55 protein-coding genes (2 of these 55 only partly in view) are annotated in these 55,253 nt (G+C 67.7%); 33 read left to right on the plus strand and 22 right to left on the minus strand.

Annotated elements, in window-relative coordinates:
- From ACFTSF_RS30695 to ACFTSF_RS30735, 9 genes are all read right to left on the minus strand, one after another.
- On the minus strand, nt 1-321 hold the start of the coding sequence (locus ACFTSF_RS30695; protein ID WP_380157753.1) for a Dyp-type peroxidase. 837 nt of this gene lie to the left of the window's left edge; 321 of the gene's 1,158 nt are visible here — the first part of the coding sequence; it begins with the start codon at nt 319-321; its stop codon lies beyond the left edge, outside the window.
- The gene (locus ACFTSF_RS30700; protein ID WP_380157845.1) at nt 318-824 is read right to left on the minus strand and encodes a copper chaperone PCu(A)C; all 507 of its coding nucleotides are present in this window, start codon (nt 822-824) and stop codon (nt 318-320) included. Before ACFTSF_RS30700 ends, ACFTSF_RS30695 begins: the two co-directional genes overlap by 4 nt.
- A 42-nt stretch (nt 825-866) precedes the next feature.
- Nucleotides 867-3,671 (minus strand): cyanophycin synthetase, encoded by a 2,805-nt coding sequence (cphA, locus tag ACFTSF_RS30705; RefSeq protein ID WP_344158368.1) that lies wholly within the window; start codon nt 3,669-3,671, stop codon nt 867-869.
- Complete coding sequence (locus ACFTSF_RS30710) at nt 3,668-4,744, minus strand: cyanophycinase (protein ID WP_344158366.1); 1,077 nt, start codon at nt 4,742-4,744, stop codon at nt 3,668-3,670. Before ACFTSF_RS30710 ends, cphA begins: the two co-directional genes overlap by 4 nt.
- A 45-nt stretch (nt 4,745-4,789) precedes the next feature.
- Complete coding sequence (locus ACFTSF_RS30715) at nt 4,790-5,740, minus strand: DUF1996 domain-containing protein (RefSeq protein WP_380157755.1); 951 nt, start codon at nt 5,738-5,740, stop codon at nt 4,790-4,792.
- Between the two features lies 1 nt (nt 5,741).
- On the minus strand, nt 5,742-7,130 hold the full coding sequence (locus ACFTSF_RS30720) for a glycoside hydrolase family 16 protein (RefSeq protein ID WP_380157757.1): 1,389 nt from the start codon (nt 7,128-7,130) through the stop codon (nt 5,742-5,744).
- A 72-nt stretch (nt 7,131-7,202) separates the two neighbouring features.
- On the minus strand, nt 7,203-8,075 hold the full coding sequence (locus tag ACFTSF_RS30725; protein WP_380157759.1) for a GNAT family N-acetyltransferase: 873 nt from the start codon (nt 8,073-8,075) through the stop codon (nt 7,203-7,205).
- A 22-nt stretch (nt 8,076-8,097) separates the two neighbouring features.
- The gene (serB, locus tag ACFTSF_RS30730) at nt 8,098-9,315 is read right to left on the minus strand and encodes a phosphoserine phosphatase SerB (protein ID WP_380157761.1); all 1,218 of its coding nucleotides are present in this window, start codon (nt 9,313-9,315) and stop codon (nt 8,098-8,100) included.
- A 69-nt stretch (nt 9,316-9,384) separates the two neighbouring features.
- Nucleotides 9,385-10,119, minus strand: coding sequence for a hypothetical protein (locus ACFTSF_RS30735; RefSeq protein WP_380157763.1), 735 nt, complete (start codon nt 10,117-10,119; stop codon nt 9,385-9,387).
- A 67-nt stretch (nt 10,120-10,186) separates the two neighbouring features.
- Here ACFTSF_RS30735 and ACFTSF_RS30740 point away from each other — a divergent pair, with 67 nt between their 5' ends.
- From ACFTSF_RS30740 to ACFTSF_RS30755, 4 genes are all read left to right on the plus strand, one after another.
- Entirely contained in the window at nt 10,187-10,969 is a 783-nt protein-coding gene (locus tag ACFTSF_RS30740; RefSeq protein ID WP_380157765.1) for an ABC transporter ATP-binding protein, read from the plus strand.
- An 81-nt stretch (nt 10,970-11,050) separates the two neighbouring features.
- Nucleotides 11,051-11,587: an NfeD family protein gene (locus ACFTSF_RS30745; RefSeq protein WP_344158352.1), complete on the plus strand. Its 537-nt coding sequence runs from the start codon at nt 11,051-11,053 to the stop codon at nt 11,585-11,587.
- A gap of 132 nt (nt 11,588-11,719) precedes the next feature.
- Nucleotides 11,720-12,859, plus strand: coding sequence for an SPFH domain-containing protein (locus tag ACFTSF_RS30750; RefSeq protein ID WP_380157847.1), 1,140 nt, complete (start codon nt 11,720-11,722; stop codon nt 12,857-12,859).
- Nucleotides 12,860-12,966: 107 nt separating this feature from the next.
- Entirely contained in the window at nt 12,967-13,713 is a 747-nt protein-coding gene (locus tag ACFTSF_RS30755) for a sulfite exporter TauE/SafE family protein (RefSeq protein WP_380157767.1), read from the plus strand.
- On the opposite strand, the gene ACFTSF_RS30760 is transcribed toward ACFTSF_RS30755, so the two are convergent.
- Nucleotides 13,697-14,347: a TetR/AcrR family transcriptional regulator gene (locus ACFTSF_RS30760; protein ID WP_380157769.1), complete on the minus strand. Its 651-nt coding sequence runs from the start codon at nt 14,345-14,347 to the stop codon at nt 13,697-13,699. The genes ACFTSF_RS30755 and ACFTSF_RS30760 overlap by 17 nt on opposite strands.
- 63 nt (nt 14,348-14,410) lie before the next feature.
- On the opposite strand from ACFTSF_RS30760, the gene ACFTSF_RS30765 reads away from it, so the two are divergent.
- Nucleotides 14,411-15,364 (plus strand): NADPH:quinone oxidoreductase family protein, encoded by a 954-nt coding sequence (locus ACFTSF_RS30765; RefSeq protein ID WP_344158346.1) that lies wholly within the window; start codon nt 14,411-14,413, stop codon nt 15,362-15,364.
- Between the two features lie 11 nt (nt 15,365-15,375).
- Nucleotides 15,376-15,804 (plus strand): organic hydroperoxide resistance protein, encoded by a 429-nt coding sequence (locus tag ACFTSF_RS30770; protein WP_380157771.1) that lies wholly within the window; start codon nt 15,376-15,378, stop codon nt 15,802-15,804.
- A 24-nt stretch (nt 15,805-15,828) separates the two neighbouring features.
- Here the strand turns inward: ACFTSF_RS30770 and ACFTSF_RS30775 are convergent, their stop codons facing one another.
- The 3 genes from ACFTSF_RS30775 to ACFTSF_RS30785 form a co-directional block, all read right to left on the minus strand.
- Nucleotides 15,829-16,653, minus strand: a complete 825-nt coding sequence (locus tag ACFTSF_RS30775; protein ID WP_344158774.1) for a helix-turn-helix transcriptional regulator — start codon at nt 16,651-16,653, stop codon at nt 15,829-15,831.
- Between the two features lie 150 nt (nt 16,654-16,803).
- A complete protein-coding gene (locus tag ACFTSF_RS30780; protein ID WP_380157773.1) occupies nt 16,804-17,334 on the minus strand; it encodes a YbaK/EbsC family protein in 531 nt (176 codons plus the stop codon).
- Nucleotides 17,331-17,624: a GNAT family N-acetyltransferase gene (locus ACFTSF_RS30785; RefSeq protein WP_344158340.1), complete on the minus strand. Its 294-nt coding sequence runs from the start codon at nt 17,622-17,624 to the stop codon at nt 17,331-17,333. The genes ACFTSF_RS30780 and ACFTSF_RS30785 overlap by 4 nt, the downstream gene beginning before the upstream one ends.
- Before the next feature lie 100 nt (nt 17,625-17,724).
- Here ACFTSF_RS30785 and ACFTSF_RS30790 point away from each other — a divergent pair, with 100 nt between their 5' ends.
- Nucleotides 17,725-19,305 carry an MFS transporter gene (locus tag ACFTSF_RS30790; protein ID WP_380157775.1) on the plus strand — a complete coding sequence of 527 codons (1,581 nt, stop codon included), beginning with the start codon at nt 17,725-17,727 and terminating at the stop codon, nt 19,303-19,305.
- On the opposite strand, the gene ACFTSF_RS30795 is transcribed toward ACFTSF_RS30790, so the two are convergent.
- Nucleotides 19,298-20,233: an alpha/beta hydrolase gene (locus ACFTSF_RS30795; RefSeq protein ID WP_380157777.1), complete on the minus strand. Its 936-nt coding sequence runs from the start codon at nt 20,231-20,233 to the stop codon at nt 19,298-19,300. The genes ACFTSF_RS30790 and ACFTSF_RS30795 overlap by 8 nt on opposite strands.
- Nucleotides 20,234-20,350: 117 nt before the next feature.
- Here ACFTSF_RS30795 and ACFTSF_RS30800 point away from each other — a divergent pair, with 117 nt between their 5' ends.
- From ACFTSF_RS30800 to ACFTSF_RS30810, 3 genes are all read left to right on the plus strand, one after another.
- Nucleotides 20,351-21,616, plus strand: coding sequence for a helix-turn-helix domain-containing protein (locus tag ACFTSF_RS30800; protein WP_380157779.1), 1,266 nt, complete (start codon nt 20,351-20,353; stop codon nt 21,614-21,616).
- On the plus strand, nt 21,601-23,064 hold the full coding sequence (locus ACFTSF_RS30805) for a cobyric acid synthase (protein ID WP_380157781.1): 1,464 nt from the start codon (nt 21,601-21,603) through the stop codon (nt 23,062-23,064). Before ACFTSF_RS30800 ends, ACFTSF_RS30805 begins: the two co-directional genes overlap by 16 nt.
- Before the next feature lie 384 nt (nt 23,065-23,448).
- Nucleotides 23,449-24,006: a DinB family protein gene (locus ACFTSF_RS30810; RefSeq protein ID WP_380157782.1), complete on the plus strand. Its 558-nt coding sequence runs from the start codon at nt 23,449-23,451 to the stop codon at nt 24,004-24,006.
- Between the two features lies 1 nt (nt 24,007).
- On the opposite strand, the gene ACFTSF_RS30815 is transcribed toward ACFTSF_RS30810, so the two are convergent.
- Nucleotides 24,008-26,545, minus strand: coding sequence for a phosphocholine-specific phospholipase C (locus ACFTSF_RS30815; RefSeq protein ID WP_380157784.1), 2,538 nt, complete (start codon nt 26,543-26,545; stop codon nt 24,008-24,010).
- Nucleotides 26,546-27,030: 485 nt separating this feature from the next.
- On the opposite strand from ACFTSF_RS30815, the gene ACFTSF_RS30820 reads away from it, so the two are divergent.
- The 7 genes from ACFTSF_RS30820 (at nt 27,031) to ACFTSF_RS30850 (ending at nt 32,001) form a co-directional block, all read left to right on the plus strand.
- Nucleotides 27,031-28,152, plus strand: a complete 1,122-nt coding sequence (locus ACFTSF_RS30820; protein WP_380157786.1) for a CaiB/BaiF CoA transferase family protein — start codon at nt 27,031-27,033, stop codon at nt 28,150-28,152.
- 13 nt (nt 28,153-28,165) lie between these two features.
- Entirely contained in the window at nt 28,166-29,308 is a 1,143-nt protein-coding gene (locus ACFTSF_RS30825; protein ID WP_380157788.1) for an acyl-CoA dehydrogenase family protein, read from the plus strand.
- A gap of 48 nt (nt 29,309-29,356) precedes the next feature.
- Nucleotides 29,357-29,953, plus strand: a complete 597-nt coding sequence (locus tag ACFTSF_RS30830) for a sulfite oxidase-like oxidoreductase (RefSeq protein ID WP_380157790.1) — start codon at nt 29,357-29,359, stop codon at nt 29,951-29,953.
- Nucleotides 29,923-30,663 (plus strand): ferredoxin reductase, encoded by a 741-nt coding sequence (locus ACFTSF_RS30835; RefSeq protein ID WP_380157791.1) that lies wholly within the window; start codon nt 29,923-29,925, stop codon nt 30,661-30,663. Before ACFTSF_RS30830 ends, ACFTSF_RS30835 begins: the two co-directional genes overlap by 31 nt.
- 3 nt (nt 30,664-30,666) lie before the next feature.
- Nucleotides 30,667-30,927: a DUF6510 family protein gene (locus ACFTSF_RS30840; protein WP_380157793.1), complete on the plus strand. Its 261-nt coding sequence runs from the start codon at nt 30,667-30,669 to the stop codon at nt 30,925-30,927.
- 102 nt (nt 30,928-31,029) lie between these two features.
- Nucleotides 31,030-31,248 (plus strand): hypothetical protein, encoded by a 219-nt coding sequence (locus ACFTSF_RS30845; protein WP_380157795.1) that lies wholly within the window; start codon nt 31,030-31,032, stop codon nt 31,246-31,248.
- 33 nt (nt 31,249-31,281) lie between these two features.
- Complete coding sequence (locus ACFTSF_RS30850; RefSeq protein ID WP_380157797.1) at nt 31,282-32,001, plus strand: ANTAR domain-containing protein; 720 nt, start codon at nt 31,282-31,284, stop codon at nt 31,999-32,001.
- Here ACFTSF_RS30850 and ACFTSF_RS30855 read toward each other — a convergent pair.
- Nucleotides 31,998-32,744 carry a MerR family transcriptional regulator gene (locus tag ACFTSF_RS30855; protein WP_380157799.1) on the minus strand — a complete coding sequence of 249 codons (747 nt, stop codon included), beginning with the start codon at nt 32,742-32,744 and terminating at the stop codon, nt 31,998-32,000. The two genes, ACFTSF_RS30850 and ACFTSF_RS30855, sit on opposite strands and share 4 nt — an antisense overlap.
- Before the next feature lie 85 nt (nt 32,745-32,829).
- Between ACFTSF_RS30855 and ACFTSF_RS30860 the strand changes: the two genes are divergently transcribed.
- From ACFTSF_RS30860 to ACFTSF_RS30885, 6 genes are all read left to right on the plus strand, one after another.
- Entirely contained in the window at nt 32,830-34,047 is a 1,218-nt protein-coding gene (locus ACFTSF_RS30860) for an acetyl-CoA C-acetyltransferase (protein WP_380157801.1), read from the plus strand.
- A complete protein-coding gene (locus tag ACFTSF_RS30865) occupies nt 34,044-36,179 on the plus strand; it encodes a 3-hydroxyacyl-CoA dehydrogenase NAD-binding domain-containing protein (RefSeq protein ID WP_380157803.1) in 2,136 nt (711 codons plus the stop codon). Before ACFTSF_RS30860 ends, ACFTSF_RS30865 begins: the two co-directional genes overlap by 4 nt.
- Nucleotides 36,180-36,442: 263 nt before the next feature.
- On the plus strand, nt 36,443-37,726 hold the full coding sequence (locus ACFTSF_RS30870) for a sugar ABC transporter substrate-binding protein (protein ID WP_344158306.1): 1,284 nt from the start codon (nt 36,443-36,445) through the stop codon (nt 37,724-37,726).
- Entirely contained in the window at nt 37,723-38,685 is a 963-nt protein-coding gene (locus tag ACFTSF_RS30875; RefSeq protein ID WP_344158304.1) for a sugar ABC transporter permease, read from the plus strand. The genes ACFTSF_RS30870 and ACFTSF_RS30875 overlap by 4 nt, the downstream gene beginning before the upstream one ends.
- Complete coding sequence (locus ACFTSF_RS30880) at nt 38,685-39,569, plus strand: carbohydrate ABC transporter permease (protein ID WP_380157805.1); 885 nt, start codon at nt 38,685-38,687, stop codon at nt 39,567-39,569. Before ACFTSF_RS30875 ends, ACFTSF_RS30880 begins: the two co-directional genes overlap by 1 nt.
- 355 nt (nt 39,570-39,924) lie before the next feature.
- Complete coding sequence (locus ACFTSF_RS30885) at nt 39,925-40,725, plus strand: aminoglycoside N(3)-acetyltransferase (RefSeq protein ID WP_380157849.1); 801 nt, start codon at nt 39,925-39,927, stop codon at nt 40,723-40,725.
- A gap of 349 nt (nt 40,726-41,074) precedes the next feature.
- Here ACFTSF_RS30885 and ACFTSF_RS30890 read toward each other — a convergent pair whose 3' ends face one another.
- Nucleotides 41,075-41,605: a YbhB/YbcL family Raf kinase inhibitor-like protein gene (locus ACFTSF_RS30890; protein WP_344158298.1), complete on the minus strand. Its 531-nt coding sequence runs from the start codon at nt 41,603-41,605 to the stop codon at nt 41,075-41,077.
- A 135-nt stretch (nt 41,606-41,740) separates the two neighbouring features.
- Here ACFTSF_RS30890 and cobT point away from each other — a divergent pair, with 135 nt between their 5' ends.
- From cobT to ACFTSF_RS30905, 3 genes are all read left to right on the plus strand, one after another.
- A complete protein-coding gene (gene cobT, locus ACFTSF_RS30895; RefSeq protein ID WP_380157807.1) occupies nt 41,741-42,781 on the plus strand; it encodes a nicotinate-nucleotide--dimethylbenzimidazole phosphoribosyltransferase in 1,041 nt (346 codons plus the stop codon).
- Nucleotides 42,778-44,007, plus strand: coding sequence for a uroporphyrinogen-III C-methyltransferase (cobA, locus tag ACFTSF_RS30900; RefSeq protein WP_380157809.1), 1,230 nt, complete (start codon nt 42,778-42,780; stop codon nt 44,005-44,007). Before cobT ends, cobA begins: the two co-directional genes overlap by 4 nt.
- A gap of 322 nt (nt 44,008-44,329) precedes the next feature.
- The gene (locus ACFTSF_RS30905) at nt 44,330-45,154 is read left to right on the plus strand and encodes a TrmH family RNA methyltransferase (protein ID WP_380157810.1); all 825 of its coding nucleotides are present in this window, start codon (nt 44,330-44,332) and stop codon (nt 45,152-45,154) included.
- Here the strand turns inward: ACFTSF_RS30905 and ACFTSF_RS30910 are convergent.
- On the minus strand, nt 45,148-45,993 hold the full coding sequence (locus tag ACFTSF_RS30910; RefSeq protein WP_380157812.1) for a MarR family transcriptional regulator: 846 nt from the start codon (nt 45,991-45,993) through the stop codon (nt 45,148-45,150). The genes ACFTSF_RS30905 and ACFTSF_RS30910 overlap by 7 nt on opposite strands.
- A 193-nt stretch (nt 45,994-46,186) precedes the next feature.
- On the opposite strand from ACFTSF_RS30910, the gene ACFTSF_RS30915 reads away from it, so the two are divergent.
- From ACFTSF_RS30915 to ACFTSF_RS30930, 4 genes are read left to right on the plus strand one after another with little or no spacing between them, the layout of a single operon-like run.
- Nucleotides 46,187-47,593: an aldehyde dehydrogenase family protein gene (locus tag ACFTSF_RS30915; RefSeq protein WP_380157814.1), complete on the plus strand. Its 1,407-nt coding sequence runs from the start codon at nt 46,187-46,189 to the stop codon at nt 47,591-47,593.
- Nucleotides 47,594-47,616: 23 nt separating this feature from the next.
- A complete protein-coding gene (locus tag ACFTSF_RS30920; RefSeq protein ID WP_380157816.1) occupies nt 47,617-48,921 on the plus strand; it encodes an extracellular solute-binding protein in 1,305 nt (434 codons plus the stop codon).
- 1 nt (nt 48,922) lies between these two features.
- Nucleotides 48,923-49,810 (plus strand): carbohydrate ABC transporter permease, encoded by an 888-nt coding sequence (locus tag ACFTSF_RS30925; protein ID WP_380157818.1) that lies wholly within the window; start codon nt 48,923-48,925, stop codon nt 49,808-49,810.
- On the plus strand, nt 49,807-50,646 hold the full coding sequence (locus tag ACFTSF_RS30930; RefSeq protein ID WP_380157820.1) for a carbohydrate ABC transporter permease: 840 nt from the start codon (nt 49,807-49,809) through the stop codon (nt 50,644-50,646). Before ACFTSF_RS30925 ends, ACFTSF_RS30930 begins: the two co-directional genes overlap by 4 nt.
- Here ACFTSF_RS30930 and ACFTSF_RS30935 read toward each other — a convergent pair.
- Nucleotides 50,643-51,392: a helix-turn-helix domain-containing protein gene (locus tag ACFTSF_RS30935; protein WP_380157822.1), complete on the minus strand. Its 750-nt coding sequence runs from the start codon at nt 51,390-51,392 to the stop codon at nt 50,643-50,645. The two genes, ACFTSF_RS30930 and ACFTSF_RS30935, sit on opposite strands and share 4 nt — an antisense overlap.
- An 87-nt stretch (nt 51,393-51,479) precedes the next feature.
- Here ACFTSF_RS30935 and ACFTSF_RS30940 point away from each other — a divergent pair, with 87 nt between their 5' ends.
- A complete protein-coding gene (locus ACFTSF_RS30940) occupies nt 51,480-51,860 on the plus strand; it encodes a nuclear transport factor 2 family protein (protein WP_380157824.1) in 381 nt (126 codons plus the stop codon).
- Here ACFTSF_RS30940 and ACFTSF_RS30945 read toward each other — a convergent pair.
- A complete protein-coding gene (locus tag ACFTSF_RS30945; RefSeq protein WP_380157826.1) occupies nt 51,855-52,910 on the minus strand; it encodes a LacI family DNA-binding transcriptional regulator in 1,056 nt (351 codons plus the stop codon). The two genes, ACFTSF_RS30940 and ACFTSF_RS30945, sit on opposite strands and share 6 nt — an antisense overlap.
- Before the next feature lie 28 nt (nt 52,911-52,938).
- Here ACFTSF_RS30945 and ACFTSF_RS30950 point away from each other — a divergent pair, with 28 nt between their 5' ends.
- Nucleotides 52,939-53,460: a GNAT family N-acetyltransferase gene (locus ACFTSF_RS30950; RefSeq protein ID WP_380157828.1), complete on the plus strand. Its 522-nt coding sequence runs from the start codon at nt 52,939-52,941 to the stop codon at nt 53,458-53,460.
- A 7-nt stretch (nt 53,461-53,467) separates the two neighbouring features.
- Nucleotides 53,468-54,022: an AAA family ATPase gene (locus ACFTSF_RS30955; protein WP_380157830.1), complete on the plus strand. Its 555-nt coding sequence runs from the start codon at nt 53,468-53,470 to the stop codon at nt 54,020-54,022.
- A 4-nt stretch (nt 54,023-54,026) separates the two neighbouring features.
- Here the strand turns inward: ACFTSF_RS30955 and def are convergent, their stop codons facing one another.
- Nucleotides 54,027-54,626, minus strand: coding sequence for a peptide deformylase (def, locus tag ACFTSF_RS30960; protein ID WP_380157831.1), 600 nt, complete (start codon nt 54,624-54,626; stop codon nt 54,027-54,029).
- A gap of 42 nt (nt 54,627-54,668) precedes the next feature.
- On the minus strand, nt 54,669-55,253 hold the 3' portion of the coding sequence (locus ACFTSF_RS30965) for an LLM class F420-dependent oxidoreductase (RefSeq protein ID WP_380157833.1). It continues 231 nt past the right edge of the window; 585 of the gene's 816 nt are visible here — the last part of the coding sequence; its start codon lies beyond the right edge, outside the window; it ends in the stop codon at nt 54,669-54,671.

Genomic DNA, 55,253 nt, shown 5'->3' on the forward strand with positions numbered 1-55,253 from the left:
GTTCGCCAGCTCCGGAGCCGGGTCGCCGGGCGCCGGCCGCCCGTTGCCCAACGCAACCACATCCGCCGACCACAGCCGCAGCAACCGCCCGAGAGCGGCCTTGTCGGTGCCGGGCTTGAGGTTGAACGCCACCAGCTCCCCGTGTCGAGGGGACGTCGCCGCGATGCCGGGCTGATGGTCGCCGTACGGCGAGATGAGTCTGCCGGCCGGTGTGGGTGCGGGCTGTTCCTTGTCGAGGGCAACGACGGCGGCACCGGTGACGGCAGCACCTGCGGCGGCTGCTCCGGCGTACCCGAACAGCTGCCGCCGCGACGGCTTCACTTGGGGGTTGGGGTGGGGTGGTAGTGCTCTTCTTCCTCGGTGAAGGCTTTCACGGGGACTTTGAGGTCGTGCGTGGTGTTGTCGGAGAACTTGAGGGTCAGGGGGACCTCGTCGCCGGGTTTGAGGGGGCTCTTGAGGTTCATCAGCATGATGTGGTCGCCGCCCGGGGCGAGGTGGGCGTGGGAGGTGGCGGGGACGGTGACGCCGCCGGCCTTCTCCTGCATCACCATCTTGCCGTCCTTCTTCGTCATCTCGTGCAGTTGGACCAGGCCGGCGACCGGAGAGGTTGCCGAGATCAACTTCACGTCGGCACCCCCGGGGTTGGTCAGGGACATGAAGGCTGCGGTCATCGACTTGTCCTTGGTACCGACCGTCGCGCGCACCCAGGCATCCTCGACCAGCACGCCAGGCGCTGCGGCGGCCGGTTGCGGGGTCGCCGCGGTTCCGCAGGAGGACAGCAGGACCGGGAGAGCGACAGCGATGGTGGCCGCGAGCAACTTCATCTTCACGCACGGCCAACGCCCCCGCCCTCCGCGGAGTTCCCGCTAGGCGTCGGAGGGATCCTCGGTTTCGTCGGAGGGCTTCACGAAGTCCGGGTCGCCGCCCTCGTCACCCGAGCGGGCACCCGCCTGGGCCAGGTGCGACACCGACTCCAGCTCGGCCAGCACAGTCTGGTGCTGATCGACACACAAGACGACCAGATCACCACGGTTCGACCGGGCCAGTGCGTGCCGGATCGCGGTCAGTTCGTCGATGACGATCTCGACCTGACGGCACCGAGCACCGGCGTCCATCGCGCTCCGCACGCCGGCCTCGATCAACGCCGCCAACTCACCGCGCTTCCGACCCCGCAGCCGTGCGTCCTCACGGACAATCACGACATCGAAGTGCTGAGCAGCGATCTCGCCCAGCTCGTGGATGTCCTCGTCGCGCCGGTCGCCCGCGGTGGCGATCACGCCGATCCGCGACGGCCGCCCAAGCTCGGACGACGCGATCAGGCTCTCGCCCAACCGGTCCACGAAGTCACCCAGCATCCGCATCGCAGGCGCGTTGTGGCAGTAGTCGACGATCACCGTGCGACCATCGACATCGATCTCGTTCAGCCGCCCAGGCGACAGATAGTACGACGTGTTGAACGTCCGCAGGCCTTGCCGGATGTCGTGCAGCGGCGCACCGGCGGCGAACGCGGCTGCAGCAGCGGCCATCGCGTTCTGCACGTTCATCATCGCCCGCCCACCGAACGTTGCCGGAAGCAAGTGTGTCCACGCGAGCTGCATCGAACGGCGGCCGTGCTTGACCACGATCATGTCGCCCAGGTCGGAGCGCTCAAGAACGACAGCACGTCCACCGCGCCGGCAGTGACCCTCGATGTAGTCGCGGACCTCGCTGCCTGGTTCGGCCATGCTGAACCACACGACCTGTCCGGAACACTTCCGCCGCATCTTGCGAACCAGCGGGTCGTCGGCGTTCAGTACGGCGTACCCGGTCCGCGGCACCGCCTCGACCAGCACGCCCTTCACGTCGGCCAACTGCTCCAGCGTGTCGATCCCACGCAGTCCAAGGTGATCCGGCTGCACATTCAGTACGACGGCAATGTCGTTGCGCTCGTAGCCGAGCCCCTCCCGCAGGATCCCGCCGCGGGCAACCTCGAAGACCGCAAAGTCGACGCGCGGATTCTGCAACACCATCCGGGCGGACTTCGGCCCGGACGCGTCCGACCGGATCACCAGCCGCTCGTCGATCACGATGCCGTCGGTCGACGTCATACCGACCTTGCGGCCCATGCCCTTGAAGACGTGGCTGATCATCCGTGAGGTGGTGGTCTTACCGTTCGTCCCGGTGACGGCGACGATCGGGATCCGGCTGGTCGCGCCCGGCGGGAACAGCATGTCGACGACCGGCTTGGCGATGTACTGCGGTTCGCCGATCGTCGGGTTGGTGTGCATCCGGAAGCCCGGAGCGGCGTTGACCTCGCAGATCGCGCCGCCGGTCTCGCGCACCGGCTGGGTGATGTCGGGGCAGATGAAGTCGATACCGGCGATGTCGAGCCCGATCATCCGGGCCGCTTCCTCGGCGATCTCGACGTTCTCCGGGTGCGCTTCCCAGGTCCGGTCGATGGAGATGCCACCGGTGGACATGTTGCCGGTGAGCGTCAGCTTCACCATCACGTCCTCGGGCGGTACGTCGTCCAGTTCGAAACCCTGGCTGCGGACGAGCTCCCGGGCGGCCGCGTTCACCGTGATCCGGGTCAGGATCTTCTCGTGCCCGACACCGCGGCGCGGGTCGGCGTTGGTGATGTCGACCAGCTCGGCCACCGTGTGCACGCCGTCGCCGACCACGTGCGCGGGGACGCGCTCGGCAATCGCTTCCATCCGGCCGTTGATGATCAGACAGCGGTAGTCCTTGCCGACGACCATGTTCTCGACGATCACCCAGCCGCGGCGGGACTGCTCGGCGGCGATCGGGAAGGCCTCCCGAACGTCGTCGGCGTTCAGCAGGTTCAGGCAGACGCCGCGGCCGTGGTTGCCGTCGAGCGGCTTGCACACGACCGGGTAGCCGATCTTGTTCGCGATCGAGACCGCCTCGTCGACTGTCCGGATCGACTCCGACCGCGGCACCGGCAGACCGGCCGACGCGAGCAGCCGGGTGGTCAGGTCCTTGTCACTAGCCACGTCGACCGCGATCGATCCGGTCTCCGACGTCATCGTGGCCCGGATCCGCTTCGCGTGCACACCCTGACCGAGCTGAACCAGGCTGGCCTTGTTGAGCCGGATCCACGGGATGTCCCGGGAGACCGCCTCGTCGACGATCGCCTGCGTGGACGGACCGAACGCCGTACGCTCGGCCTGCTTGATGAACTTCTCCAGCTCGACAGTGAAGTCGAAGTCCGGATCCGGCTGGACGAGGTTGTTCACGAACCGGACGGACAGCTCACCGGCCGCGAGCCCGACCGCCTCATCGGCGTACGCGTAGACGATGTTGTAGGTGCCGGGACGGCCCTTGACCTGGCGGGTCTTGCCGCGCCGCATGTCGTGGCCGGCCTCCTGCTGCAGCTGCAGCGCCACGTGCTCGGCGATGTGGCCGAGCCAGGTGCCCTCGTTGAGCCGCTCGATGAAACCGCCGCGGCGGCCGCGCGAGCAGTGGTGCTGGTCGAGCCGGGGCAGGTGCTCGAGGAGCTTCTCGGTGAACCCGGGGATCGTGTTCGACGGGAAGTTCTCCAGCGAGCCCAGGTCGACGACCAGGTGAATGGCCGGGTCGTAGCTCCACACGTTCGGCCCGCGGTAGACGCGGGTCTCGATGATCTTGAGGTCCGGACTCGGCGTCCCGTGGGTGTCGGTTGAATCGGTCATGCGGTCCCACTGTCTGGTTGCAGGCGGTCGGGGGTGTCGAGGTCGGCGCCGGCCGGGATCGGCTCGGTCGCCTCCGGTCTGGACTCCCCGGCGGCCGAGGACCGCGCGGTCTTGGCCGTCCGCCGCCCGGCCCGCTTCTTACGATCCGCGTAGTACTTGGGTGAGACGCCCTCGGCCGCGATCTCCTTCGCCAGCTTGCGCAGATCCGCCTCGGCGGCCTCCAGCCCGGCGATCTCCTCGGCCGGCGGCTGCGGCCCGTAGGAAAGCAGCACCCGCGCCTCGAGGTCGAACGTCGCCGTCGCCGGCAACACATGCAGTACGACGCCCGACGCGAGCAGCGGTTCGGACCGGCTCGCGTTGTGGGCGTTCGAGGTGATCCGGCTCCCGTCGAAGATCGTCACCGCGCCGCGGCCGACCACCTCGAGGTGAGTCCCTCGTACGACGGCCGCCGTGTCCTCGTCGACCCCGATCCCGAGCAGCCCGGGGGACTGGGCGACCAGCGACAGCAGCCGCCCGTACCGGTTCCGCTGGGCGAAGTGCTGGTCGACGATCGCGCCCTGGACCAGACCGAGCCCGTTGGACAGCTGGCTCATGCGCTGCCGCGGAGTCGCGCCCGACCGGCCGAAGGCGATCATGTGCTCGGCCAGGATGCTCGCACCGGCCGACGTACCGCCGACCGCCGCCCCGCGCGCGTGAGCCGCGGTCACGGCCCGACCGAACGCCGTACCGGTGACAACCCCGGACAGCTTCAGCTGGTTGCCACCGGTCATGAAGATGCCGGTGGCGTCGTGCAGCGGTGCGATGAACGCCGGGTCGTCGGCGTCCTCCCGGTTCTCCGGGCGGACCCCGACGACGCTCTGCGCACCGAGAGCCGCGAACAGCGCGTGGTAGACGTCGACCACATCCGGCCCGAGCGCGGACGCGGTGGGTACCACCACGATCCGCGCCTTCGAGCCACCGGCGGCCTCGACGAACTCCTGCAGCACCGTGCGCTTCTTCAGCTTGTCCTCGGCACCACCGATGGCGAACAGGGCCCCCGGCCCGCTGTTCACCCCACCCAGCTGTTCTGACATAGCCGAAGGATAAGTGCTCGGCCCCCAGGAGGCCGCAATCCGGCCTTACTGCTGGATGGGATTGCCGTCGGTACCGCACACGTAGCCGGCCCGGATGCAGTTGTCGACGCGCCGCTGGAGCTCGGCCGGGTCCCAGACGTTCAGGAAGTCGCCATGGAACGTGTAGCCGGGTGCGGTCGTGACATTGCTCCCGTTCCGGGTGCCGGCCAGGGTGAGTCCGCCACCGTTGACCGGATAGGTGATCAGGAACTCCAGCCGCGGTACGACGACCGGATGCGTGGACGGACACGTCGTACCGACCGGGAACGCCATGTGGTCCTTGTGGTTCGGTGAGTCGAGCCGGGTGCCGTCCCAACACGTCGGGAAGTCCAGGTAGTTCTCCAGCTTGGTACCGGCCGGACAGACCAGGAAGTCCCGGCTGGACTGGCTCTGGCCGACACAGGACCACCGGGCGGCCGGGTTCTGGTCCGGACTGGTCGCGAGCGCATTGCCGATCACATAGCGCAGGCCCTGTGGATAGGCCCGAGCGTTGGTGCGGTCGGTGATGCCCTGGTAGTAGATGGTCACTCGCTCAGGCGCGACCGGTACGCCGTTCTTGTACAGCGTCGGAGTCCAGTACGCCGATTTGTCCGACACCGGATCGCAGTTCGTGCCACCGAGCCGCAGCGACTGCAGAGTCGAGTTGGCGTTGGTCGTGGTGTTGCCGAAGAACTCGTGGATGTGTGAGCCGCCGGACTGGCCGGGGAACACGATCGGATCGTCACCGGCCCGGTGACTGCTGCGGCACTCGGCCCGGAACTCCGAGCCGCGAACCGGTGCGGCCTGAGCGGCCATCATGGCCGCCTCCTCCGCCTTACTCGGTACCTGACCGTGTTGCGAGTGGTCCATGGTCGAGTGGTCGACGCCCGCCTGGCTGGTGGGCTGGTCGTGGATCACCAACGCGGTGACCACACCGACCAGCACCACACCGGCGGCGAGAAGCTTCGCCGTACCCATGTCAGTGTCCGAAGGTGAACCAGTTGACGTTCACGAAGTCCGCCGGCTGACCACTCGTGAAGGTCAGGTAGACGTCATGGACTCCAGTGACCGCGCTGATGTTGGCCGGTACGCTCCGCCAGCTCTGCCAGCCGCCTGTGTTGGCGACGGCGAAGCTGCCGATCGGAGCGTTGCTGCGGCTGTCCAGGCGTACCTCGACCAGCCCACTGACCCCACCGGAGGCGCCGGAGGCGACGCGGCCGACGAACTGGCGTGCTGCGGAACTGCCGAAGTCGATGGCTCGGTAGCGGGCCCAGTCACCATTGCCGATCGCCATCAGGTTCTGACCGCCGCCGGAGTCGCTGGTTGCCTCGACTCCCGTACCGCCCTGCTCCTGGTAGGACTCGGCCTGCAGGGTGCTGTAGGCGTTGCCACCGCCACCCGGCGGGGGAGAGGACGGTGGCGGAGAGGTCGGCGGAGGTGTGGTGCCGCCGCCCCGCTGCGTCACCGCGACGTAGTCGACGATCATCGGGCGGTCAGGCACGGTCTCGGCGCGCGGGGTCGGGCCGTTGAGCGCGTCCGGGAACGCACCGCCGATCGCGACGTTCAGCAGGATGAAGTACCCCGCATGCGAGGTCATGTTGGCCCAGGTGTCGGCCGGGAGCTGATTCTGACTGATCGTGTGGAACTGCTGACCGTCGACGTACCAACGGAACTGGTTCGGCGAGATGCTCGTGTCCCACTCGAACCGGTACGTGTGGAAGGCGGACTGACAGCTGGAGCCCGGGCAGGCGCGGTTGCTGGCGATACCGGAGGTCTCGTTGCACGGGCCGCCGGGGTTCACGCCGCAATGCAGCACAGCCCAGACCGAGTTGATCCCGTTGACGTTCTCCATGATGTCGAACTCGCCGATCCCCGGCCAGTTCCAGTAGTTGCCGCGGTACGGCGACCCCAGCGCCCAGAAGGCCGGCCAGTAGCCGAGAGCCGCGTTGCCGGTGACGTTCGGCATCTGGATCCGGCTCTCGATCGCCAGTACGCCGTTCGACGGGGGCTTGAAGTTGCTGCGCTGAGTCTCGATCCGGGCCGACGTCCAGTTGCCGGCGCCGTCGCGGCGCGGCGTGATCCGCAGGTTGCCGGCGCCGTCGAGGCCGAGGTTGTTCGTACTGCTCGTGTAGTTCTGGATCTCACTAGTACCCCAGTTCCCGGGACCGCCGGGATAGGCGTGACCGGTGTCGATGATCCAGTTGGCGCCGGACGGCAGCGTGTTCGCCGGTCCGTTGAAGTCGTCGACCCAGACTGTGGACCAGCCGGCCGGTGGGGTTGGGGCGCTCGCCTGCGCGACGACGGTCAGCGAAGCGGCGATGAGGATGGGGGCGGCGAGTGATGCGATGAAGAGTGGGCGGGAACGCATGGCGACCTCCGAGGCGGGTCGAGGCCAACAGTTGTCGCCAATGTGAGCGCTCTCACGCTCGCTGTCAACAGTTCACAACCACAGCCGATGAACCGTCGTACTGCGCCGGACCCGCAGCCCGAGGTGCTCGTACATCGCCAGCGCACCGGTTCCCGAATGCGTCCACAGGATCAGGTTGTCGCGCCCGAGCCGGTGGAATTCGGCGGCCGTCCGGTCGAGCATCGCCCGCGCGATTCCCCGGTTCCGGTGGTCGGTGGCGACCGCGAGCTGTTCGACGTACCCCTCGTCACCGTCGAGCGCGATCACCACCCCGACCAGTACGTCGCCGTCGTACGCGAGCGTCGACGCGTCCGGCCGGAGGCTGTCCCGCGCGACCGTCAGCTCGGCCCACTCCTCAAACGACTTCCGCCGGGACCCGAACTCGGCGAACGCGTCCTCAACCACGTCATGCGCCTCCTCGGCACGAGCCGAGTCATAGGCCTCCAACCGAATCCCAGCCGGGGCCTCACACGGTTGGCTCCTGAGCGGACGCTCCAACAACCAGTTGATGGCAAGAACGTCGTACCCCCGCGCCTGCAGCAGCTCGGTCCCAGCCTTGTCCGCGTCATCGACCGTCTGCGCGATCCAGTCGCTCCCGACCTCCCGCGACCGCCCCTCGGCCCAGTCGAGCAACCGGCTCCCGAGCCCCAGTCCCCGGTACGACGGATGCACGTCCACCTGAGCCCGTTTCCCGCCGTGGTTCCACGCCCACCCGGCGAGCTCGCCACCCGGCGCCTCGAGCACAAGCGTGTCGACCTCCAAGTCGATCAACGGCCGCCGCAAATCCGCCGCCACCCGATCCACAACCACCTCGGCCCGCCCATGCCACCCCACCTCAGCCGCCGCGATCACCCCGCAGATCGCCCCCGCATCCCCAACCTCCGCAGCCCGCCCACTGAACTCCACAACCCCAGAGCGTAAGCCCCCGTTAGGCGGGTTGGTCGGCGTCGGCGGTTTCGACTTCCTCGCGGCTGATGCCGAGGAGGTAGAGGATCGTGTCGAGGTAGGGGACGCTGACGTGGGTGTCGGCGGCGGCCTGTACGACGGGTTTGGCGTTGAAGGCGACACCGAGGCCGGCCGCGGCGAGCATGTCGAGGTCGTTGGCGCCGTCGCCGATCGCGACCGTCTGCGAGAGCGGGGTCTTCGAGCGCTCGGCGAACTGGCGCAGGGCCGTGGCTTTGCCGGCCCGGTCGACGATCTCGCCGATCACGCGGCCGGTGAGTTTGCCGTCGACGATCTCCAGCTCGTTCGCCTTGGCGTAGTCGATCCCGAGCTCGGCCGCGAGTTTGTCGGTGATCTGGCTGAAGCCACCACTGACGATCGCGAACTGGTACCCGAGCCGCTTCAGCGTTCGCACGAGCGTCCGCGCACCCGGTGCGAACTGGATCGCGTCGTACACGTCGTCGAGTGCGGACGCCGGCAGCCCGGCCAGCGCCTTGACCCGGTGCTCGAGGGACTCGGCGAAGTCGAGTTCGCCGCGCATCGCCTGATCGGTGACCCGGGCAACTTCGGCCTCGCGACCGGCGTGCCCGGCGAGCATCTCGATCACCTCGCCCTGGATCAGCGTGGAGTCGACATCCATCACGATCAGCCGCTTGGCGCGCCGGTACAACCCACCGTCCTGTACGGCGACATCGAGCCCCTGCCGCACCCCCTCCTGCGCGAGCACGGTTCGCAGCGTCTCCGGTTCCGCACCGGAGACCGCGATCTCCATCGCCGTCACCGGGTACCGCGCCATCCGGCTGATCCGGTCGATGTTCGCCCCGGTGTCCGCGATCCGCCCGGCGATCGCCGCGAGCCCGACCGCCGACAGCGGATGCCCGATCACGGTCACTTGGCTGCGGCCCTTGCGCCGGGGTTCGTTGTCGCCGACACCCTTCTTGACCGAGATGTCGATGTCGAGCGCGGCCGCGAGCTGCTTGAGCTCTTCCTTCAGGTTCTTGTGATCGCGCGGTGCCGACAGCAGCACACCGAGGATCAGCCGACCCCGGAGCACGACCTGCTCCGCGTCGATGACCTCCAGCCCGCGGGTGGCCAGCGTGGACAGCACGGCAGACGTCAGCCCCGGCCGGTCCGTACCGGTCAGCGTGACCAGCAGTGTCGGACGATCCGAAGAATGCATCTCAACCTCAGGCAGCAATGTCATCTCACCCTGAACGCTACCCACAACACCTGTCACCCAGTGGTCCGGTCCACATCCCAAACATGAACAGGGTCAGTCGGGGAGCGGGGGAGCGCAGGCGGCGACGAGGGCTCGGCGGGCGGCGGTGGCCAGGGCGAGGAGGGTACGGCGGCGTGCGTCGGCGTCGGTGGTGGTGATGGCGGCGCCGTCGTCTTCGAGGGCTGCGTCGGCGATCGCGAGTAGCCGGCGGGCCGTGGCAGCCGACTTGACCGCGCGGGACGGGTAGCCGGGAGCCAGGTCGTCGCCGCGGCCGGTGCCGATCCGGCGGATGTCGATGAGGGCGTCGGCCACCTCGGGCTTCCACCGGGCGACATCCAGGGCGGCCAGTGAGTCGGCGGCTTCGATCATCGCGAGGCGCAGAGCGCGGTCGGCCTCGCCGAAGTCGGCCAGCGGGGGACTGGTGGCGGGGAGTGCGGTCCATTGGACAGCAGGACCGACGTACGCCGGAACCAGGCCGAGGTCCGGTCCGGTGAACACGACTGCTTCGCCGGACTCGAGGGCGAGCTCGTTGAACGCCGGTGGTCCGGCCAGGCCGATCGGGTCGCCGGGAATCGGCAGCGCGAGGTGCGCCTGCTTGGTACCGGCAGCACGCAGCAGGTTGAGCGCAACGGGCAACGTCGCGGGCTCGGGATGGCCTGGCAGTCCGGCGACGTGGTGCCCGACGTCCGCACCGAGGATCTTGTGCGCGGCGGTGTCGGGATCGCAGGCGCCGGTCAGCATCGCGTTCGTCCACACGGTGAACCGGACCGAGGCGGAGGTGGTCAGCACGCATGCCAGTGTCTCACCCGCGTGCCCGGCGTACGGCACCCGGCAGGCACCACGTAGGTTTGCCCGCATGACTGCTGTGGTGGAGCTGGCAGATGTCTCGATCGTGCGCGGTGGCGCGCGGCTGCTGGACGGTGTCGAGTGGACGGTCGACGAGGCCGACCGCTGGGTCGTGATCGGACCGAACGGTGCGGGCAAGACCACCCTGCTGCAGATCCTGGCCGCCCAGATCCACCCGACCTCGGGTGTCGTCGGTCTGCTCGGTGAGGTACTCGGCGCGATCGACGTCTTCGAACTCCGCCCGCGCATCGGCATCACGAGCGCGGCACTGGCTGACCGCCTGCCGAGAAGCGAGCGAGTCTCCGATGTCGTCGTCTCCGCCTCGTACGCCGTCCTCGGGCGCTGGCGCGAGGAGTACGACGAACTCGACCACCAGCGGGCCAAGGAGCTACTCACCGAACTCGGTATCGCGCACCTGAGCGACCGCACGTTCGGCACGCTGTCGGAAGGTGAGCGCAAGCGCGTCCAGATCGCCCGCGCGCTGATGACCGACCCCGAACTGATGCTGATGGACGAGCCGGCCGCCGGCCTCGACTTGACCGGCCGCGAGCAGCTGGTCCGCTCACTCAGCTCGATCGCCACCGCCGTCGGTGCCCCCGCGATGGTCCTCGTCACGCACCACGTCGAGGAGATCCCGCCCGGGTTCACCCACGCCCTCCTGCTCAAGCAGGGCCGGGTCGTCTCCGCCGGCCCGATCGCCCAGGCCCTCACCTCCGAAACCCTCAGCGACACCTTCGACATCGCCCTCTCCCTCACCCACGAGGACGGCCGCTACACCGCCCGCGCCCTCTGACCCAGCCCTGGTGGGAGCCGGATGGGTAACGGGTGCGTCATAGAGCCTGCCGAAAGTCCCGAACGTGGATAGGGTTGGCAGATGGATTGGTTGCGCGAGAACCTGTGGGTCGCCTGGCTGTCGATTGCCGGCGTACTGGCTCTGGCCGAGCTTGCCTCGCTCGACTTCACCTTGCTGATGCTGGCGGCCGGTGCGTTCACGGCCGCGGGTGTGGCGGCGGTCTTCCCCGGACTGCTCTGGCTGCAGATCGTCGTCGGCCTGGTGACCGCGGCCGCGATGCTGGCCGCGATCCGGCCGATGATCGTCCGGAAGATCCATGACGGCAAGGAGCTGAAGACCGGTTCGGCGCACGTCATCGGGCGCACCGGCACGGTCGTGAAGGAGATCCACCCCGACGGCGGTGGCTCGATCCGGCTCGGCGGTGAGCTCTGGACAGCCCGCCCGTACGACGATGTGTCGACGATCAAGCCCGGGACGCGGGTCGAGGTGATGTCGATCGACGGCGCGACCGCGGTGGTCTATCCGATCAGCGAGCCGGTGCGCCACGAACTGGACACGCACCCCGGGCTGAACGACCCTGAGCCAGGTCCGCAACCGCCTCAGTCGCCCGCGCAGTAGGCTCGAAAGCAGGGACGTCGAGCAAGTTGCTCGAACAGGCAGCGACGCGCCGGGAACCGGACCGCCACTTGCCCCGTCGATAGGAAAGACTGTCCGTGCCTTGCGGGTTCTGTCGAGTTGGAGGGTCCAGTGATCGGCTTCCTTGTGGTGCTGGCGATCGTCGCCATTCTGGTGATCGTCACCCTGGCCAAATCAGTAAGGGTGGTGCAACAGCAGACCGTCGGGATCGTGGAGCGGTTCGGCAAGTACAAGACCGGCCTGCAGCCGGGCCTGAACCTGCTGACCCCGTTCGTCGACAAGGTCCGCTACACCATCGACATGCGCGAGCAGGTCGTCTCGTTCCCGCCGCAGGGCGTGATCACCGAGGACAACCTGATGGTGTCGATCGACTCCGTCATCTACTTCCAGGTCAACGACCCGGTCCGGGCGACGTACGAGATCTCGAACTACATCCAGGCCATCGAGCAGCTGACCATGACGACGCTGCGGAACATCATCGGTGGTATGGACCTCGAGCAGACGCTGACCTCCCGTGAGGAGATCAACGAGAAGCTCCGCTACGTGCTCGACGAGGCCACCGGCAAGTGGGGGATCCGGGTGAACCGGGTCGAGCTGCGCTCGATCGACCCGCCGCCCTCGATCCAGGACTCGATGGAGAAGCAGATGCGCGCGGACCGCGACAAGCGCGCCGCGATCCTGACCGCCGAGGGTATGCGGCAGTCCGCCGTTCTGTCGGCCGAGGGCCAGAAGCAGTCCGCGATCCTGACCGCCCAGGGTGACAAGGAGTCCCGCATCCTGCGCGCGCAGGCCGAGCGGGAGGCGCGGATCCTGAAGGCACAGGGTGAGGCGCAGGCCATCACCACGGTCTTCAACGCGATCCACGCCGGCAAGCCGGACCAGGGTCTGCTGGCCTACCAGTACCTGCAGATGCTGCCGTCGATCGCCCAGGGCGACGCGAACAAGCTGTGGATCGTGCCGAGTGAGATCGGCGATGCGCTCAAGGGTCTGGGCAGCGCGGTCGGCCAGGTGGCCGGCATCCCGCAGAAGGCCGAGGGCAACTGGCAGGCGCCGGAGATCACCGATGCCGCGGCCAGCCCGGAGGTCGAGGGCGGTGTCCAGGACAAGGCCGTCGCGGAGGCCGACAACGCCGTACAGGAGGCCATCGCGGCCGCCCAGAGCGCCGCGGTCAGCGGCCGGACCACTCCGGCTCCGGCGCCGTCGACCAGCCCCGAGCACACTCTGCCGGAGGCAGAGCCGCCGCTCGAGCGCTGAGCAACGTCACGACAGGGCCGTCCGGGTTTCCGGGCGGCCCTGTTCTTCGTTCACCCTCCGGACCGGATCGCGAGGTTGGTCGTCCGGCACCGTAGAGTCAGGCAACGATGACATGGTTCGAGGCGCTGTTCGTCCTGGTGGCGGGAATGGGCGCGGGCACGATCAACGCCGTGGTGGGTTCAGGCACGTTGCTGACCTTCCCCGCCTTGCTCGCTGTCGGCATCCCACCCGTGCTCGCGAACGTCAGCAACAGCGTCGGTCTGGCTCCCGGTACGGCGGCCGGTGCGATCGGTTACCGGCGTGAGCTGGAGGGCCAGCGCGGGCGGATGATCCGGCTGATACCGGTCTCGTTGATCGGCGGTGTCATCGGGGGAGTGTTGTTGCTCACCACACCCGAGTCCGCGTTCCACGCCGTCGTACCGGTTCTGATCCTGCTGGGCTGTCTGCTGGTCGCGTTCCAGCCGTGGTTGTCGAAGTGGATCAGCGTCCCGTCGCACACTCATCGCGGCGCGTGGTGGGTGCTGCCCGCGGTCTTCGCCACCGGCGTGTACGGCGGGTACTTCGGCGCAGCTCAAGGTGTCCTGCTGATGGCGATCCTCGGCCTCGGCCTGGATCCGGACCTGCAGCGGATGAACGGCCTGAAGAACGTGCTGGCCACGGTCGTGAACACGGTGGCCGCGATCCTGTTCATCATCGTCGCCGACGTGGACTGGCTGGCCGCGGCCCTGATCGCCGTCGGATCCACGATCGGTGGATTCCTGGGCGCCCGCTACGGCCGCAAGCTGCCGCCGATCGCGTTGCGCGGGCTGATCGTGTGTATCGGCATCGTCGCCATCGTCACGATGCTGTTCTGACCGTCAGACCCGCCAGCAGCAGGTCGAGCCCGTAGTCGAACTGTGTCTCGCCACCGGTCGTCCGAGCGAGCTCGGGAGCCAGCTCGATCACGGTCGGAAAGTCCCGTGACGACAGCGATTCCATCGATGCGCGCAGTCGCCGCAACGAGTCCGGATCGGACTGCTCGGCCGCCATCTGGATCTCCCAGGTGGTTGCCCCGAGCACGTAGGTGAACAGCGTCGTGTGGGTGCGCGCCGCGATCTCCGGTTCGAATCCGGCCGACCGCAGTACGCTCAGCAGACCTTCGGCGACCCGGGCGGTCTCGTGGCCGCTCAGCGGCCGGCTCGCCAGTAGTTGCGCAAGGCAAGGATGCTGGAGCATCAGGACACGCAGATCCCGGCACACCGACCGGACCTGGTCAGGCCAGGGGAGACCCTCGGGTGGGGGCGGCATCAACCCCATCAGGTGGTCGCGGATGGCGTCGTACAGGTCGTCCTTGTTCCGGAAGTAGGTGTAGAGGGCCATCGGCCCGACCCCGAGCTCACCGGCGACCCCGCGCAGGCTGAACCCGTCGGCGCCCTTGGCCTCCATCAGCTCCAGGGCTGTCCGGACGACCAGCCCCGAACTCAGTGTGTTCCGCGGTGTCCGCGCCATGTGTGATGCAGCTCCCCTTCAACTCACGCTGCGTTCTCTAACGTACAGTGTATAGTACAACGTATGCGAGCAATCGAGATCACTGAATTCGGTGGACCTGAGGTCCTCAAGGTCGGCGACGTTCCGGATCCGGTCGCCGGTGACGGCCAGGTGCTGATCACCGTCGATCACGCCGGGATCAACTACGCCGACACCCACCAGGTGGAGAACAGTTACCTGCAGGCGGCCAAGCTGCCGATGATTCCGGGCGGCGAGGTGGTGGGTCACACCGCCGACGGCCGCCGCGTCGTCGCGCTGGTCGGTTCCGGCGGATACGCCGAGCAGGCTGTCGCCCACGCGCCGTACGCCTGGGATGTTCCCGAGGGCGTCACCGACGGGCAGGCCCTCGCGCTGGTGCTGCAGGGCACGACCGCCTGGCACCTGCTGAAGACTTCGACGCACTTCCAGCCCGGTGAGTCCGTGCTGGTGCACGCCGGTGCCGGCGGCGTCGGATCGCTCGCCATCCAGCTGGCCAAGCACTGGGGCGCCGGCCGCGTGATCGCGACCGCGTCGTCGGAGGAGAAGCGCAAGCAGGCACTCGAGCTCGGCGCCGACGCGGCCATCGACGGTACGCCGGAAGGTCTCAAGGACCGCATCATCGAGGCGAACGGCGGCAAGCCGGTCGACATCGTGCTCGAGATGGTCGGCGGACCGACATTCGACGAGTCGTTCGCGGCGCTGGCCAAGTTCGGCCGCCTGGTCACCTTCGGTGCGGCCTCCCGGCAGTCGGCGGCGCCGATCGAGTCGAGCCGGCTGATGAAGGGCTCCAAGACCATCGTCGGCTTCTGGCTGGCCGACTGCTTCGGCGACCCGAGCCTGCTCGGTGACCCGCTGACCGAGCTGTTCGGCCTGGTTGCCGACGGCACGCTGCGCCCGATCGTCGGCGGCGAGTACGGACTGTCCGAGGTCGCCACCGCTCACGAAGACATGCGAGCCCGCCGTACTGTCGGCAAGCTCGTCCTCGACCCCACGCGCTGAAGGAGAGACATATGACCACCCCGGTTGAGAAGGTTCTGTACACCGCCAAGGCCACCGCGGAAGGCGGCCGCGACGGCAAGGTCGCCAGCAGCGACGGCAAGCTCGAGGTCATCGTGGCCCCGCCGGCCGAGCTCGGTGGGACCGGCAACGGCACCAACCCCGAGCAACTGTTCGCGGCCGGCTATGCCGCCTGTTTCCAGAGCGCGATGCTGACGGTCGCCCGCCGGCTCCGCGTCGACGTGACCGGTTCGACCGTCACCGCCGAGGTCGGTCTCGGCGCGATCGCCGGCGGCGCCTACGGCCTCCAGGTCGCGCTCGTCGTCAGCCTGCCCGGTCTCGAGCAGGACGTCGCCCAGGACCTGGTCGAGAAGGCCCACCAGGTCTGCCCGTACTCCAACGCCACCCGCGGCAACATCGTCGTGGACCTGAAGCTGGCCTGATGAAGCTGGACTGACTCCGTCCAGTCAGTCCAGGCGCGCCAGGGCCTCTTTCAGGAGGCCCTCGGTCGCGCTGACGGGTGCCGCCGCGATCGTGAGCCCCTCCATGATCGCGGCGTACTCGTCGACCTCCTCGAGTTTGTCGAGGTAGAGCGCGCTCGCCGCGTGCTCGATGTAGACGATGTCGGGCAGGTCCCCGTCGGGGAACCGCAGGATGCTGAACGCACCACCCGCGCCGGGATAGCCGACACTGCTGAACGGCATGATCTGCAAGGTGATGTTAGGCTCCCGGGCCACCGTCATCAGGTGCTCGATCTGAGCCCGCAGGATCTCGGCGCCACCGACCGGCCGGTGCAGCACCGACTCGTCGATGACCACCCACAGCCGCGCCGGCGTTGAGCGGCTGAGGATCTTCTGTCGCGTCACCCGGAGCGCCACGCGCTGCGCGACCTCTTCGTTCGGCAGGTAGGTCTTGCCGAGCTGTACGACGGCCCGCGCGTACTCCTCGGTCTGCAGCAGCCCGGGGACGAACATCACCTCGTACGTCCGGATCAGCGTCGCCGCGACCTCGAGACCGACGTAGTTCGTGAACCAGGTCGGCATCACATCGCCGTACCGGGACCACCAGCCGGGGTTGTTCGCGGCGCGCGCCAGCTCCATCAACCGGAAGCGCTCGTCGTCGTCGCGCATCCCGTAGAGGTCGAGCAGGTCGCTGACATCGCGTTCCTTGAAGCCGACCCGGCCGAGCTCCATCCGGCTGACCTTCGACTCCGAGGCTCGGATCTGCCAGCCCGCGTCGGCGCGACTGATCCCGGCCTGCTCCCGCATCCGCCGAAGCTGGCCGCCCAGCATGATCCGCAGTGCCGTCGGCCCACCGTCACCACTGCCGCCGCCGGTCACCGTCACCCCATCACCCGCCACACCCGTCCACTCACCCATTTCAGCCCGCGATGCTACTCCGTGTCCACGGGCCAGGGCGGGTCGCCGCTCCGAGGAGCCAGATCACCTTTGCGCGAGCGCGAGCACGGTAGCTGTCGGTAGCTTCGCCAGTTCGGCGCCGTCGATCAAGATCTTGGAGGCGCGGATCCCGCTCCCGATCACCACCAGGCCGGCCGCGACGACCGCCTCGTCGACCAGCACCGGCCACTCGACCGGCAGTCCGATCGGCGTGATCCCGCCGTACTCCATGCCCGTCGTACCGACTGCGTCGTCCTGTGCGGTGAACGAGATCTTCCGGACGCCGAGGTGTTTGCGGATCACCCCGTTCACATCGGCGCGGTCGTCGGCGAGCACCAGCACCGCGGCGTACGACGACTCGCCGCCGCGCTTGCCGAGCACGATCACACAGTTGGCCGACGCAGCCATCGGTACGTCGTACTCCGCGCAGAAGGCGGCCGTATCGGCCAGGCCCGGATCGATCGCCGCCGCGTACGCCGGGAGGTCGCCGAGTGCATCACGAGTCGGCGCAGCCAGCAGCTCCGGTACGTCGGCCGCCGGCTGCCAGGCGAGTTTGCCGAGAACGGGTGCCGTCATCGCGCGTCCACGAGGTCGGCGTACTCGGTGTGTTTGGCCAGGTAGTCCTGGTAGTACGGGCAGGCGGGCTTGACCCGCAGGCCGAGCGCGCGGGCGTCGTCGAGCGACTTGACCGCGATCGCGCCGGCCACACCGCGGCCGCGGAAATCGGGCAGCGTCTCGGCGTGCAGGAAGCTGATCACGCCGGGGTGCAGCGCGTAGTCCACGAAGCCCATCAGGTTGCCGTCGGCGTCGAGAGCCTCGTACCGGCTGCGCTCCTTGGCGTCTACCACGCTGATCTCGTTCTGCATACCGGCAACTGTATGTCGGGTTTGGAATGCGGTGTCCAGGGGGTACGGGCTCCGATGGGCGTGTCCCAGCCGAGGGGCGCCGGGCTCGGGAGGAGCAGGGATGAGCAACGAGCACGCGCTGGACGAAGGTAAGGCGATACCCAGTCTCGTCCCGGCCCGAATGGACCGATTGCCGTGGACAAGATTCCACTGGATGATCGTCGTCGGTCTCGGTGTCTCGTGGATTCTGGACGGTCTCGAGATCCAGCTCGTCTCGCTGGTCGGCAACACGTTGAAGGAAGGCGCGACCCTCGGGCTGTCCACCGCCGAGGTCGGTCTGCTGGCCTCGATCTACCTGGCCGGCGAGGTGGTCGGTGCGCTCTTCTTCGGCCGGCTGACCGACAAGTGGGGCCGGCGCAGCCTGTTCATCATCACGTTGATGGTCTATCTGATCGCGTCCGGCGCGGCCGGTCTGACCTGGGACTTCTGGTCGCTGGCGCTGTGCCGGTTCGTGGCCGGGATGGGCATCGGCGGTGAGTACGCCGCGATCAACTCCGCGATCGACGAGCTGATCCCGTCGAAGTACCGCGGTCGCGTCGACATCGGCGTGAACGGCACCTACTGGGCCGGCGCGCTGATCGGATCCGCGGTCGGTCTGGTCTTCCTGAACACCGACATCATCCCGATCGAGTGGGGCTGGCGACTGTGCTTCCTGGTCGGTCCGGTGATGGGTCTGATGATCATCTACCTGCGCCGGCACATCCCGGAGAGCCCGCGCTGGCTGATGACGCACGGCAAGGTCGCCGAGGCCGAAGCGACCGTCGACCGGATCGAGGACACCGTGCGCGCCCAGGGTGGTCAGCTGCGCGAGGTGAGCCCGGACGAGGCCATCAACGTCGTCGACTATCCGCCGGTGACGTACCGCGAGATCGCCCGGGTGATGTTGCGCGACTACCGCAGCCGCTCGTTCCTCGGCTTCTCGATGATGGTCACCCAGGCCTTCCTCTACAACGCGATCTTCTTCACCTATGCGCTGGTGCTGAAGTCGTACTTCGGGCTGAGCGACTCGGGGGTCGCGTTGTACTTCTTCCCGTTCGCGATCGGCAACCTGGCCGGGCCGCTGTTGCTCGGGCACTGGTTCGACACCATCGGCCGGCGGAAGATGATCTTCGCGACGTACTCGATCGCTGCAGTCGTACTGTTCATCACTGCGCTGCTCTTCAACTCTGGTGTGCTGACCGCGACCACGCTGACGCTGATGTGGTGCGTGGTGTTCTTCTTCGCCTCGGCCGGTGCCTCGTCGGCGTACCTGACGGTCAGCGAGATCTTCCCGATCGAGTTGCGCGGCCAGGCGATCTCGTTCTTCTTCGCGATCTCGCAGCTCACTGGTGGAGTTGTGGCACCGTTCCTGTTCGCGTCGCTGATCGGTGAAGGTGAGCACCCGGCTCGCGGTCCGCTGGCGGTCGGTTATGTCATCGGTGCGGTGGTCATGTTGATCGGTGGTGTGATCGCCTGGTTCTTCGGCGTCGATGCCGAGGGGCAGTCGCTGGAGAACATCGCGAAGCCGCTATCTGCGCGGGAGGGCGGTACGACGTTCCAGGGAGCGGCTCCGCGACTGCCTAGCACCGATGCGCAGGGCCGCCGGATCACGCCGGTCAAACCCGAGTCGGAACAAGGCGGGGGTGAACCGCCCGTCAGCTGAGTGCGCGGCGGATGGCGTCCATCACGTCGGATGCCATCCGCTTGCTCACCTCGGCGGTCGCGACCAGGCCGGAGCCGTGGAAGGTGCCGCGGTAGTGATGCAGTTCGGTGCTGACTCCGGCTTGGAGGAGTCGCTGGGCGTAGATGATTCCTTCGTCGCGCAGCGGGTCGAACTCACACACCGAGACGTATGCGGGCGGGAGGCCGGACAGGTCCTCGGCACGGGACGGAGCGGCGTACTGGAGTCCTAGGGTTTCCGGTGTGCCGGAGAGGTAGTACTTCCAGCTGTACTCGGCGGCTGGGCGGTTCCAGAGCGGGGTGTCGACGAACTCCCGCATCGACTCGGTCTCGAGGCGGTCGTCGAGCTCGGGGATCTCTAGGACCTGAAAGCAGATCGCCGGGCCGCTTCTATCGCGGGCCAGCAGAGCGACGCCGGCGCTCAACCCACCACCCGCGCTGCCGCCGCCGACCGCGATCCGGTCGGGATCGATACCGAGCTCTTTGGCGTTGGCCGCCAACCACTCGAGCGTCGCGTAGCAGTCCTCGAGGCCCGCCGGGAAGGGGTGCTCCGGCGCGAGCCGGTAGTCGGGGGAGACGACCACCGCGCCGGCCCCGGCCGCGATGTCAACCGCGCCCTGTTCCATCATTTCGATGTCGCCCATCACGAACCCACCGCCGTGGATGTAGACGAACCCGGGCCGCAGCCCGTCCAGCCCCGTCGGTGTGTACACCTTCGCGCGAATGTCGTAGCCGTCCCGCCCGCGGATCGTCACCTCGCGGATCTCGATCCCATCCGGTACGACGACCGGCGGAATCAGGTGCTGCATCTCCGACCGCTGCGCCCGCACGACCGCCATGTCACTCAGGTCGACCTCCGGAATCATCGCCAGCCAGGGCGTCAGTTCCGGGTCGATCGCGTACTTCGTCATCGTGGTACCTCTCTGCTCGCCGACCCCTCGAGCATCCCGGCCCGGCCCACCACCGCGCAGCCGCCGGGTGGCGGAGATCCGGGCCTCGCATTCCGCCGTTCGGCGTAACCTCACTGTATGAAAGGCCTGTTGCTGCGCCTGTCGTCACTCGACGCCGACGCCGAGAGCGCCGTCCGCGTCATCGGCTTCTTCGACGCCCTGATGACCGACCGAGCCGAGCTAACCACCCTGCTCCGCAGCACAGCAGCCCTAGCCGAATGCCCCGTAGGCATCGACGCCCCCGCCCGCGGCCTGGTCCTCCGCGCCAACCCCACCGGCACCATCGACCTGGCCGAACCCCCACCCAACGCCGACCTCCGCGAACACAACGACACCCGCTTCTGGCTAGCCCGCCCCACCACTGCCCTCCCGCTAGACGAAATGGTCCTGGAACGCTTCGCCCTAGCCGGCTCAATCCTCCTCGACCGAACCCTCAACAACCTCCCCGCCGTAGGCGACCCAGCCTTGGTCGAGCTAGTAATCTCCGCCACCGCCGGCATCCCCGAACGCTCCAGAGCCCTACACCTCCTTGGCATCACCCCCACCAGCACCCTCCGCGTAACCGTCTCAACCCCACCCCCAGACACCTCCGCCCCCGCATCTCGTCCGGCTGCTGCAGGCGGCCCCGCTCCTGGTTCCACGGCCGAGAGTCACTCCGGCCCCGCACCTCGGTCTCCTGCGGCAGGCGACTCCGCCACCACCGCTCGTCCCGTGGCTGAGGGCGGCTCCGGCCACGCTCCACGTTCGACCGGTGCAGGCGAGCCCGGCCCCGCCCCTCGTTCCACAGTCGTGGTGCAGGCTGCTCCGCGGCTTGCTCCTTCCTCAACCACCGCGCGCGTGATCTCCGGTTCGGTCGGCTCACACCTGGTGAGCCTGTGGACCGACCCTGACGCGCAACCGGCGGCTGAGGTGCGGACTGGGGTTGGGCCGATCGTGCCGGCGATTCGGGCGGCTGACTCTTGGCGGGATGCGTGTACGGCGCTCCGACTCACCTCGCCCGAGGCACCCGTCGTACGGTCCGATGATCTGGGTGGTCTGCTCGTGGTGGTCGAGCGACTGCGGCCCGAGGACATCGCCGCCTCGCCCGACGTCGCCGCGCTGGACCGAATAGCCGCCGAGCCAGGCGGCGCCGACCTACTCGCGATCCTGCGTGCGTACTCCGTCACAGACTCGGTCCGCAAAGCCGCCGCGCTCGTCTTCCGGCACCACAGCACGGTCGCGTACCGGCTCGAACACGCCGAGTCCGTCCTCGGCTTTCCGTTCAGCAACGCGGGCGGCCGGTTCCGCCTGCATCTGGCGCTGACGATGCGAGCCTTAGGATCAACTCCGTGGCAGGACTCCTGATCGCTGGTACGACGTCCGACGCCGGCAAGACGACCGTGGTGACCGGACTGTGCCGCTGGCTGGCTCGCCAGGGTGTGCGGGTGGCGCCGTACAAGGCCCAGAACATGTCGAACAACTCGATGGTCTGCGCCGACGGCACCGAGATCGGCCGGGCGCAATGGATCCAGGCGATCGCCGCCGGCGCCGAGCCCGAGGCCGCGATGAACCCGGTCCTCCTCAAACCCGGCAGCGACCGCCGCAGCCACGTCGTCCTGATGGGCCAGCCCTGGGGCGAACTCTCCGCCCGCGGCTTCCTCACCGAACGCGCCGAGCTCGCCAAAGCCGCCTTCGCCGCGTACGACGACCTCGCGTCCCGCTACGACGTGATCATCGCCGAAGGTGCCGGCAGCCCGACCGAGATCAACCTGCGCCAGTCGGACTACGTGAACATGGGCCTCGCCCAGCACATCAAGTCGCCCGTCGTCGTGGTCGGCGACATCGATCGTGGGGGAGTGTTCGCCTCGATGTTCGGCACCGTCGCGCTCCTCGACGCGGCCGACCAGGCGTTGATCAGCGGGTTCCTGATCAACAAGTTCCGCGGCGACGTCTCGCTCCTCCAGCCCGGTATCGACATGCTCACTGCGGTCACCAGCCGCCCGACGTACGGCATCCTCCCGTGGCTGCCCGAACTCTGGCTGGACTCGGAAGACGCCCTCGACATCCCGGTACGCCGAACCGCGACGAGCGCCGATGTCCTGTCGATCGCCGTCGTCCGCTTCCCGCGGATCAGCAACTTCACCGACCTGGACGCCCTCGCCGCCGAACCCACGAACAGCGTCTTCTTCACCACCAGCCCCGCCGAAATCCGCGACGCCGACCTAGTCGTCCTCCCCGGCTCCCGCGCCACCGTCTCCGACCTCGCGTGGATGCGCTCCCTAGGCCTGGACACCGCAGTAGCCACCCGAGCCGCCCAAGGCCGCCCGATCCTAGGAATCTGCGGCGGCTACCAACTCCTCGGCGGCCCCATCACCGACCCCCACGGCGTAGAAGGCGGCGGCACCCACACCGGCCTAGGTCTGTTGCCCGCAGCAACCGAATTCGCCCGCGCCAAAACCCTCGCCCGCCCCACCCCCACCGCCTACGAAATCCACCACGGCGTAGTAACCGTCACCGGAGTCGCGGATCCCTTCCCCGGCGGCTGCCGCACCGGCAACACCTGGGGCACCATCTGGCACGGCCTCCTCGACGACGACCCCACCCGCCACGCCTTCCTCACCGAAATAGCCGCCCTCACAGGCAAACCCGCCCCCGACCGCACCACCTCCTTCACCACCCTCCGCGAATCCCGCCTCAACCGCCTAGCCGACGCCATCGACGAACACGTAGACACCACCGCCCTCCTACGCTTGATCGAATCCGGCCAACCCCCCACCCCCTTCATCCCCCCAGGCGCCCCCACCCTCCCCTGACCCCGTCCACCATCGGCTGCTGCCACCGCAACCCATCGTGCCCGCGAGCCCAGGGGTTGCCTGTCGAGTCGTGGGGTTGCCCCCTGAGATTTTCGATGGGCAACCCCCCAACTCGAGGGATATCCCCGCGAATGGGGGGTTCGCGCACAAGGGCCGAGGAGGGGGAGGCTCGTCGGTGCCGGGGGTGAGGCGACCAGTTGCTGGGGGTGTGAACAGGAACTGGTGGGCCGAGACAGGGAATAACGTGTTCAAGCCCACCACCGGGTTTGCTCACCCCCGCGGACTGGCTGGAATCTCGCCCGCGGCGTCGGGCGCTGGGCCTGGCGCGCTGGTCCGCGAGTTCGCGCGGGCGAATTGTCGGGGCGGGCGGTTAGCGTGCTGGGTATGAAGACGGTGTTGCATGACTACTTGCGGGACACTCGGGCGTTGGTGCTGGCGAAGCTGGAGGGGTTGAGTGAGTTCGACCAGCGGCGGCCGGTGGTGCCGTCGGGGACGAATCTGCTGGGGCTCGTCAAACATCTGACCGGGATCGAGTACGTGTATCTGGGGACGAGCGTGGGGCGGCCGCCGAAAGAGCAACTGCCGTGGGAGGCGGATGGGTCGGTGTGGGAGGGGGCGGACATGTGGGTGCAGCCGGGGGAGAGTTCGGAGTACATCACCGGGCTTTACCGCGAGGCCTGTGCGCACAGCGATGAGTCGATTGCCGAACTCGACCTGGACGCTCCGGCGGAGGTTCCGCATTGGGCGCCGGAGAAGCGGCGTACGACGTTTGGTGCGCTGCTCGTCCGAGTGGTTGACGAGACGGCGCATCATGCCGGCCATGCCGACATCGTCCGGGAGCTGATCGACGGCCAAGGGGGCCGGGACAGCGACGCAATGGACGACGCCGGCTGGTCGGAGTACTACACCACCATTCAGCGTGCAGCCGAGGCGTTCAAGTAGGTCACCAGCCCAGCACGGTGAGTTCGGCGGCGCTGGTCCACGGACCTCGGTTGCCGGCTTCGGTCAGGGCGCGCAGGCGGAGGTACCGGGCGGTCGTCGGCCAGCAGCGGATGGTCTTGGCCGCAGCGGTGTCGGCGAAGCGGCCGGTGGCGTGGGGTGAGCCCCAGTTGGTGCCGTCGGTGCTGAGGTAGAGCTCGTACTGACCGATGCGCCCGCTCGCGCTCCCGTCCTGCCGCGGCAAGTAGGTGAGCCCGGTGACAGTACGCGCGGAACCCAGATCGAGCTGGATCTCGTGCGGCAACGGAGCAGCTGGATCACTCCAGCGTGAGTGCCAGTACGTCGACGTGTTGCCATCGACCGCCGCGGTCGCCGGATTGCCCGTCTCCTGGCTGTCGAACGAGCGCACCGAACACGTGAGTCGCCCGGACGACATCACCGGATCGCTGATACTCGCGACCCCCTTCTCGAGGTGTCCGGCGAACCGTCTGACGAACCCGTCGGTGGTGTCGGCGGTCGCGGTCAGGTCGTACCAGCCGTCGGCGCCATTCGCCGTACTCCACCAATCCTCAACCGAAGCACCGGCGCCGACGCTGTATGTCCAAGGCCCACCAGCGCGGTTGTTCGTCTGGATCGTGATGACGCAAGCCTTCGTCCCGGCGTTCGTCATCTTCAGCCACACCAGGTTGTCGGCCGGCGCATACCGCAACGTGACCTCCGGATTGGCATTCCCGTTCGTCGTGGCGGTGATCCGGTTGCCGGCGAAACGACGGACGAATCCGTTCGGCCCGACCACCGTCAGATCGTAGGCACCACTCGGCGTACCGGCCTGCCAGTAGTCGGAAACGTTGCTTGCGGCACCGACCGTATAGCGCCACGGACCATCAGTGCGGAAGGCATTGGCATACACATAAAAGTGCGCCCCGGCAGCCCCGGTGTTGGCGAAGTCGATCCAGAAGTTGTCGGCGGCAACCCGACCCGAGACGGTCAACGTGTACGGCACCGGCCGAGCTGTCCGTGGCCCAGGCTCCTGAACAGGCAGCACCTGGTTCGCCGGGGGAGCCGGGTACGTCGTTTCCCAGCCAGGCGTAGGTGGTGTCGTGGGCAGCGACGGATAGCTGGGGTTGGTCGTCGTCAGATCAAGCGTGGACGTCAGGTCACCGCAGACCGCACGCCGCCAAGGCGAAATGTTCGGTTCAGCGATCCCGGACCACTTCTCCAGGAACTGCAGCACCGACGTGTGGTCGAAGACCTGTGAACTCACATTCCCGCCACGACTCCAAGGCGAAACAACGAACATCGGAACCCGCGTACCGAGCCCGATCGGCTCACCGTTCACCAACTCGTCAGCAACCCCAGGCGTCGACTGACCCTCAGAAGTCGACACCGGCGGCACCGGCGGCGGGACATGGTCGAAGAAGCCGTCGTTCTCGTCGTACGTGATCAGCACGAGCGTCTTGTTCCACACCTGCGGGTTCGAGGCGAGCTTGTCGAGGATCTCCTTCGTGAAGTTGGCGCCCTCGGCCGGACCCCACGCGGGGTGTTCGCACTTCGGCTCCGGCGCGACGATCCACGACACCGCCGGCAGCCGCCCACTGTTGATGTCGTCCGCAAAGGCAGGCACCAGCTGATCCGCCGCCACCCGGGCCAGGCCGCGATCGTAGAGCCGCCGCTCCGCCGGGGTGAGCGTGGCGACCCCGGCCGCAAGCTGCTGCAGCAGCGTCGCGCGCTGCGAGGCGTTCCCCGGCCGCACCCCTTGGTCGTAGAAGAACTCAAGCTTGCTGTACGACGTTTTGGCCAGCGCCTTCCGCCCGACATCGAGGAACTTCTTGAAGAAGTCGAGCGAGTTGTCCCCGTAGTTGTCCCACTCCTGGTAGACCCGCCACGACTTGCCCGCGGCCTCGAGCCGTTCCGCGTACGTCGTCCACGTGTACCCCGTGTGTCCCGGGTTCTGCCAAGCATCGTTGCCGATCGCACGAGTCGACGTACCGGGTTCGAAGCCGAGCATGCCGGTGAACAGGTAGAACCGGTTCGGATTCGTCGGCCCGAGTTCGGAGCAGTGGTACGCGTCGCAGATCGTGAAGGCGTCGGCGAGCGCGTAGTAGAACGGCAGCTCGGAGCGGAGATGCGTTGCCATCGAGTACTTCGTCTTCTGCGGAATCCACTGGTCGTTCCTGCCGTGGTTCCAGGCCCGGTGACCGGTACCCCAGTCGTGCGGCGTGCCCGTCATGTACTGACTGGCCACCGGATACGGCAGCACGTACCCGGTCCCGCTGGGCTGATGGAAGACCGATCGCCCGGTCGACAAGGTTCGCGCGAGCGGATCGTTGAAACCGCGGACTCCGCGCAGCGTGCCGAAGTAGTGGTCGAAGGAACGGTTCTCCTGCATCAGGATCACCACGTGTTCGATCATCTCCAGCCCGCCGGCCGGTGCAGGAGCCGCGAGGGCACGCTGCAGGCTGTCGGGTAAGGCCGAGAACACGCTCGCGGTCGCGGCGGTGAGGCCGGCGGTCTTGAGGAAGTCTCTCCGGTCCATCGTCATCGTTACACCTGTTCTGTCGGGGCGGCGCCATCAAGGTGGAAGACGTTCGGTAACGGTGTAAGCGCCAACGGTGACGGCGTCAAGATCTGTAGTTCCGGATGCTCCGGTGCTACCGTCGAAGGCAAGTGCCCCAGACCCCGGCAACGCTCAGACGTCGAGCAGGGGCAACTTTCATGTACATCGCATCGCCAGGCCTCGAACTGGGCTGCTTTTTTGTGTGGCCGGGGGGTCCTCAGCTGCTCGCCGTCGGCGATCCGGCGACGGCCCAGCACCTCGGCTCCTGGTCGTTCGGGCGGCCCGGCGGGACTCATCCCTTCGTCGGCGCTGTATTGGCCGCTGCCTGCACTCCTCCACGGCGGCAGCAGGCCATCCACCAGATTCCTCCCCCTCGCCGGCAGTGCCCGGACCTGCCGGCTCGCACGTAGACCGAGCGGCCACGCCGGATGACTTGACGACTGTGACAGTAGAACTGTCACAATGGCGGCATGGGACCTCTGGAGGGCGTGCGCGTCGTCGAGCTGGCCGGACTCGGCCCGGCGCCGTTCGCTTGCATGATGCTGGCCGAGCTCGGTGCCGACGTCCTGCGGATCGAGCGGCCGGGCGGCGGTCTGGCGATGGGACCGCCTGAGCTGGAGCTCGTGAACCGCGGCCGCCGCAGCGTCGCGCTCGATCTGAAGAACCCGGCCGCGATCGACGTCGTACGGCGTTTGGTCGCGCAGGCCGACGCACTGGTCGAAGGGTTCCGCCCCGGGGTTGCGGAGCGGCTTGGGGTCGGTCCGGAGGACTGTCACGCGCTCAACCCGCGTCTCGTCTATGGCCGGATGACCGGTTGGGGTCAGGATGGACCGCTCGCCCAGTCGGCCGGGCACGACATCGACTACCTCGCGCTCTCGGGTGCGCTGCACCTGATCGGCCGAGCCGGGGGACCGCCGCAGGTCCCGGCCAATCTGCTTGGTGACTTCGCCGGCGGTTCGCTCTATCTCGTGGTCGGTGTCCTGGCCGCTCTGCACAACGCCCAGCGGACCGGCGAGGGCCAGGTCGTCGACGCCGCGATCGTGGACGGCTCGGCGCATCTGACGACGATGCTGCTCGGCGCGCTCGCGGGCGGATCCTGGAAGCAGGAGCGCGGGACGAATCTCCTCGACACCGGCGCGCCGTTCTACGACGTGTACGAGACGGCCGACGGCAAGCATGTCGCGGTCGGCGCGATCGAGCCGCAGTTCTACACCGAGCTGATCACCAAGCTCGGCATCGAAGCCCCGGACCGTTACGACCCAGCGAACTGGCCCGAACTGCACAAGGTGCTGGCCGAGACCTTCCGGCAGCGACCGCAGGCCGAGTGGACCGAGCTCTTCGACGGCTCCGACGCGTGCGTGTCCCCGGTCCTCCCGCTGGCGGGCGATCATCCGCACCTGGAGGCTCGCGGCACGTTCGTCGACAAGGACGGCGTCCGCCAGGCCGCTCCCGCACCGCGCTTCTCCCGTACGCCGACCACTCTCGACCGCCCGCCCGCAAAGGCCGGTCAGCACACCCGCGAGGCGCTCGCCGACTGGGGCATCACCGACATCGACGGTCTCCTTGGGACCGGCGCCGCCGTACAGATCTGAAAGAGGTCCGCCTGTGGAACGTCAGCTCTTCGACGCCGATCACGATGCCTTCCGGGAGACCGTCCGGGCGTTCTGTGACAAGGAGATCGTCCCGCATCACGACAGCTGGGAGGCGGCCGGCATCGTGCCGCGGGAGCTGTGGACCGCGGCCGGTGAGGTCGGTCTGCTCGGCTTCATGGTCCCCGAGGAGTACGGCGGCGGCGGGGTGCGCGATTTCCGGTTCAACGCCGTGCTGCTCGAGGAAGCGGCCCGGGCGCATGCCAGTGGGGTTGGATTCTCGCTGCACACCGACATCGTTTCGGCGTACCTGCTCGACTATGCCAACGACGAGCAGAAGGCGCGCTGGCTTCCCGGGTTCAGCTCGGGGGAGACGATCACCGCGATCGCCATGAGCGAGCCGGGCGCCGGCAGCGACCTGCAAGGCATCCAGACCACCGCTCGCCGTGACGGTGACGACTACGTGCTGAACGGCCAGAAGACCTTCATCTCCAACGGCATTCTCGCCGACCTGGTGATCGTGGTCGCCAAGACCGACCCGGCTGCGGGTGCCCAGGGCATCTCGCTGATCGTGGTCGAGCGCGGGATGCCCGGCTTCGAGCGCGGCCGCAACCTCGACAAGATCGGCCTGAAGGCACAGGACACCGCCGAACTCTTCTTCGACAACGTCCGGGTCCCCGCCGCCAACCTCCTCGGCGAAGAAGGCCAGGGCTTCGTCTACCTGATGCAGAAGCTCCCGCAGGAGCGCCTCGCGATCGCCGTCATCGCCGTCGCAGCCTGCGAGAACGTCCTCGACGCGACCCTGACCTACGTCAAGGAACGCACCGCCTTCGGCCGCCCGATCGGCTCCTTCCAGAACAGCCGCTTCGTGATCGCCGAACTCGCCACCGAGATCCAGATCGCCCGCGTCTTCGTCGACCGCTGCATCACCGAACTCAACGCCGGCACCCTCACCGTCGCCGAGGCCGCGATGGCCAAGTGGTGGACCACCGAACTCCAGAAGAAGGTCGTCGACCGCTGCCTGCAGCTGTACGGCGGCTACGGCTTCATGACCGAGTACCCGATCGCCAAGGCCTACCTCGACACCCGCGTCCAGACCATCTACGGCGGTACCACCGAAATCATGAAGGAGATCATCGGCAGAACGATGGGCATCTGAGAGGTTCAGGTGGTTGACTGCCCTCAGGATGCCTGAGGGAGGTCGGCCATGGGGATTGTTTCGCCGGGGTTCACCGGTCGTCGGCGGAGTGCGGAGGAGCTGCCGCCGGGGCAGTACCTGACACATGACTTCCCGGTGCTGTCAGCCGGGCCGACACCGCAGGTGCGGACCGAGCACTGGGAATTCACCGTGACCACGGAGACCGGTGAGAAGCACAAGTGGGACTGGGCTTCGCTGCTGGCGTTGCCGTCCGAGGAGATCACCAAGGACATCCACTGTGTGACGCGCTGGTCGAAGCTGCAGACCGAGTGGCAGGGCGTCTCGCTCGACACGCTGCTGGCTGATGTCGAGACCTCGGCCGACTACGCGCTCGTGAGCAGCTACGGCGGCTACACGACCAACCTGCCGCTGGACGACCTGCTGGACGGTCAGGCCTGGATCGCCTACGAGTACGACGGCGACCCGATCGACCCCGAACATGGCGGCCCGGCGCGGTTGCTGGTGCCACATCTGTACTTCTGGAAGAGCGCCAAGTGGGTGCGAGGTCTGGTGCTGTCCGACAGTGAAGACCTGGGATTCTGGGAAACGGCCGGTTACCACGAGTACGGAGACCCATGGAAAGAACAGCGGTACGCCGGCGACTGAGCTGGCAGGTCGCCACCGTCGCCGACGTACGACGGGAGACCGCGACTGCCCGCACGATCGTGCTCGACGTTCCGGACTGGCCCGGTCACCTGGCCGGGCAGCACCTTGATGTCCGGCTCACCGCGGACGACGGCTACCGCGCGTCCCGGTCCTACTCGATCGCGTCCGCCTGGACCGGTGCGACGATCGAGTTGACCGTCGAATCGGTTCCGGATGGCGAAGTCTCGCCGTACCTGGTCGACGTACTGAAGCCGGGCGATCCGCTGGAGCTGCGTGGCCCGGTCGGCGGCTGGTTCGTCTGGAAGCCCGAGCAGGAAGGGCCGGTCCAGCTGATCGGCGGCGGATCCGGCGTCGTCCCGCTGCGCGCGATGTTGCAGGCCCACACCTCCAGTACGACGCCCTTCCGACTCCTGTACTCCGTCCGCCGCCCGACCTCGGTGATCTACGTGGACGACCTGCGCGACCTGGCGGCGTCCGACAACGTGCACGTGAGTCTCGTCTACACCCGCGAAGCGCCGGCGGGCGAGACCCGAGTCGGCCGCATCGACGCCGAGACGATCGAGCAGCTCGCGTTCACCCCGGCCGACGAACCCACGACGTACGTCTGCGGGCCGACGCCGTTCGTGGAGACCGTGGCCGACCTCCTGGTCGCCGCCGGCCACGATCCCGCCCGCATCCGAACCGAACGCTTCGGACCGACAGGAGGCTGAGCGATGACCGACTACCTGGACGGCAACGCCGCCGCCGGCGCATTGAGCGAGGTGTTCGCCGTCGACGTGACGGCCGCGATCACCCGCTGCGACGGCTGCGGCCAGACCGGCGTCTTCGCCGACACCCGCCTCTACCTGAACGCACCGGGCATGGTCGCGCGCTGCGCAGGCTGCGACCACGTCCTGCTGCGCGTGGTCACCACACCGACCGAGACGTACGTCGACCTCCGCGGCCTCACCTACCTTCGGCTACCCACTTCCTGATCACCTGGTGCGTCAGGGGTCCGGAGCGATAATCTGGGCGAAGTTTCGGCTACCCCGGACCCTGGTGCCGATTCTGCAGCCGATCAGGGTTGTGGGGGGCGGATGACGCCTGACTATCTGGACCGTCTGGCCCGGTCGGAGCCGTTGGATGGCTGGCGCCCGGACGAGCTGGTCGCGGCGCTCGCGATGGTCGAGGGGCTGGATGCGACCCGCAAGCGCTGGGAGCCCAGTACGGTGGTCGTCGACATCCGCTACGCGAGGTACCGGCGTCGGCTCCGGCAGGAGCTCGACCACCGGATCGCGGACGACAACCTGCTCTGACCGCACGAGATCCGCCGTTGGAGTGGAGCATGGATGAGCGCATCTGACCGCAGGGTGCGGGAGGTCTTCATCGAGTTGGCCGACACCCTGGTCGACGACTTCGACATCATCGAGTTCCTCGACCGGCTCGCCGTCCGCTGTGGCGAGCTGCTCGGGGTGACCGCGTGCGGCATCCTGCTCGCCGACCCCCAGGGCAATCTCAATCTGATCGCCGCGTCGACGGCGGAGGCCCGGCTGGTCGAGCTGACCCAGCTGCAGCAGTCGGAGGGTCCCTGCTTGGATGCCTTCCGGATCGGCCGCCCGGTTCAGCGCGCCGACCTGTCCGACAACGATCCGCGCTGGCCGTTGTTCACCGCAGCCGCCCGCCAGGCCGGCTTCGCCTCGGTGCAGGCGCTGCCAATGCGGCTGCGCGATGTCGTGATCGGCGCCGTGAACCTGTTGAGCGACCGCGCCGAACCGCTCGACGAGGACACGATCGCCCTCGGCCAGGCGCTCGCCGACGCTGCCACGGTCGGCATCCTGAACCAGCGGGCGCTGGTGAGGCAGGAGGAGCTCAGCCAGCAACTGCAGACGGCGCTGAACAGCCGCATCCTGATCGAGCAGGCCAAGGGCTACCTCACGCACAGCCTCGGCCTGGATGTCGACGACGCCTTCACCGAGCTGCGCACCTACGCCCGGACCAACCACCGCCGGATGACCGATGTCGCCAACGACATCGTCCAGGGCCGGCTGGACATCAGGGACGCGCCCTAGCCGTCGGTACGTTTGCCGCGTTTGCTCTGCGTACGGCGGATGGTCTCGCGCTGAGTCTCGCCGACCGCACGCTCGTAGGCGATCACGAGACCCTGGATCGTGACCGGCTTGAAGCGCTCGACGAGCTGCTGGATGTGTTCCGGAGCGCCGCCCGAGTCGCGGTAGTGCGGCCAGACCATGGTCCGGAACACCTCGGTCAACTCCTCGGCGATCGCGCGGCCGTGTTCGGAGAAGACCTTGGTGACCGCGAGCACCGCATCGACCGGCAGATCCAGGTCGAGCAGTTCGGCGCCGAGTCCGAGATGGGCAGTCGCGACGTGGAAGACATCCTCGTCCGGTGTCGGCTCGACCACGCCGAGCGCGACCAGGGCGACGATGTCGTCATCGCTCAGTTCGCGGCCAGTACGTCGTACCAGCGCGGCCCGGTCGAGGGTTTCGGGCAGGTCGCGCATCCACGGGGTGAGCAGTGTGCGATGCAGCGCGATGTCCTGGGGCGTCGCGTCAGCCGGGATCCGCTCCAGGTAGCCCTCGATCGCGGACAGCGTGAACCCGTGCGCCTGCAGCTCGCGGACGAGGTCGAGACGCGCGATGTGCTCGGCGCCGTAGTACCCGACCCGGCCGCGCCGGACCGGCGGTGGGATCAGGCCGCGCCCGGCGTAGAACCGCAGCGTGCGGACCGTCATCCCGACCCGGGTCGACAGTTCGTCGACGGTGAGGGTCGCGTCGTCCGATGATTCCGGCATGGCGGAGATCATAAACGAGCCCTCTTGACGACCGTGACACCAACACTGTCACAATGCGGGGGACGACTCGACCGACGGGAACATCATGAGTGAAGCCTTCCTGTACGACGCGATCCGCACCCCGCGCGGTAAGGGCAAGCCGACCGGCGCCCTGCACGAGGTGAAACCGATCCAGCTGATCACCGGCTTGCTGGAGGAGTACCGGGCCCGGAACCCGCAGCTCGATCCGGCGGTGATCGATGACGTGGTGCTCGGCGTGGTGACGCCGATCGGCGACCAGGGCATGGATATCGCCAGGACCGCCGTACTGATGGCCGGTTATCCGAACACGACCGGTGGGGTCCAGCTCAACCGGTTCTGCGCCTCCGGGCTCGAGGCGGTCAACCAGGCTGCGCAGCGGGTTCGCTCCGGCTGGGAGGACTTCATCCTGGCCGGCGGTGTCGAGTCGATGTCCCGGGTGAAGATGGGCTCGGACGGCGGCGCCTGGGCGATGGACCCGGAGACCGCGCTGGCCACCGGCTTCATCCCGCAGGGCATCAGCGCCGACCTGATCGCGACCATGGACGGGTTCTCCCGGACCGATGTCGACGCGTACGCCGCCGAGTCGCACGCGCGGGCCGCCAAGGCCTGGGCGAACGGCTACTTCGCGCGTTCCGTCGTACCGGTGGTCGACCGCAACGGCCTGCAGGTCCTGGACCACGACGAGCTCGTCCGGCCCGGTACGACGGTCGAGACGCTGGCCGGTCTGCCCGCGTCGTTCGCCGCGATCGGGGAGCACGGCGGGTTCGACGCGGTGGCCCTGGAGGAGTACGTGAAGGTCGAGCGGATCAATCACGTGCACCACGCCGGCAACTCGTCCGGCATCGTCGACGGCGCCGCACTGGTCGCGGTCGGCACCGAGAAGGCGGGGGAGGCCCTCGGGCAGGCTCCGCGCGGCCGGGTCGTCTCGGTCGGCGTCAGCGGCGCGGACCCGACGATCATGCTGACCGGCCCGGCGCCCGCAGCCCGCAAGGCGCTCGCGAAGGCCGGTCTGGAGGCGTCCGACATCGACCTGTTCGAGATGAACGAGGCGTTTGCGGCCGCTGTCCTGCACTTCATGAAGGACCTCGGAGTACCGCACGAGAAGGTGAACGTGAACGGCGGCGCGATCGCGCTCGGGCACCCGCTCGGTGCCACCGGCGCGATGCAGATCGGAACCCTGCTGGACGAGTTGGAGCGGCGCGAGCTCCGCTACGGTCTGGCCACCCTGTGCGTCGGCGGCGGTATGGGCGTCGCGACGATCATCGAGAGGCTTGCGGCATGATCGAGTGGAAGAACGACGCCGGCGTCATCACACTGACGATGAACGACCCGGATGCGTCCGCGAACACGATGAACGACGCGTACGTCGCGGCGATGGGCAAGACGATCGAGCGGCTCGAGGCCGAGAAGGCGCTGATCAAAGGCGTCATCGTGACCTCGGCCAAGTCGACGTTCTTTGCCGGCGGCAACCTCGAGCTGCTGATCCAGATCCAGCCCGAGCACGCGCAGCAGGTCTTCGACATGGTCGAGGAGATCAAGCGCCAGCTCCGCGTCCTGGAGACGCTCGGCGTCCCGGTCGTTGCCGCCATCAACGGTACGGCGCTCGGCGGCGGACTGGAGATCGCGCTGGCGACGCATCACCGAATCGTTGCCGATGACAACCGGATCGAGATCGGCGTACCGGAGGTGACGCTCGGTCTGCTGCCCGGCGGCGGCGGCGTGACGCGAACCGTCCGGATGCTCGGCTTGCAGGATGCGCTGATGAAGGTGCTGCTGCAGGGGCAGCGGATGAAGCCTGCGCACGCGAAGTCGGTCGGGATCGTCGACGAGGTCGTGCCCGCCGATCAGGTCCTCGACGCGGCCCGCGCCTGGATCGCGTCGTACGACGGTGATGCCAAGCAGCCGTGGGATCGCGACGGGTACAAGATCCCCGGTGGTACGCCGTCCTCGCCGAAGCTCGCCGCGTTCCTGCCGGCTTTCCCGGCGAACCTGCGCAAGCAGCTGAAGGGTGCGCGGTACCCAGCACCGCGAGCGATCATGAGTGCCGCGGTCGAGGGCGCGCAGGTCGACTTCGCCACCGCGTCCCGGATCGAGTCGCGGTACTTCGTGTCGCTGGCCACCGGTCAGGTCGCGAAGAACATGACCAAGGCGTTCTTCTTCGACCTCCAGGCGATCAACGCCGGGGCATCGCGGCCGACCGGCATCCCGCCGTACAAGGCTCGTAAGGTCGGTGTCCTCGGCGCGGGCATGATGGGCGCCGGGATCGCGTACGAGTGCGCGCGGGCCGGGATGGAGGTCGTGCTCAAGGACGTCTCGCTGGAGGCGGCCGAGAAGGGCAAGGCGTACTCGGAGAAGCTGCTCGCCAAGCAGGTGCAGAAGGGGCGGAAGTCGCCCTCGCAGGTCGAGGAATTCCTCAGCCGGATCACGCCGACTGCCGACCCGAACGACCTGGCCGGGGCCGACCTGGTGATCGAGGCGGTCTTCGAGAGCGAAGAGCTCAAGCAGAAGGTCTTCGCCGAGATCGCCGGGGTGATCGAGCCCGACGCACTGCTCTGCTCGAACACCTCGACACTGCCGATCACCTCGCTCGCCGACGGGATCGACCGGCCGGACGACTTCGTCGGGATGCACTTCTTCTCGCCGGTCGACCGGATGCCCGCGGTCGAACTGATCGTGGGGGAGAAGACGTCCGACCGGACGCTGGCCAAGGCGTACGACGTCGTACGGCAGATCAAGAAGACGCCGATCGTGGTCAACGACAGCCGTGGCTTCTTCACCTCGCGGGTCTTCGGCACGCTGGTGATGGAGGGCGCGGCGATGGTCGGCGAGGGCGTCGACCCGGTGATGATCGAGCGCGCCGCGTCGCTGGCCGGGTTCCCGGCACCGCCGCTGGCGATGCTCGACGAGGTCACGCTCACGCTGCCGCAGAAGATCCGCGACGCCGCCCGCGCGGCCGGCGGCAGCGCTGGTGCCTTCGACGACCACGCCGGGATGGCGGTCACCGACCGGATGGTCAACGAGTTCGACCGCCGCGGCAAGGCGGCCGGCGCGGGCTTCTACGAATACCCCGCCGACGGCCCGAAGCACCTGTGGCCGGGGTTGCGTGAGCACTTCACCGGTACGTCGGACGCCACTGTGGTCGACCTCCAGGACCGGTTCACGTTCATCATGTCGCTGGAGACCGTCCGGTGCCTGGATGAGGGCGTACTGCGCTCGGTCGCGGATGCGAACATCGGCTCGATCTTCGGAATCGGCTTCCCGCCGCTGCTCGGAGGTGCGCTCCAGGCGATCAACTCGTACGGCGTACCGGAATTCGTCGCCCGGGCGCGGGAGCTTGCGGCGACGTACGGATCGCGATTCACTCCGACGGAGTCGCTGATCCGGATGGCCGAGGCTGGGAAATCGTTTAACTGATCACGGCCAGATACCGTCCGCGCAACATTCCACACAATCGAACAAATAGCAGCGCGCCCGGTCTTGCGCCGGGCGCGCTTTTGGGTCAGGGTGCCAGAGACTTCTTCAACGATTCACCCGGGTAACGTGCCCCGGTGGAGACTGTTGCGATGTTGGATTTAGTTGTACTGTGTGCGAAATCGGAGATGCTTAACGCTGTTAAGTAACTCGGAACTCCTGGCGTCCCAACCCCTGCGGCGCTGCTCTTCGGGAAGGTGGAATTCATGCCTGCTCATGTTCCGAACGCTGGTCTGAACCGGCGGGATCTGCTCAAGCGGGCCGGTGGCCTCGCTGCCCTCGCCGCGCTCACCGCGGCCTGTGGCGGCAATACCGGCCGCCCGTCGAGCGGCGGCAGTGGTGGCGGTGCGAAGGTCAACCTGTCGCAGTGGTACCACCAGTACGGCGAGGCCGGCACCCAGCAGGCCGCCGCGAAGTACGCGAAGGCCTACACGGACGCGAACGTGGCCGTCCAATGGACCCCTGGTGACTACGCCAGCAAGCTCGCCTCCGGCCTGCTGTCGAGCAACGGTCCGGATGTCTTCGAGAGCCAGCTCAACATCGGCATGGTGAAGAGCGGCCAAGTGGTCCCGCTCGACGACATCATCGCCGACGTGAAGAGCGACTTCTCCGAGGGTGACCTGGCCACGAACACGATCGACGGCAAGGTCTACGGCATCCGGATGATCGTCGACCCGCAGGTGATCTACTACCGCAAGTCGATGCTCGACAAGGCCGGTATCAAGCCGCCGGAGACCATCGACGACCTGATCGCCGCGGCCAAGGAGCTCACCACCGACAAGGTGAAGGGCATCTTCGTCGGCAACGACGGCGGCAACGCGCTCGGCGGCCCCGCCCTGTGGTCGTCCGGCGGCACCTACCTGACCGACGACCACAAGCCGGGCTTCACCGGCGAGCGGGCGGCCCAGGCCTTCGGCAAGCTGCACCAGATGTACGCCGACAAGTCCGTCCTGCTGGGCGCCCCGACCGACTGGTGGGATCCGGGCGCCATCAACCAGGGCCTGGTCGCGATGCAGTGGATCGGCATGTGGGCGGTCCCCGGCATGCAGAAGGCGCTCGGCGACGACCTCGGTGTCTTCGCGTTCCCCGCGCTCGATGCCCAGGGCAAGCCGGCCGTGTACTCCGGCGGCTGGACCCAGTTCGTCTCCGCGAAGAGCGCGAACGTCGAGGCCGCCAAGAAGTTCGTGAAGTGGCTGTGGATCGACCAGGCCGAGTTCCAGGAGGACTGGTCGCTGAACTACGGCTTCCACATCCCGCCGCGCAAGTCGCTGGCCGCGAAGGCCGCCAAGCTGCAGAGCGGTGTCGCGGCCGAGACGGTCAAGCTGACCACGGACTACGGCCACACCGACAACCCGTCCTGGACCCCGAAGATGGGCACCGCCTTCGCCGACCTTCTCACCAACGTGATCAAGAAGGGAGCTGACCCCTCCGCGGAGATCACGAAGGCCGAGAAGACGGTCAACGCAGAGCTGTCGCGGCTGTTCGGATGAGCAGCAGCACCGACGTCCGCCGTACCGACTCCGCCGCGCCTGACGCGCGGCGGAAGCGGGGACGGCGGCAGAAGGGGATCGCCGGGACCACGTTGTGGTTCTGGCTGTTCGTCGGCCCGTTCGTGATCGGGCTGCTGATCTTCTCGTACCTGCCGATCATCTGGAGCCTGGTCCTCAGCTTCTTCGAGGCCTACAACACGGTCACCCCGTCGAAGTTCGTCGGTCTGCAGAACTACGTCGACATGCTGACCGACCACAACTTCCTGTCCAGCCTGGGCACGTTCACGATCTTCGCGGTCTTCATCGTGCCGCTCACCTTCGTGCTCTCGCTGGCGCTGGCGCTGCTGGTCAACCAGGTGAAGATCGCCAAGGCGTTCTTCCGCTCGGTGTTCTTCCTGCCAACGGCCTGCTCGTACGTCGTTGCGTCGCTGATCTGGAAGTTGTCGATCTTCAACGGCGTCCGGTTCGGCCTGGCCAACACCGTGCTCGGCTGGTTCGGGATCGAGAACGTCGCCTGGCTGTCGACCGTGGATCCGCCGTGGTACTGGATCCCGATCATCAGCGTCCGGCTGTGGCTGCAGCTCGGCTTCTACATGATCCTGTTCATCGCGGGTCTGCAGCGGATCTCGCCGACCCTCTACGAGGCGGCGTATGTCGACGGCGCCAAGCCGGGGTGGCAGATCTTCCGCTACATCACGCTGCCGCAGTTGCGCGCGACCTCGGTCTCGGTGCTGATCCTGAACCTGATCGCGGCGTACCAGGCCTTCGACGAGTTCTACAACCTCGTCGGCAACGTCAACTACGCGCGGCCGCCGCTGGTCTACCTGTACGGCATCTCCCTCGGTTCGATCCAGGACCTCGGGCACGGTTCGGCCGGCGCGCTGATCCTGGCGGTCATCATCATGCTCGTGACCCTGTTGCAGACACGGATCTTCGGCTTCGGAAAGGCAGGTGACTGATGGCCACCGCGGAACGCACCTCAGGCACGCTGGAGCCGATCGGCTACACCCGCAGCCCGCTCGGCCGCGTCGGCATCGGCCTGCGCTGGCTCGCCCTGCTGATCGCGGTGATCCTGTTCCTGCTGCCGTTCTACCTGATCCTGCGCAACGCCCTGTCGACCGAAGCCGACATCACCGCACCGGACTGGACCCTGTTCCCGCCCGAACTGCAGTGGGGCAACATCAAGGAGCTCTTCAACGACACCCAGGTCCCGATCGCGCGGGCGATGTACAACTCCGCCGTCGTCGGCATCCTCGGTACGGCGGGCCAGCTCCTGCTCGCGTCCATGGCCGGCTACGGCCTGGCGCGGATCCCGTACCGGCACGCCGACAAGGTCTTCTACTCGGTCGTCGCGACCCTGATGATCCCCGGCGCGGTCACCTTCATCCCCAGCTTCATCGTGGTCTCGTCACTGGGCTGGGTCAGCACCCTGCGCGGCCTCATCATCCCGACGCTCTTCAGCGGATTCGCCGCATTCCTGTTCCGGCAGTATTTTCTGAATTTTCCCAAGGAACTCGAAGAAGCAGCCCGCGTCGACGGAGCCGGCTATTTCGGCGTCTTCTGGCGCATAGTCGTCCCGAACTCGCTGCCCTTCTTCGCCGCCATCGCCGCGATCACCTTCATCGGCAACTGGAACTCCTTCCTCTGGCCCCTGGTCATCGGCCAGGACTCCAGCTCCTGGACCATCCAAGTGGCGATGTCCACCTTCATCACCGCCCAGACCGTCAACATCCACGAACTCTTCATGGCAGTAGCGGTCTCAATCCTCCCGCTGGTCCTGATCTTCGCCTTCCTCCAGCGCTACCTCATCCAAGGCGTAACCCAATCCGGCATCAAAGACTGACCAAGGACACCGCTCCGCGGCGGCCATCCCCCCAGCCGCCTCCGGCGCCACCTCCCGGCCGGCGGCGACCGCCCCACCGAGCCCCGGTGGGGAGTCCACCAGGCTCCCCACCGGCGGTCGATCCGCCGACCGACAGGACGTATATCCCCACTAGCCCCCAACCCGGCGCCCCCACCGCCTGCGCCATCCACTTGGCACCCGCATACGTCCTGTCGTTCCGCAGATGCGGCTACCGACACGTGGTGGTAGGAGTTCGGCCGCGGCACGCTCACGCGGCACCCGGCGGGGTGAATATTCCGCCCCCACCTCATGTCCTTGGCGACAGAATGCTGGGATGGCTTTTCCTAGTGCGGTGATGTTGGGTGACCCGGACTTCGTGCCGGTGACGCGGAGTGGGATCACGCGCGGGGTGCAGGCGCTCGGCGTGCGGGCGGGGGACGTGCTGATGGTGCACGTGCGGTTGTCGGCGCTGGGCTGGGTGGTGGGCGGTATCGACACCGTGGTCCACGGCCTGCGCGACGCCCTCGGCCCCGACGGCACCCTGCTCGCCTTCTGCGGCTGGGACGACAGCCCGTACCACGTGAAGTTCTGGCCAGAGACCTGGCAACGCGCGTACGACGACCTACCGCCGTTCGATCCGGCGGTGTCGTCAGCACGCCGCGACTTCGGCCGTTTCCCGGAACGCCTACGCACCTGGCCAGGCGCCTCCCGAAGCGGCCACCCCGAGGTGAGCTTCGCCGCCCTCGGCCCGCACGCAGGCGACCTACTGACCGACACCGACGACCCATGGGGTCCCGACGGCCCACTCGGTCAACTGGTCGCGCTGGACGGGCGGGTGCTGTTACTGGGCGCCCCGCTGAAAACGCTCACCTTGTGCCACCACGCCGAGTCCATCGCCGACGTGACAGGCAAACGGTTCCACGAGTACCGCATGCCGGTTGGCACCGAGTGGTGCGACTACCGCACCCTCGACACCTTCTACGGCTCACTCCCGTACGACGCCCATGGCATCGACCACCCCATCGCCGTACTGGCCGACCAAGCCGTCCAAGCAGGAGCCGCGCACCCAGGAAATGTCGGCCCAGCCCCCACCTGGCTCTTCAACGCTCCAGCCACCGTCGCAGCCGCCGTCCACTGGATCGAACGAACCTTCTAATCGCCCAACCGACAGGGTGGGGTCGTACGGCGGCGCCCGGCGTCGCGTCGCTCGGATGCGGCCGGGTTCGTACGGCGGTGGTTGCTCGCCGGTGCTGTCTGGGGGTGCTGGGGTGTCCTACCTCCCGAAAACGACGGGTGGGACTCCCCGGCCTCATCACCGAGCAGGCATCAGCTGAGGCCGAGCTCCCCAGCCCCCGCATACCGCGCCGGCCCAGCCAACAACCGGGGGTTTGGATAGGAAATCGTGGGCTTGAACAGGTCATTTCCTGTTCAAGCCCACCATGCGGTCTCCACACCCACGACTCCGTCTTACAGTCCCAGGCGTCTGCGTCCTGCCCGTTGGGGGGCTACTCCGCGGTCTGGTACGTCGGGGTGAGGATCGCGCGGGCGAGGGTGTGGAAGGCGAGGTTGAAGCCGACAACCGCGGGGGTGGCTTCGTCGTCGACGTCGAGGGCTTCGATGTCGAGGGCGTGGACGACGAAGTAGTAGCGGTGGTTCTGGTCGCCCGCGGGCGGGGCGGCGCCGCCGTAGTTCTTGGTGCCGAAGTCGTTGCGGACGTGGAAGGCGCCGTTCGGGAGGCGGTCGGTGGAGCCTGCGCCGGTTTCGAGGGAGGTGACGTCGGCGGGGAGGTTGACCAGGACCCAGTGCCAGAAGCCGGAGACGATGGGGGCGTCGGGGTCGAAGCAGGTGACGACGAAGCCCTTGGTCTCGGCGGGGAAGCCGGACCAGCTGAGCTGCGGGGAGGTGTTGCCGGCGGCGAAGACCTGGGCGTCGGAGAGTTGCTTACCCTCCGTCACGTCGGTGCTGGTGAGGGTGAAACCGCCCACCTCGGGGAGTAGTTCGTACGGGTCCGGTGTGACGGGACGGTCGAGCGACATCTGGGGTCCTCCCCGATCTGTGACGTGTGGTGTATCCGACATTACTGTCCATCGGATCGCATGCCGTCCGAGGGGACTCGCCCGAGGATGCGAAGATCGGTGCACGAGTGGGCACCGAACAGTGGAGGGCATGCGGTGGAGGAGTACCTGGCGCGGATTGCGCCCGCGGACGAGGTGGCGATGCGGGCGGCTGCGGAGCGTCAAGGGCAGCTCACGAAGCCGCCGGGCGCGTTGGGCGTGCTGGAGGATCTCTCCGTGCGGGTGGCGGGGATGACCGGGGTGTGCCCGCCGGCGGTGCCGATGCCGGCCGTGGTGACGGTGTTCGCGGCCGATCACGGCGTACACGCGCAGGGGGTTTCGCCGTGGCCGCAGGAGGTGACGGCCGGGATGCTGGCGAACTTCGCCGCCGGTGGCGCCGCGGTGAACGCGTTCGCCGCGAACAACCGGGTCGAGGTCCGGGTCGTGGATGTCGGCGTGGCCACGCCGGTGGAGGAGCTCGACATCGTCCACGCCAAGGTTCGCCTGGGCACGCGCGACCTGTCGGTCGAAGCAGCCCTCACGAACGACGAGGTGCGGGCCGCGATCGCGGTCGGGTTCGACCTCGCCGACACCCTGGTCCGGGACGGCTACCGCTGCCTGCTGACCGGCGACATGGGGATCGCGAACACGACCGCCTCGGCCGCCCTGATCGCCACGTTCACCGGTTCGACCGCCGAGGTGGTGACCGGCCGCGGTACCGGGATCGACGACGCGACCCTCGCTCACAAGACCGCGATCGTGCGGTCGGCGCTCGAAAAGCACGCCGTACCGGCGACTGACCCGCTCGGTGCACTCCAGGCGTACGGCGGCCTCGAGCACGCCGCGCTGGCCGGATACATCCTCGGCGGTGCGGCCAACCGGGTCCCGGTCATCCTCGACGGGGTCATCGCCGGCGCGGCCGCACTCGTGGCGCAGGCGCTGCAGCCGCACTCGATCGAGTACTGCGTCGCCGGCCACCGCTCGGCCGAACCAGGTCACGCGGTCGCGCTGAAGACTCTCGGCCTCATCCCGCTGGTCGACCTGGACCTGCGGCTCGGCGAAGGCACGGGTGCCGTGCTCGCGTACCCGATCCTGGCCTGTGCCGTCCGCGCCCTCGGCGAGATGGCGACCTTCGAGTCCGCTGGGATCGACTCGTGACCGACCAATACCTCTCCGGTCTCGTCCTCACCGGGCGCCGCGTCGTCGTGGTCGGCGGTGGTGGCGTCGCTCAGCGACGCCTACCGCGGCTGCTCGAATCCGGCGCGGTCATCGACCTGATCTCCCCGTCGATCACCCGGACCATCGAGGGTCTCCTGGCGAACCCTTCGCTGACCTGGATCGAGCGCGGCTACACGAACGGCGACCTCGAGAACGCCTGGTACGTCGTCGTTGCCACCGACGACGCGGTTGTGAACGACGAGGTGTCGCGCGAAGCCGAGGAACGCCGCATCTTCTGCGTCCGTTCCGACGACCGTTCCCGGGCGACCGCGTGGACCCCGGCGTCGGGGCAGCACGACAACGTCACCATCGGGGTACTCGGTGGAGGCGACCACCGCCGTTCGGCCGCCGTCCGGGACGCGATCCTCGAAGGGCTGCGGACCGGTGAACTCGGCGCCCGGGACGCGAGCGGTAGGCGGCCCGGCGTGTACCTGGTCGGCGGGGGACCGGGCGACCCGGACCTGATCACCGTGCGCGGACGCCGGTTGCTCGCGGAGGCCGAAGTGGTCGTCGCCGACCGGCTCGCTCCGCAACAACTGCTGGACGAGCTGTCACCCGATGTCGAGCTGTTCGACGCGGCGAAACTCCCGCGCGGCCGAGCTGCCCAGCAGGAGGAGATCAACCGCATCCTGGTCGACCGCGGCCGCGAAGGAAAGGTCGTCGTACGCCTCAAGGGCGGTGACCCGTATGTCTTCGGCCGCGGTTTCGAAGAAGCCCTCGCCTGTGCCGAAGCCGGTGTCCCCTGGACCGTCGTACCGGGCATCACCAGCTCGATCTCGGTGCCCGCAGTAGCCGGCATCCCGGTCACCCACCGCGGTGTCACCCACGAGTTCACGGTCGTCTCCGGGCACATCCCGCCGTCGCACCCGGACTCACTGGTCAACTGGGATGCGCTGGCCCAACTCTCCGGCACCCTCGTCCTCCTGATGGCAGTCGAAAACCTCCCCGCCATCACCGAACGCCTGATCGCAGCCGGCCGCCCCGCCACCACCCCCGCCGCAGCCGTTGCCGACGGCACCCTTCCCAGCCAGCACCTGGTCACCTCCGACCTCGCCAACATCGCCACCACCATGCACGAAGCCGGCGTCGGCGCCCCCGCGATCGTTGTCATAGGCAACGTAGTCGAAGTAGCCGAGTCAGCCCGTCCCACGGACACCCCCCGGTGACCAGCCCCACCCCAACCGCCACCACACCGACTTCACCCGACGTCGCCCCGCCCGGCACGCTGGCTTCACTCGACGTGGCCCCGCCCGGCACGGTGGCTTCGCTCGCGGTCCCTCGCCGAGTGTGGGGACCTGGTCGCCGGAAATCGGTTCCTGACGACACGGAGGTCACACTCGTCGGCTCACTGCTCGCAGTCGGCATCCCTTGGCACGGTGGCTTCGGTCGGCGTGGGCATTCCTTGGCACGGTGGCTTCGGTGGACGTGGGGTGGGCTCGGCACGGTGGCTTCGGTGGGCGGGGTTGGTTGGGCGGGAGGTGGGCTCGGGTGAGTCAGTTGGTTGAGGTTACTGAGGCTGGGGATCCGCGGTTGGCGGATTATGTGCAGTTGCGGGAGGTTAGCCTGCGGCGGTTGCTGGAGGAGGAGCACGGGCTTTTTATTGCCGAGGGCGACAAAGTCATTCGGCGGGCGGCTGAGGGTGGGTTTGTGCCGCGGTCGTTCTTGCTGGCGCCTCGGTGGCTGGAGTCGTTGGGTGATGTGCTGGCGCAGTGGCCCGAGACGCCGGTGTATGTGGTGTCGGAGGAGTTGGCCGAGCAGGTCACCGGGTTTCATGTGCATCGGGGTGCGCTCGGGTCCTATCGGCGTACGGCGGCTGCTCCGCTCGAGGAACTGCTGACCCCGGCGGTACGGCGGATTGCGATCTTCGACGACATTGTCGATCACACGAACGTGGGGGCGGGGTTTCGGGCCGCGGCGGCGATGGGTGTGGACCTGGTGCTCGTCACCCCGACCTGTGCGGATCCGTTGTACCGGCGGTCGATCAAGGTGTCGATGGGGACGGTGTTCCAGGTGCCGTGGACCCGGCTCGAGAGCTGGCCGGGGGCGCTGGGCGTCCTCAAACAGCGCGGGTTCGTGTCGGCCGCGTTGGCGCTCACCGATGAGTCGATCACGCTGGACGAGTTGGCGGCGCGGAACGACGAGCGGCTGGCGCTGATCTTCGGGACCGAGGGGCATGGGCTGAAGCCGCATGTTCTCGAGCAGGCTGATTTGACGGTGAAGATCCCGATGGCTGGGGGAGTGGACTCGTTGAACGTCGCCAGTTCGGCGGCGGTCACGTTCTACGCGACCCGGAAACCAGCAGCGCGTCAGTAGCCGACGGAGTCGATCCGCGCGGCGATCGGCTGCAGGTCGTCGATGAACTGGTCGAGCTCCTCAGGCGTCAAGCCGGCATAGGCGGGAGCGGCGGCGGCATCGGTCTGAGCCTCGATGCGGTCCTTGAGCTCCCGGCCGGCTGCGGTGAAACCATCGGTGGAGTCGACCAAGCCACGGTCGCGGAGACGCGCCACGACGGTCTCCAGTTCGGTGTCCGACAGCGGGTCGAGCCGACCGTACTCGCGCGGCTTCATCCCACTGTCCAGCGCGGCGAACACATGCGCCTCCTGACCATCGATGCCTTCGGCAACGAGTGCGGCGTTGTGCCCGTCACCGCGGTGCTCCCGCAGCAGAGTCGCCGCGTGCCACAGCCGGGCCAGCGGTGCAGAAGGTACGGCGATCGACCGCAGACCGGCGTACAACGGCCGACCCTCGACCGGCGCGCTCATCGCCAGCCGGAGCGCGAGGTCAGCGGCCCGAGCGACAGCGGGGGTGTCGGCGAGCGGACCGAGGATGCGACGCAGGGCGGCGACGCAGCCGGCCTCACGCGCGGCCAGTGCCTCTGAAGGCGTGGTGATGTCCCAAACGCCGGTGTAGAACTCGTCGGCCATGCCCGGCGCGAAGTTGTAGAAGATCGCGTCCACGACCGCGGCCGGTACCTGGCCCAGCGGTGCGGCCCGACCGGCGAAGTACAGCGGCCAGTAGTTGGCGGAGTCGAACCCGATGGCCTCCATCGCCTCGTTCGGCTCGTCGGACATATAGGTGACCAGGTGGATCGGCTCCAGCAGCTCCCGACCGAGGTAACGAGCGAGGGTCGTGGTGGGGGCGGTGATGGTCATCGTGACCTCCGGTGATCGGCCGGAATCGGCCCGTTGCCGATCCCTCACCCTGGCTACGAAGTCCCTCCGCCCACTTCGACAGCCGGCCCGAAAATTCGAGGAGATCCACTCTTGACCCCACTCCGGGAATGCGCAATCCTGCGAGGAAAGCGCATTCCCGCCAAGAGAGTTCAGCAGAGTGAGTGAGGCCCGCATGGAGTACGAGGCACAGGTGTGGATCGACGGATGGGCGGAGGCCCCCGCGTCGGACTGGTCGCCGGTCCTGGACAAAGCAGCCGGTACGCCGTTCGCCCGCTATGGCACCGCTTCGTCGGAACAGGTCGACCGGGCCGTCCGCAGCGCCCGCCGGGCTCAGCCGGGCTGGGCCGAGGTCGACGCGAACACCAAGTGCGAAATCCTCCGGGCCTTCGCCCGTGAGCTGGAGAACCGGCGCGACGAACTGCTCACGCTGATCATCCGCGAGACCGGCGGTACGCGGGAGAAGGCCGAGGAGGAGCTCGGGCAGTCGATCAACCAGCTGCTGAACTCGGCCACCCAGCTCACCGAGAACGCCGGCGCGATCCTGCCGCCGTACAAGAACGGCAAGATATCGCTCTCTCGCGCGGTCCCGCTCGGCGTGATCGGGCTGATCGTGCCGTGGAACTACCCGATGAGTCTCGCGATGCGCGCGCTCGCGCCCGGGCTGGCCTACGGCAACGCTGTGGTCCTCAAGCCGGCTGAGCTGACGCCGATCGCGGGCGGTCAGGTGCTGGCCGAGGCTGCGAAGGCGGCCGGGGTCCCGGCGGGCGTGTTCAACGTGGTCCCGGGAGACGGCCCGGAAACCGGGAGAACGCTCTCTGTGCATCCCGATCTCGATCTCATCCACTTCACCGGCTCGTTCGAGGTCGGTCAGCAGATCTCGGCGTTCGCGGGGAAGAACTTCCGGGCCGCGGCCACCGAGCTCGGTGGCGACAACGCGTTCGTCGTACTGGATGACGCGGATCTGGACCAGGCGGCGAGCTGCGCGTTGTGGTCCTCGCTCTGGTACCAGGGCCAGACCTGCATCACCGCCGGCCGGCACATCGTGATGCGCTCGGTCGCCGATGAGTTCACCGCCGCTGTCGTCGAGCGGGTGGCCAAGCTGAGAGTGGGCGACCCGCTCAGAGATGACGTAGATCTGGGCCCGATCATCACCGAGACACAGCGGGAGCGCTTTCACGAGGGTCTCGTCGAGCCGTCGATCGCGGCCGGCGCCAAGCTCGCCACCGGGGGCACGTACGACGGCCTGTTCTACCAGCCGGCCGTGCTGACCGGGGTGACCCCGGAGATGCCGGTGTTCACCGAGGAGATCTTCGGCCCGGTGATGCCGATCACCGTGGTCGACACCGAGGCGGAGGCGCTCGACCTGGTGAACCGCCACCGCACGTTGATGAATTCGGTCTTCACCAAGGACCCGATGCGCGGCCTCGCCTTCGCCCAGCAGGTGAAGAGCAACGAGGTGCACGTGAACGACGGCTATGCCCGGCACGGCGGCGAAGGCCAGCTGGCCGGTTACACCCATCGGCAGTGGATCGGCATCCAGACCACCCCGACCGACTACCCGGCCTGGGCATCCAAGTGAGGCCAAGAGAAGTGAGCACAGCCATGTACGCACGTATCGGCGCCAGTCTCGTCATCGCTGCGCTGGCCCTGCCCGCTTGCTCGGGCAACGACACCAAGCCCGCCGCTGGTCCGAGCAGTAGCACCGAGAAGATCGAGTTGACCTACGTCAACTGGGACGGCGGGATGGACAAGGTTGTCGACGACTGGAACGAGCTGAACCCGAACATCCAGGTGAAGCTGACCAAACCGTCCGGCACCGGCTACACGCTCTACAACAAGCTGATCACCAACAACAAGGCGGGGACCAACCCGGACATCACCGAGGTCGAGTACCAGGCGCTGCCGGCGCTGATCGCGAACCAGGTCGTGGTCCCGATCGACGACTACGTGAAGGGTCTGGACACCAAGTACGACAAGGCGTCGCTGTCCCAGGTCCAGTTCGAGGGCAAGACGTACGGCGTACCGCAGAACGTCTGCCCGATGATCTTCTTCTACCGCAAGGACGTCTTCGACAAGCTCGGCCTGAAGGCACCCGCGACCTGGGCCGAGTACGCGACCACGGCCGCCGCGATCCACAAGGCGGATCCGAAGAAGTACATCGGCAACTTCACCGCCGCCGACCCGGGCTGGTTCGCCGGGCTGGCGCAGCAAGCCGGGGCCAACTGGTGGAAGGCCGACGGCGACACCTGGACGGTCAACATCAACGACGCGGCCAGCAAGAAGGTCGCCGACTTCTGGGACGACCTGATCACGAAGGGCCTCGTCAGCCCGCAGCCGAACTGGTCGGCGCAGTGGAACACCGATATGAACAACGGCACGTTGATCGGCTGGGTCGGCGCCCAGTGGGGACCGAACCAGCTGCCCTCGATCGCCAAGGACACCGCCGGCAAGTGGGCCGCCGCGCCGCTGCCGGCCTGGACCGCCGGTGACACCACCGTCGGCATCTGGGGTGGTGAGACCGAGGCCGTCACGGCGAACTCCAAGCACCCGGCCGAGGCGGCCAAGTTCGTCGAGTGGATGAACTCGTCCGAGGCCGGGATGGCCTCGCTGATCAAGAACGTCCAGGCGTTCCCCGCGTCCCCGGCCGGTCAGCAACTGCCCGAGCTGAAGTCCCCGCCGCCGTTCATGTCGAACCAGCCGGACTACAACACGCTGATGGCGACCGCGGCCAAGGGCGTGCGCACATTCGACATCTGGGGACCCAACGCGAACGTCACGTTCGACGCTTACTCGAATGCCTTCGGTGGCGCGTTGCAGAAGAAGACACCGCTCTCCGGCGCTCTCGACACCATGCAGGAAGCCACGGTCGCCGACATGAAGAAGCTCGGCTTCCAGGTCGCCGGCTGAGATGAGCCGTCCCACAAGACAGTACGGCGGGTCGCTGCCCGCCGTACTGGTCACCCCAGCCGTGGTTCTCCTTGCCCTGTTCACGATTGCCCCGGCGATCTATGCGATCTTCCTCAGCTTTCGCCGGCTTAAAGTCGGCCGCGGTCTGCTCGGTGGCGGTAAGCCGACCGAGGTGTGGACCGGGCTGTCGAACTACACCGCCGCACTCACCGACCACGAGTTCTGGGCGAGTCTCGGGCGGATGTTGCTGATCGGCGCATTCGGTGTACCGATGACCGTCATCCTGGCGACCGTCTTCGCGCTCTGCCTGGATGCGAAACGCGCCCGGCTGACCGGCTTTGCCCGGCTCGCGATCTTCTTGCCGTACGCCGTTCCCGGTGTCGTCGCGAGTCTCCTGTGGGGGTTCATGTACCTGCCGGCGACCAGCCCGATCGGCGGCGGCACGTTGGACTACTTCGGCAACCGCGGCATCTTCTTCAGCGTCGCGAATGTCGCCGTCTGGGGTATCGTCGGGTTCAACATGGTCATCCTCTACACGACCGTGCGGAGTCTGCCGCGGGAGTTGTTCGAGGCAGCCGAACTCGATGGCGCATCGGAGTTCCAGATCGCGGTCCGCGTGAAGCTCCCGTTGATGGCACCCGCCGTCGCGATGGTCGCGTTGTTCTCGGTGATCGGCGCACTGCAACTGTTCAACGAGCCGACCACCCTGAAGCCGCTGGCGAACGCGATCTCGTCCACGTGGGTCCCGCTGATGCGCGCCTACACGGACGCGTTCGTCGACAACAGCATCTACGAAGGTGCAGCGACGTCGTTCCTGCTGATCCTGATGACGGTCGCGGCGACCGTGGTCGTCTCGGCGATCGGCCGCCGGATCGGGAGGACCCGATGACTCAACGAACGCGCTGGGTACCGACGCTGATTCTGTTGATCGGTGCCCTGTACTGCGTACTGCCGGTGCTGTGGATTCTGATCGCGTCGACCAAGACGAACGACGAGTTGTTCTCGACCGCACCTTTCGTGCCGGTCTTCAATGGCGGTTTCTGGTCGAACCTGGATGCCTTGTTCAGCTACAACGACGGCATCTTCGGCCGTTGGGTTCTGAACTCGGTGATCTACGCGGTCGGCGGTGGATTGTTGTCAACGGCAATCGCCGGGGCGGGCGGGTATGCCTTGGGCAAGTACCGGTTCACCGGAAGCGTCGTACTGTTCCGGGCGATTGTGGCCGCCGTACTGCTTCCGCAGATCCTGCTCGCCGTACCGCAGTTCCTGTTGCTGGCCAAGGTCGGGATGACCAACAACTACGCTGCGGTGTTGCTGCCGCAGTTGGTCAGCCCGTTCGCGATCTACCTCTGCAAGATCTACTCCGAGGCCTCGGTCCCGGACGAGATCATGGAGGCGGCCCGGATCGACGGCGGCAGCGAATGGCGGATCTTCCGGTCGGTCGGCGCACCCATGATGCTGCCGGCGCTGGTGACTGTGTTCCTGCTGCAGTTCATCGGGATCTGGAACAACTTCCTGCTCCCGTTCGTGATGATCAACGACGATCACCTGTATCCGCTCACCCTCGGGCTCTACGGGCTGATGATCATCACCGGCGGCCAGGCCGCGCAGTACTCGATCGTGATCGCCGGCGTGCTGGTCTCGATCGTGCCGCTCGCGATCCTGTTCCTGAGCCTGCAGCGCTACTGGAAGCTCGACCTGATCAGTGGTGGCGTCAAGCTCTAACGCTCGAAGTACGCCGCGGTCTCCGCGTCCGCGGGGTAATAGGCCTCGACGGCGAGGTCGTTGAGAGTGAGGTCGAGGGGAGTGCCGAAGGTCGTGATCGTCGAGAACAGCTGCAACTCGACACCCTCGAAGCGGATGACCATCGGGATCACGACCTCGGCCTCGACCGTTTCGCCGGTATCACCGTCCGCGAGCAGTTCGGCGTACAGGGCGGTGAGCCGGGGATTCGGTGCGGCGGCCAGTTGCCGCCGTACTCGGGAGCGGAACACGTTCCGGACGTCGCCAAGGTTGGCGACCAGGGGTGCGAGCCCACGCGGGTCGAGGCCGAGCCGGATCAGGTTCATTGGCTGCAGCAGTTCGGGCGCGACGCCGACGAGGAAGGGATCGACAGCACGGTTCGTCAGCACGATGTCCCAGTGCCGGTCGAAGGCGATCGCCGGGTAGGGCTCGTGCGCCCGCAGTACCCGATCGACCGCAGCTCGCGCCATCGACAACGCCGTACTGTCGAGCGGAGTTTCGGCGTACCGGGGTGCGAAGCCGGCCGCGAGCAGGAGTGCGTTGCGCTCACGCAGCGGTACGTCGAGTTGTTCCGCAAGCCGCAGCACCATGTCCGCGCTCGGTTGCGATTTGCCGGTCTCGACCAGGCTGACATGTCGTGGCGAGACGTCAGCGGCGATCGCGAGATCGAGCTGGCTGAGTTGCCGCCGATGCCGCCATTGCCGAAGGAGTTCGCCGACCGTTGCCATGGTCAACGAGCCTACCCATCTCGGGCCGGATGTCGATGAAATGCGACTTCATCGACAGCCGCTGCACGCCACCTCAACATTGCAGGCATGACAAAGCAGAACGAACAACTCGTGCAGCAGACGATGGCCCAACTCCTCGGCGAAGGCGGCGTCGCCGCTGTGGAACACGTGCTGAGCGAGGACTTCCGGCACTACCGCCCGGAAGGCCTGATCCGGAACAAGAGCGAGTGGTTGGCCGACATCTCCAAGTCCCTGCTCTCGCTCGAAGGGATGCAGGTCGAGATCCTGCACCTCCTGTCCGACAGCGACTACGTCGTCATCCACACTCGCCGTCGCCTGCCCGACGGCAAGCCGGGCATCGTCGTCGTCGACATCCTGAAGATCACCGACGGCCAGTTCACCGAGGCGTGGGAACTCGTCGAGCCGGTCGCCTCGGCGCAGGCACACCTGACGTGGTGGGACCTATAACGGCGGCGTGCTGGCGCGGATGACCGGATAGGCGGGCACCGTACGCCGGGTCAACACCTGATCGGTGGTGGTCGCGCGATACACGGCCTCCTGCGCGACGGCGTTCAGAGCGACATGCACAGTCGTCAGCTTCGGTACGACGTCGCGCAGGGTGCTGATGTCGTCGAATCCGGCCACGCCGACGTCCTCCGGCACCCGCAGACCGCGCTCGCGCAGTCCGGCCAGCGCACCAAGCGCCATGTCATCGGTCACCGCGAACACCAGGTCGAGCTCGGCTGCCTCGGCGTCGGTGAGCCCGAGAACGAACTCGCGGGCCCCGACCCAGCTGAACCCGGGCTGATGCACTTGGACGCGAGTACCGCCGGACTCGGTCAGCCCGGCCACGAACCCCTCGACGCGCTGCTGCATCGAGAGCAGGGGAGTGGCGCTTCCGAGGACCAGGCAGTTCCGGTACCCGAGCGTGGCCAGCTCACGTGCGAGCTGCCGTGAACCCTCGTGGTTGTCGAAGTCGACGGTTTCGAACGGCAGGTCGGACCGGCTGATCAGGACGACCCGGCCACCGGTCTCCTCGTACCGCTGCAGCTCGTCGATCAGCGCCTGCTCCGACGGCGGATCGACGTACCCGGTGCCGGCCAGGATGATCGCCCGCGGCTGCTGACCGCGCAGCTCGCGGATCAGGTCGAGCTCACGCTCGGCCTGCCGCTCGGTGACCGCGATCGAGACGTGCAGCCCGATCGCCTCGGCCTGTTTCATGATCTCGGCCGCCATCGCGGAGAAGTACGGGTCGGAGATCAGGCTGATCACCAGCGCGATCGTGCGCGATGTACCGCGGGCCATTGCCTGTGCGGGCAGATTCGGCGTGTAGCCGAGCTCGCGGGCGGCGCTCAGCACGCGCTCGCGATAACTTGGAGCGACCCGGCGGGAGCTGCCGTTGAGCACCCGCGACGCGGTCGGCTGGGAGACCCCGGCGGCGCGCGCGACGTCGTCCAGCGTGACAGGACGCCGCTGCTGCGCCGTCGGACTGTTGATCTGCTCCCCCGGCCCGTTCATCGTTGCAGTTTATCGATAGGGGGAGACGATGCGTACGACCGAACGGCTGATCCTGCGGCCGTTTCAGGACAGCGACCTGGACGCCTGGGCCGCGCTGAACAGCGACCCCGACGTCATGCGCTTCATCGGCGGGCCGCTGACCCGGGCCGAGTCGGACCGCGAAGCGGCCGGGATCAACCAGACCTGGGAGAGCGAGCGCTACGGCTTCCTGGCCATCGAGCGTGCCGCCGACGGCGCGTTCGTGGGCGCCGGCGGGCTGTCGCGCGAGCAGTGGTATCCCGACACGCTCGAGGTCGGCTGGCGGCTGGCCCGCGAGTACTGGGGGCACGGCTACGCCACCGAGGCCGCCGCGCATTGGCTCGCCTACGGGTTCACCGAGCTGCAACTGCCGCGGATCAACTCGGTCACCGACACGCCGAACGAACGCAGTATCGCCGTGATGCGCCGCCTCGGGATGACGTTCGAGTGCGTGACCGATCTCGAGTTCGACGGCGAGACCTTCAACGCCACCGTTTATTCGATGACGGCCGAGGCGTTCCGCATGATCTGATGTCGGCATGCCCAAGGTCGTCCTCGTCACCGGTATGCAGGCTGCCGGCAAGTCCACGATCGCACCGCTGCTGGCCGCAGAACTCGGCCCACCCGCGGCCACCATCGACGGCGATGTCTTCTACCACGGTGTGGTCGCCGGTGCGGAGGGGATGACCCCGGACCCGTCGCCGGAGGCCGTGCGCCAGCTGGAACTCCGGTACGCCGCCAGTCAGCTAATCGCTCAGCACTACGCGGATAACGGATTCGACTTCGTCTGTAGCGACATCATGCTGGGTGAGCACGTCGAGCAGTGGTTCGCGGGACTGCGGGATGTCGAGACCTACCTGGTCGTGCTCATCCCGTCGGTCGAGTCGATCGTGGAGCGCGAGATCGGTCGCGGTGGCCAGAACTCGTACCGCGCCTGGCAGGAAGAGGGCGCTTCGCTGGCGGACGGCGTACGGGCTTTGCAGGCTGGACTGCAGGAGATTCCGCGCCGGGGTCTGTGGCTGGACACCACCGGTCAGACCCCGGAGCAGACGGTCAAGGTGATCCTGGCGGATCTGGAGCAGGCGCGCTGGTGATCGCCTAGTTGGCGGAGACCTCTTCGTCCTCGTGGGCGACCATCGGGGTGATCGGCCAGTCCTCGGGGTAGTCGGACGCGAGCTCCTCGGCCTCGTTGAAGAGGCGCTTGCGGTACTTGCGGGAGAGCCGGTCGCCGAAGACCGTGCCCTGGGTGTGGTCGGTCTCGTGCTGGAGACAGCGAGCCAGCAGACCGGTGCCCTCGTACGACACGGGCTCGCCGTGCTCGTCGACGCCGGTCACCTTGGCGAAGTCCGGTCGGACGCACTTGGTGAACGCGCCGGGCAGCGACAGGCAGCCCTCGTCACCCTCGTCGAGGCGGCGGTCCTTGCCCTCGGGGAGCTCGATGACCGGGTTGCAGACGACGCCTTCGATCCGGTTCCCGTCCTTGTCCGGGCAGTCGAAGATGAACAGCTGCAGGTCGACCCCGACCTGGTTGGCGGCCAGGCCGACGCCCTCGGCCGCATCCATCGTCGAGAACATGTCGGCCACCAGCGTCTGCAGCTCGGGACCGAACTCGGTCACCGGCTGGTTGAGGTGGTGCATCACCTCGGTGCCCCAGCGGGTGATCGGCCGGACGGAACCACGCTCGTACTTCGAAACCATGCGGGAAATCCTATCCGGCCGACCGCCACACCGGCGTACTGGCTACTTGCCGTTGACCTCGTCACGCCACGCGACCCAGTCGCGCAACTGGCCGAGGTCGTAGTCCGGGCCGGAGGCCGAGACGGTGAACAGCCGGGTGCCGACGTCGAGCAAGCCCTTGCCGACGGCCTCCGGCGACTTGTCGCCGACCGCGGTCGAGCGCTCGATCTCACCCGGGTCGCGGCCGATCGTCTTGCAGTGCTCGTCCAGTACGGCGTGCTTGTGCGCGATCGTCTCCGCGTCACCGAAGCCGTGCCAGATGTTGGCGTGCTGAGCGACCAGCTTGAGCGTCTTCTTCTCGCCGCCACCACCGATCAGCACCGGGATGTCGCGGGTCGGCTTCGGGTTCAGCTTGGCCCAGCGCGCCTCGATCCGCGGCAGGGCCTCGCCCAACGCGTTCAGCCGGCCGCCCGCCGTACCGAACTCGTAGCCGTATTCGTCGTAGTCGCGCTCGAACCAGCCCGAGCCGATGCCCAGGATGAGCCGGCCGTCGCTGATGTGGTCGACGGTGCGGGCCATATCGGCCAGCAGGTCGGCGTTGCGGTAGGAGTTACAGGTGACCAGCGCGCCGATCTCGACCCGTTCGGT

The sequence above is a fragment of the Kribbella sp. NPDC056951 genome, from assembly GCF_042674205.1.
Lineage (GTDB): Bacteria > Actinomycetota > Actinomycetes > Propionibacteriales > Kribbellaceae > Kribbella > Kribbella yunnanensis.

Excerpts from the sequence above, each read along its gene's own strand:
- ACFTSF_RS30700 (WP_380157845.1), bottom strand. The coding sequence starts at position 824 with ATGAAGTTGCTCGCGGCCACCATCGCTGTCGCTCTCCCGGTCCTGCTG.
- cphA (WP_344158368.1), bottom strand. The coding sequence starts at position 3,671 with ATGACCGATTCAACCGACACCCACGGGACGCCGAGTCCGGACCTCAAG.
- ACFTSF_RS30710 (WP_344158366.1), bottom strand. The coding sequence starts at position 4,744 with ATGTCAGAACAGCTGGGTGGGGTGAACAGCGGGCCGGGGGCCCTGTTC.
- ACFTSF_RS30715 (WP_380157755.1), bottom strand. The coding sequence starts at position 5,740 with ATGGGTACGGCGAAGCTTCTCGCCGCCGGTGTGGTGCTGGTCGGTGTG.
- ACFTSF_RS30720 (WP_380157757.1), bottom strand. The coding sequence starts at position 7,130 with ATGCGTTCCCGCCCACTCTTCATCGCATCACTCGCCGCCCCCATCCTC.
- serB (WP_380157761.1), bottom strand. The coding sequence starts at position 9,315 with ATGACATTGCTGCCTGAGGTTGAGATGCATTCTTCGGATCGTCCGACA.
- ACFTSF_RS30740 (WP_380157765.1), top strand. The coding sequence starts at position 10,187 with ATGACTGCTGTGGTGGAGCTGGCAGATGTCTCGATCGTGCGCGGTGGC.
- ACFTSF_RS30745 (WP_344158352.1), top strand. The coding sequence starts at position 11,051 with ATGGATTGGTTGCGCGAGAACCTGTGGGTCGCCTGGCTGTCGATTGCC.
- ACFTSF_RS30755 (WP_380157767.1), top strand. The coding sequence starts at position 12,967 with ATGACATGGTTCGAGGCGCTGTTCGTCCTGGTGGCGGGAATGGGCGCG.
- ACFTSF_RS30760 (WP_380157769.1), bottom strand. The coding sequence starts at position 14,347 with ATGGCGCGGACACCGCGGAACACACTGAGTTCGGGGCTGGTCGTCCGG.
- ACFTSF_RS30765 (WP_344158346.1), top strand. The coding sequence starts at position 14,411 with ATGCGAGCAATCGAGATCACTGAATTCGGTGGACCTGAGGTCCTCAAG.
- ACFTSF_RS30770 (WP_380157771.1), top strand. The coding sequence starts at position 15,376 with ATGACCACCCCGGTTGAGAAGGTTCTGTACACCGCCAAGGCCACCGCG.
- ACFTSF_RS30775 (WP_344158774.1), bottom strand. The coding sequence starts at position 16,653 with ATGCTGGGCGGCCAGCTTCGGCGGATGCGGGAGCAGGCCGGGATCAGT.
- ACFTSF_RS30780 (WP_380157773.1), bottom strand. The coding sequence starts at position 17,334 with ATGACGGCACCCGTTCTCGGCAAACTCGCCTGGCAGCCGGCGGCCGAC.
- ACFTSF_RS30785 (WP_344158340.1), bottom strand. The coding sequence starts at position 17,624 with ATGCAGAACGAGATCAGCGTGGTAGACGCCAAGGAGCGCAGCCGGTAC.
- ACFTSF_RS30790 (WP_380157775.1), top strand. The coding sequence starts at position 17,725 with ATGAGCAACGAGCACGCGCTGGACGAAGGTAAGGCGATACCCAGTCTC.
- ACFTSF_RS30795 (WP_380157777.1), bottom strand. The coding sequence starts at position 20,233 with ATGACGAAGTACGCGATCGACCCGGAACTGACGCCCTGGCTGGCGATG.
- ACFTSF_RS30800 (WP_380157779.1), top strand. The coding sequence starts at position 20,351 with ATGAAAGGCCTGTTGCTGCGCCTGTCGTCACTCGACGCCGACGCCGAG.
- ACFTSF_RS30810 (WP_380157782.1), top strand. The coding sequence starts at position 23,449 with ATGAAGACGGTGTTGCATGACTACTTGCGGGACACTCGGGCGTTGGTG.
- ACFTSF_RS30815 (WP_380157784.1), bottom strand. The coding sequence starts at position 26,545 with ATGACGATGGACCGGAGAGACTTCCTCAAGACCGCCGGCCTCACCGCC.
- ACFTSF_RS30820 (WP_380157786.1), top strand. The coding sequence starts at position 27,031 with ATGGGACCTCTGGAGGGCGTGCGCGTCGTCGAGCTGGCCGGACTCGGC.
- ACFTSF_RS30830 (WP_380157790.1), top strand. The coding sequence starts at position 29,357 with ATGGGGATTGTTTCGCCGGGGTTCACCGGTCGTCGGCGGAGTGCGGAG.
- ACFTSF_RS30835 (WP_380157791.1), top strand. The coding sequence starts at position 29,923 with ATGGAAAGAACAGCGGTACGCCGGCGACTGAGCTGGCAGGTCGCCACC.
- ACFTSF_RS30840 (WP_380157793.1), top strand. The coding sequence starts at position 30,667 with ATGACCGACTACCTGGACGGCAACGCCGCCGCCGGCGCATTGAGCGAG.
- ACFTSF_RS30845 (WP_380157795.1), top strand. The coding sequence starts at position 31,030 with ATGACGCCTGACTATCTGGACCGTCTGGCCCGGTCGGAGCCGTTGGAT.
- ACFTSF_RS30850 (WP_380157797.1), top strand. The coding sequence starts at position 31,282 with ATGAGCGCATCTGACCGCAGGGTGCGGGAGGTCTTCATCGAGTTGGCC.
- ACFTSF_RS30855 (WP_380157799.1), bottom strand. The coding sequence starts at position 32,744 with ATGCCGGAATCATCGGACGACGCGACCCTCACCGTCGACGAACTGTCG.
- ACFTSF_RS30860 (WP_380157801.1), top strand. The coding sequence starts at position 32,830 with ATGAGTGAAGCCTTCCTGTACGACGCGATCCGCACCCCGCGCGGTAAG.
- ACFTSF_RS30865 (WP_380157803.1), top strand. The coding sequence starts at position 34,044 with ATGATCGAGTGGAAGAACGACGCCGGCGTCATCACACTGACGATGAAC.
- ACFTSF_RS30870 (WP_344158306.1), top strand. The coding sequence starts at position 36,443 with ATGCCTGCTCATGTTCCGAACGCTGGTCTGAACCGGCGGGATCTGCTC.
- ACFTSF_RS30875 (WP_344158304.1), top strand. The coding sequence starts at position 37,723 with ATGAGCAGCAGCACCGACGTCCGCCGTACCGACTCCGCCGCGCCTGAC.
- ACFTSF_RS30880 (WP_380157805.1), top strand. The coding sequence starts at position 38,685 with ATGGCCACCGCGGAACGCACCTCAGGCACGCTGGAGCCGATCGGCTAC.
- ACFTSF_RS30885 (WP_380157849.1), top strand. The coding sequence starts at position 39,925 with ATGTTGGGTGACCCGGACTTCGTGCCGGTGACGCGGAGTGGGATCACG.
- ACFTSF_RS30890 (WP_344158298.1), bottom strand. The coding sequence starts at position 41,605 with ATGTCGCTCGACCGTCCCGTCACACCGGACCCGTACGAACTACTCCCC.
- ACFTSF_RS30910 (WP_380157812.1), bottom strand. The coding sequence starts at position 45,993 with ATGACCATCACCGCCCCCACCACGACCCTCGCTCGTTACCTCGGTCGG.
- ACFTSF_RS30915 (WP_380157814.1), top strand. The coding sequence starts at position 46,187 with ATGGAGTACGAGGCACAGGTGTGGATCGACGGATGGGCGGAGGCCCCC.
- ACFTSF_RS30920 (WP_380157816.1), top strand. The coding sequence starts at position 47,617 with ATGTACGCACGTATCGGCGCCAGTCTCGTCATCGCTGCGCTGGCCCTG.
- ACFTSF_RS30925 (WP_380157818.1), top strand. The coding sequence starts at position 48,923 with ATGAGCCGTCCCACAAGACAGTACGGCGGGTCGCTGCCCGCCGTACTG.
- ACFTSF_RS30930 (WP_380157820.1), top strand. The coding sequence starts at position 49,807 with ATGACTCAACGAACGCGCTGGGTACCGACGCTGATTCTGTTGATCGGT.
- ACFTSF_RS30935 (WP_380157822.1), bottom strand. The coding sequence starts at position 51,392 with ATGGCAACGGTCGGCGAACTCCTTCGGCAATGGCGGCATCGGCGGCAA.
- ACFTSF_RS30940 (WP_380157824.1), top strand. The coding sequence starts at position 51,480 with ATGACAAAGCAGAACGAACAACTCGTGCAGCAGACGATGGCCCAACTC.
- ACFTSF_RS30945 (WP_380157826.1), bottom strand. The coding sequence starts at position 52,910 with ATGAACGGGCCGGGGGAGCAGATCAACAGTCCGACGGCGCAGCAGCGG.
- ACFTSF_RS30950 (WP_380157828.1), top strand. The coding sequence starts at position 52,939 with ATGCGTACGACCGAACGGCTGATCCTGCGGCCGTTTCAGGACAGCGAC.
- ACFTSF_RS30955 (WP_380157830.1), top strand. The coding sequence starts at position 53,468 with ATGCCCAAGGTCGTCCTCGTCACCGGTATGCAGGCTGCCGGCAAGTCC.
- def (WP_380157831.1), bottom strand. The coding sequence starts at position 54,626 with ATGGTTTCGAAGTACGAGCGTGGTTCCGTCCGGCCGATCACCCGCTGG.